Source organism: Streptomyces sp. NPDC044921, assembly GCF_056432865.1.
Genome location: NZ_JBWKIF010000001.1, coordinates 165,665 through 221,926 on the forward strand (window position 1 = coordinate 165,665; position 56,262 = coordinate 221,926).

General features: G+C 73.9%; 48 protein-coding genes (2 of these 48 only partly in view). 29 read left to right on the top strand and 19 right to left on the bottom strand.

Annotated features, from left to right (window positions below; translation table 11 throughout):
• Positions 1 to 968, bottom strand: the 5' portion of a protein-coding gene (locus AC07DA_RS00870; RefSeq protein ID WP_479123289.1) for an MFS transporter. 469 nt of this gene lie to the left of the window's left edge; only the first 968 of its 1,437 coding nucleotides appear in the window; the start codon lies at positions 966 to 968; the stop codon falls past the left edge of the window.
• A gap of 251 nt (positions 969 to 1,219) precedes the next feature.
• On the opposite strand from AC07DA_RS00870, the gene AC07DA_RS00875 reads away from it, so the two are divergent.
• The 3 genes from AC07DA_RS00875 (at position 1,220) to AC07DA_RS00885 (ending at position 6,829) form a co-directional block, all read left to right on the top strand.
• The gene (locus AC07DA_RS00875; protein WP_479123291.1) at positions 1,220 to 2,146 is read left to right on the top strand and encodes a DUF3027 domain-containing protein; all 927 of its coding nucleotides are present in this window, start codon (positions 1,220 to 1,222) and stop codon (positions 2,144 to 2,146) included.
• A 434-nt stretch (positions 2,147 to 2,580) separates the two neighbouring features.
• Positions 2,581 to 5,727, top strand: a complete 3,147-nt coding sequence (locus AC07DA_RS00880) for a sacsin N-terminal ATP-binding-like domain-containing protein (protein ID WP_479123292.1) — start codon at positions 2,581 to 2,583, stop codon at positions 5,725 to 5,727.
• 193 nt (positions 5,728 to 5,920) lie between these two features.
• Positions 5,921 to 6,829: a hypothetical protein gene (locus AC07DA_RS00885; protein WP_479123294.1), complete on the top strand. Its 909-nt coding sequence runs from the start codon at positions 5,921 to 5,923 to the stop codon at positions 6,827 to 6,829.
• Between the two features lie 21 nt (positions 6,830 to 6,850).
• Here the strand turns inward: AC07DA_RS00885 and AC07DA_RS00890 are convergent, their stop codons facing one another.
• From AC07DA_RS00890 to AC07DA_RS00900, 3 genes are all read right to left on the bottom strand, one after another.
• Complete coding sequence (locus AC07DA_RS00890; protein ID WP_479123296.1) at positions 6,851 to 9,244, bottom strand: HAD-IC family P-type ATPase; 2,394 nt, start codon at positions 9,242 to 9,244, stop codon at positions 6,851 to 6,853.
• 130 nt (positions 9,245 to 9,374) lie between these two features.
• Complete coding sequence (locus AC07DA_RS00895; protein WP_479123297.1) at positions 9,375 to 10,220, bottom strand: class I SAM-dependent methyltransferase; 846 nt, start codon at positions 10,218 to 10,220, stop codon at positions 9,375 to 9,377.
• Between the two features lie 345 nt (positions 10,221 to 10,565).
• Complete coding sequence (locus tag AC07DA_RS00900; protein ID WP_479123298.1) at positions 10,566 to 10,832, bottom strand: DUF2530 domain-containing protein; 267 nt, start codon at positions 10,830 to 10,832, stop codon at positions 10,566 to 10,568.
• Between the two features lie 117 nt (positions 10,833 to 10,949).
• Between AC07DA_RS00900 and AC07DA_RS00905 the strand changes: the two genes are divergently transcribed.
• Positions 10,950 to 12,398, top strand: coding sequence for an NCS2 family permease (locus AC07DA_RS00905; protein ID WP_479123299.1), 1,449 nt, complete (start codon positions 10,950 to 10,952; stop codon positions 12,396 to 12,398).
• Here the strand turns inward: AC07DA_RS00905 and AC07DA_RS00910 are convergent.
• Complete coding sequence (locus tag AC07DA_RS00910) at positions 12,368 to 12,595, bottom strand: ribbon-helix-helix protein, CopG family (protein ID WP_479123301.1); 228 nt, start codon at positions 12,593 to 12,595, stop codon at positions 12,368 to 12,370. The two genes, AC07DA_RS00905 and AC07DA_RS00910, sit on opposite strands and share 31 nt — an antisense overlap.
• A gap of 154 nt (positions 12,596 to 12,749) precedes the next feature.
• Between AC07DA_RS00910 and AC07DA_RS00915 the strand changes: the two genes are divergently transcribed.
• The 3 genes from AC07DA_RS00915 (at position 12,750) to thpR (ending at position 15,241) form a co-directional block, all read left to right on the top strand.
• Positions 12,750 to 13,187, top strand: coding sequence for a MarR family winged helix-turn-helix transcriptional regulator (locus AC07DA_RS00915; RefSeq protein WP_479123303.1), 438 nt, complete (start codon positions 12,750 to 12,752; stop codon positions 13,185 to 13,187).
• Between the two features lie 28 nt (positions 13,188 to 13,215).
• On the top strand, positions 13,216 to 14,565 hold the full coding sequence (locus AC07DA_RS00920; protein ID WP_479123304.1) for an MFS transporter: 1,350 nt from the start codon (positions 13,216 to 13,218) through the stop codon (positions 14,563 to 14,565).
• Between the two features lie 103 nt (positions 14,566 to 14,668).
• Positions 14,669 to 15,241, top strand: a complete 573-nt coding sequence (gene thpR / locus AC07DA_RS00925) for an RNA 2',3'-cyclic phosphodiesterase (RefSeq protein WP_479123306.1) — start codon at positions 14,669 to 14,671, stop codon at positions 15,239 to 15,241.
• 161 nt (positions 15,242 to 15,402) lie between these two features.
• Here thpR and AC07DA_RS00930 read toward each other — a convergent pair whose 3' ends face one another.
• Positions 15,403 to 16,395 carry an aldo/keto reductase gene (locus AC07DA_RS00930; protein WP_479123308.1) on the bottom strand — a complete coding sequence of 331 codons (993 nt, stop codon included), beginning with the start codon at positions 16,393 to 16,395 and terminating at the stop codon, positions 15,403 to 15,405.
• 44 nt (positions 16,396 to 16,439) lie between these two features.
• Complete coding sequence (locus AC07DA_RS00935; protein ID WP_479123309.1) at positions 16,440 to 16,961, bottom strand: hypothetical protein; 522 nt, start codon at positions 16,959 to 16,961, stop codon at positions 16,440 to 16,442.
• A 138-nt stretch (positions 16,962 to 17,099) separates the two neighbouring features.
• Here AC07DA_RS00935 and AC07DA_RS00940 point away from each other — a divergent pair, with 138 nt between their 5' ends.
• Complete coding sequence (locus AC07DA_RS00940; RefSeq protein ID WP_479123858.1) at positions 17,100 to 17,816, top strand: aminoglycoside adenylyltransferase family protein; 717 nt, start codon at positions 17,100 to 17,102, stop codon at positions 17,814 to 17,816.
• On the opposite strand, the gene AC07DA_RS00945 is transcribed toward AC07DA_RS00940, so the two are convergent.
• Positions 17,804 to 18,478 carry a GDSL-type esterase/lipase family protein gene (locus tag AC07DA_RS00945; protein WP_479123311.1) on the bottom strand — a complete coding sequence of 225 codons (675 nt, stop codon included), beginning with the start codon at positions 18,476 to 18,478 and terminating at the stop codon, positions 17,804 to 17,806. The two genes, AC07DA_RS00940 and AC07DA_RS00945, sit on opposite strands and share 13 nt — an antisense overlap.
• A gap of 132 nt (positions 18,479 to 18,610) precedes the next feature.
• On the opposite strand from AC07DA_RS00945, the gene AC07DA_RS00950 reads away from it, so the two are divergent.
• Positions 18,611 to 19,588 (top strand): WD40 repeat domain-containing protein, encoded by a 978-nt coding sequence (locus AC07DA_RS00950; protein ID WP_479123313.1) that lies wholly within the window; start codon positions 18,611 to 18,613, stop codon positions 19,586 to 19,588.
• Between the two features lie 465 nt (positions 19,589 to 20,053).
• Here the strand turns inward: AC07DA_RS00950 and AC07DA_RS00955 are convergent, their stop codons facing one another.
• A complete protein-coding gene (locus AC07DA_RS00955; RefSeq protein WP_479123315.1) occupies positions 20,054 to 20,875 on the bottom strand; it encodes a TetR/AcrR family transcriptional regulator in 822 nt (273 codons plus the stop codon).
• A gap of 109 nt (positions 20,876 to 20,984) precedes the next feature.
• Between AC07DA_RS00955 and AC07DA_RS00960 the strand changes: the two genes are divergently transcribed.
• The 4 genes from AC07DA_RS00960 to AC07DA_RS00975 all read left to right on the top strand — a co-directional run bounded on the left by AC07DA_RS00960 (position 20,985) and on the right by AC07DA_RS00975 (position 24,080).
• Positions 20,985 to 21,944: an ATP-binding cassette domain-containing protein gene (locus AC07DA_RS00960; protein ID WP_479123316.1), complete on the top strand. Its 960-nt coding sequence runs from the start codon at positions 20,985 to 20,987 to the stop codon at positions 21,942 to 21,944.
• Positions 21,941 to 22,762: an ABC transporter permease gene (locus AC07DA_RS00965; RefSeq protein WP_479123317.1), complete on the top strand. Its 822-nt coding sequence runs from the start codon at positions 21,941 to 21,943 to the stop codon at positions 22,760 to 22,762. The genes AC07DA_RS00960 and AC07DA_RS00965 overlap by 4 nt, the downstream gene beginning before the upstream one ends.
• 78 nt (positions 22,763 to 22,840) lie before the next feature.
• The gene (locus AC07DA_RS00970) at positions 22,841 to 23,476 is read left to right on the top strand and encodes a formylglycine-generating enzyme family protein (RefSeq protein WP_479123860.1); all 636 of its coding nucleotides are present in this window, start codon (positions 22,841 to 22,843) and stop codon (positions 23,474 to 23,476) included.
• Between the two features lie 43 nt (positions 23,477 to 23,519).
• Positions 23,520 to 24,080 carry a restriction endonuclease gene (locus AC07DA_RS00975; RefSeq protein WP_479123319.1) on the top strand — a complete coding sequence of 187 codons (561 nt, stop codon included), beginning with the start codon at positions 23,520 to 23,522 and terminating at the stop codon, positions 24,078 to 24,080.
• A gap of 27 nt (positions 24,081 to 24,107) precedes the next feature.
• On the opposite strand, the gene AC07DA_RS00980 is transcribed toward AC07DA_RS00975, so the two are convergent.
• The 4 genes from AC07DA_RS00980 to AC07DA_RS00995 form a co-directional block, all read right to left on the bottom strand.
• Positions 24,108 to 25,073 (bottom strand): EamA family transporter, encoded by a 966-nt coding sequence (locus AC07DA_RS00980; protein WP_479123320.1) that lies wholly within the window; start codon positions 25,071 to 25,073, stop codon positions 24,108 to 24,110.
• A 171-nt stretch (positions 25,074 to 25,244) separates the two neighbouring features.
• Positions 25,245 to 26,381, bottom strand: coding sequence for a lipid II:glycine glycyltransferase FemX (locus AC07DA_RS00985; RefSeq protein ID WP_479123321.1), 1,137 nt, complete (start codon positions 26,379 to 26,381; stop codon positions 25,245 to 25,247).
• A gap of 120 nt (positions 26,382 to 26,501) precedes the next feature.
• Positions 26,502 to 29,417 carry an FAD-binding and (Fe-S)-binding domain-containing protein gene (locus AC07DA_RS00990; RefSeq protein WP_479123323.1) on the bottom strand — a complete coding sequence of 972 codons (2,916 nt, stop codon included), beginning with the start codon at positions 29,415 to 29,417 and terminating at the stop codon, positions 26,502 to 26,504.
• Positions 29,418 to 29,476: 59 nt separating this feature from the next.
• On the bottom strand, positions 29,477 to 31,183 hold the full coding sequence (locus tag AC07DA_RS00995; protein ID WP_479123324.1) for a serine/threonine-protein kinase: 1,707 nt from the start codon (positions 31,181 to 31,183) through the stop codon (positions 29,477 to 29,479).
• Between the two features lie 175 nt (positions 31,184 to 31,358).
• Between AC07DA_RS00995 and serC the strand changes: the two genes are divergently transcribed.
• The 9 genes from serC to AC07DA_RS01040 all read left to right on the top strand — a co-directional run bounded on the left by serC (position 31,359) and on the right by AC07DA_RS01040 (position 41,398).
• A complete protein-coding gene (serC, locus tag AC07DA_RS01000) occupies positions 31,359 to 32,477 on the top strand; it encodes a phosphoserine transaminase (protein WP_479123326.1) in 1,119 nt (372 codons plus the stop codon).
• Between the two features lie 250 nt (positions 32,478 to 32,727).
• Positions 32,728 to 33,522, top strand: coding sequence for a TIGR03084 family metal-binding protein (locus tag AC07DA_RS01005; RefSeq protein ID WP_479123328.1), 795 nt, complete (start codon positions 32,728 to 32,730; stop codon positions 33,520 to 33,522).
• Positions 33,519 to 35,222, top strand: coding sequence for an acyclic terpene utilization AtuA family protein (locus AC07DA_RS01010; protein ID WP_479123329.1), 1,704 nt, complete (start codon positions 33,519 to 33,521; stop codon positions 35,220 to 35,222). Before AC07DA_RS01005 ends, AC07DA_RS01010 begins: the two co-directional genes overlap by 4 nt.
• Positions 35,219 to 36,817 carry an acyl-CoA carboxylase subunit beta gene (locus AC07DA_RS01015; RefSeq protein WP_479123331.1) on the top strand — a complete coding sequence of 533 codons (1,599 nt, stop codon included), beginning with the start codon at positions 35,219 to 35,221 and terminating at the stop codon, positions 36,815 to 36,817. Before AC07DA_RS01010 ends, AC07DA_RS01015 begins: the two co-directional genes overlap by 4 nt.
• A 10-nt stretch (positions 36,818 to 36,827) precedes the next feature.
• Entirely contained in the window at positions 36,828 to 38,675 is a 1,848-nt protein-coding gene (locus tag AC07DA_RS01020; protein WP_479123332.1) for an acetyl/propionyl/methylcrotonyl-CoA carboxylase subunit alpha, read from the top strand.
• Between the two features lie 58 nt (positions 38,676 to 38,733).
• A complete protein-coding gene (locus AC07DA_RS01025) occupies positions 38,734 to 39,861 on the top strand; it encodes an acyl-CoA dehydrogenase family protein (protein WP_479123334.1) in 1,128 nt (375 codons plus the stop codon).
• A gap of 30 nt (positions 39,862 to 39,891) precedes the next feature.
• A complete protein-coding gene (locus tag AC07DA_RS01030; RefSeq protein ID WP_479123887.1) occupies positions 39,892 to 40,068 on the top strand; it encodes a hypothetical protein in 177 nt (58 codons plus the stop codon).
• Positions 40,065 to 40,799, top strand: coding sequence for an enoyl-CoA hydratase family protein (locus AC07DA_RS01035; protein WP_479123336.1), 735 nt, complete (start codon positions 40,065 to 40,067; stop codon positions 40,797 to 40,799). Before AC07DA_RS01030 ends, AC07DA_RS01035 begins: the two co-directional genes overlap by 4 nt.
• Positions 40,787 to 41,398, top strand: a complete 612-nt coding sequence (locus tag AC07DA_RS01040) for a TetR/AcrR family transcriptional regulator (RefSeq protein WP_479123338.1) — start codon at positions 40,787 to 40,789, stop codon at positions 41,396 to 41,398. Before AC07DA_RS01035 ends, AC07DA_RS01040 begins: the two co-directional genes overlap by 13 nt.
• A 19-nt stretch (positions 41,399 to 41,417) precedes the next feature.
• On the opposite strand, the gene pdxH is transcribed toward AC07DA_RS01040, so the two are convergent.
• Positions 41,418 to 42,086: a pyridoxamine 5'-phosphate oxidase gene (gene pdxH / locus AC07DA_RS01045; RefSeq protein ID WP_479123340.1), complete on the bottom strand. Its 669-nt coding sequence runs from the start codon at positions 42,084 to 42,086 to the stop codon at positions 41,418 to 41,420.
• A gap of 285 nt (positions 42,087 to 42,371) precedes the next feature.
• On the opposite strand from pdxH, the gene AC07DA_RS01050 reads away from it, so the two are divergent.
• Positions 42,372 to 43,472: a citrate synthase 2 gene (locus AC07DA_RS01050; RefSeq protein ID WP_479123341.1), complete on the top strand. Its 1,101-nt coding sequence runs from the start codon at positions 42,372 to 42,374 to the stop codon at positions 43,470 to 43,472.
• 22 nt (positions 43,473 to 43,494) lie between these two features.
• Here AC07DA_RS01050 and AC07DA_RS01055 read toward each other — a convergent pair whose 3' ends face one another.
• Positions 43,495 to 44,001 carry a diadenosine tetraphosphate hydrolase gene (locus AC07DA_RS01055; RefSeq protein WP_479123343.1) on the bottom strand — a complete coding sequence of 169 codons (507 nt, stop codon included), beginning with the start codon at positions 43,999 to 44,001 and terminating at the stop codon, positions 43,495 to 43,497.
• A gap of 291 nt (positions 44,002 to 44,292) precedes the next feature.
• Here AC07DA_RS01055 and AC07DA_RS01060 point away from each other — a divergent pair, with 291 nt between their 5' ends.
• Positions 44,293 to 44,697, top strand: a complete 405-nt coding sequence (locus tag AC07DA_RS01060) for a RidA family protein (protein WP_479123345.1) — start codon at positions 44,293 to 44,295, stop codon at positions 44,695 to 44,697.
• 76 nt (positions 44,698 to 44,773) lie between these two features.
• Positions 44,774 to 46,240 carry a PAS domain-containing protein gene (locus AC07DA_RS01065; RefSeq protein WP_479123347.1) on the top strand — a complete coding sequence of 489 codons (1,467 nt, stop codon included), beginning with the start codon at positions 44,774 to 44,776 and terminating at the stop codon, positions 46,238 to 46,240.
• Between the two features lie 20 nt (positions 46,241 to 46,260).
• On the opposite strand, the gene AC07DA_RS01070 is transcribed toward AC07DA_RS01065, so the two are convergent.
• Entirely contained in the window at positions 46,261 to 47,016 is a 756-nt protein-coding gene (locus AC07DA_RS01070) for an SIS domain-containing protein (RefSeq protein WP_479123348.1), read from the bottom strand.
• Positions 47,017 to 47,286: 270 nt separating this feature from the next.
• Between AC07DA_RS01070 and AC07DA_RS01075 the strand changes: the two genes are divergently transcribed.
• Both AC07DA_RS01075 and AC07DA_RS01080 read left to right on the top strand, forming a co-directional pair.
• The gene (locus AC07DA_RS01075) at positions 47,287 to 47,979 is read left to right on the top strand and encodes an iron-dependent transcriptional repressor DtxR (RefSeq protein WP_094056948.1); all 693 of its coding nucleotides are present in this window, start codon (positions 47,287 to 47,289) and stop codon (positions 47,977 to 47,979) included.
• A 594-nt stretch (positions 47,980 to 48,573) separates the two neighbouring features.
• Positions 48,574 to 49,479, top strand: a complete 906-nt coding sequence (locus AC07DA_RS01080; RefSeq protein ID WP_479123350.1) for an alpha/beta fold hydrolase — start codon at positions 48,574 to 48,576, stop codon at positions 49,477 to 49,479.
• A 43-nt stretch (positions 49,480 to 49,522) separates the two neighbouring features.
• Here the strand turns inward: AC07DA_RS01080 and AC07DA_RS01085 are convergent, their stop codons facing one another.
• The 3 genes from AC07DA_RS01085 to AC07DA_RS01095 all read right to left on the bottom strand — a co-directional run bounded on the left by AC07DA_RS01085 (position 49,523) and on the right by AC07DA_RS01095 (position 52,674).
• Positions 49,523 to 51,115, bottom strand: a complete 1,593-nt coding sequence (locus AC07DA_RS01085) for a transporter (RefSeq protein ID WP_479123353.1) — start codon at positions 51,113 to 51,115, stop codon at positions 49,523 to 49,525.
• A complete protein-coding gene (locus AC07DA_RS01090) occupies positions 51,112 to 51,903 on the bottom strand; it encodes an ABC transporter ATP-binding protein (protein ID WP_479123354.1) in 792 nt (263 codons plus the stop codon). Before AC07DA_RS01090 ends, AC07DA_RS01085 begins: the two co-directional genes overlap by 4 nt.
• Positions 51,904 to 52,011: 108 nt before the next feature.
• Positions 52,012 to 52,674: a bifunctional DNA primase/polymerase gene (locus AC07DA_RS01095; protein ID WP_311681827.1), complete on the bottom strand. Its 663-nt coding sequence runs from the start codon at positions 52,672 to 52,674 to the stop codon at positions 52,012 to 52,014.
• Between the two features lie 306 nt (positions 52,675 to 52,980).
• On the opposite strand from AC07DA_RS01095, the gene AC07DA_RS01100 reads away from it, so the two are divergent.
• Together AC07DA_RS01100 and AC07DA_RS01105 are read left to right on the top strand one after the other, a co-directional pair.
• Complete coding sequence (locus tag AC07DA_RS01100; protein WP_479123356.1) at positions 52,981 to 54,366, top strand: transcriptional regulator; 1,386 nt, start codon at positions 52,981 to 52,983, stop codon at positions 54,364 to 54,366.
• Between the two features lie 201 nt (positions 54,367 to 54,567).
• Positions 54,568 to 56,262 carry the 5' portion of a hypothetical protein gene (locus AC07DA_RS01105; protein WP_479123357.1) on the top strand. It continues 39 nt past the right edge of the window, so 1,695 of the gene's 1,734 nt are visible here — the first part of the coding sequence; the start codon lies at positions 54,568 to 54,570; its stop codon lies off the right edge, out of view.

Sequence of the window (56,262 nt, forward strand, 5' to 3'; positions counted from 1 at the left end):
CTCTGGCCGGAGATCGGGTGCTCGCGCAGCAGGAAGGCGAGGAAGAAGATCAGGAAGCCGGTGAGGCAGCGGATGGCGGCGTTGGCGCCCAGGGCGTGGGTGACGGCCGGGCCGACGGTGCGCAGTCCGGGGCGCTTGACCGGTTTGCGGTGCGGTCCGTGCAGGTGCTGTTCGTCCGCCGCCAGCAGCGCCCGGTCCTCGCCCTTGGCGGAGTCGACCTTCGGCGGCAGCGTGAACGACAGGACCGTCCCGGCGACGAAGATCAAAAAGGCCCCGTAGAGCGGCCAGCGCGGTCCGATCTGCTGGAGCCCGGCGCCGATGGGCGCGGCGATGCCGGTGGCCAGGAGCCCGCCGAGCGTGACGCGCGAGTTGGCCTTCACCAGGGAGAAGCGGGGTGGCAGCAGCCGGGGCACGACCGCGCTTCGGACCACGCCGTACGCCTTCGACGCGACGAGCACGCCGAGCGCGGCCGGGTAGAGCTGGATGCTGCCGCTGACGACCGCGCCGGACAGGATCAGCGCGAGCAGCGCCCGGGCCAGCATCGCCCCGGCCATCGCCGCCCGGCGGCCGTGCGGGATGCGGTCGAGGAGCGGGCCGATGACCGGCGCGAGGAGCGTGAAGGGCGCCATGGTGATGGCGAGGTACAGCGCGACGCGCCCGCGGGCCTCGTCGGTCGGGACGGAGAAGAAGACGGTCGAGGCGAGGGCGACGGTGATCATGACGTCGCCGGCGCCGTTCACACCGTGCAGCTCGATCAGCTTGCCGAGGCCGGACTCGCCGGCGCCGTGCGCGTGGGTGGCCTTGCGGATGCCGCGCGCCGTGCCCGTCACCGGGAAGTGCAGGGCACGGCCGACGGCGCGGAGGGGGCCGCCCACACGGCCCGGTCCGCTCGGTCGGCTGTTTCCTCCCTTGACCCCTTTCGACCCACCGGTCCCGGTGGCGCCCTGGGGCGTCTTCGCGGCTGCCACGACGTCATAGTGCCCCGAGAACGCTGTGGGTAGTGCCATTACCGCTTGTATAGGGCCTGTGGGGTGACTGTCCGGGTTGTCGCTCATGGAACCGGTCGGTGTACGCGAAGTGGGGCGGAAGGGTAGCGTGCGTATCTCAGCCATCCCGCAGAATGGATGAAGGACGTCGACGCGGTCCCCTGGTCCGCTCCGTCCCGCCTTGGCGCTGGGAGTGGCGCACTCGAGACGGCGTATGGAGAGAAGCGATACCTGTGAGCGCAGCGACAACGCGAAGCCGCACCCCCGACCGTCTGTGCGCCGAGGCCGTCGACCTCGCGCGTGCCGCAGCCGAGGAGGCCGCCGCGCCCGGGATCGTCGGTGAGCACGTGGGCCTGGTCTCCGAGGGCGACCGCGTTGTCACGCACTTCTTCGAATGCCGGGAACTCGGATACCGGGGCTGGCGCTGGGCCGTGACGGTCGCCCGGGCCTCCCGCGCCAAGGTCGTCACGGTGGACGAGGCGGTGCTGCTGCCCGGCCCGGACGCGGTGCTCGCGCCGGAGTGGGTGCCGTGGAGCGAGCGGCTGCGCCCCGGCGACATGGGTCCCGGCGACCTGCTGCCCACGGACGCCGACGACCTGCGCCTGGAGCCCGGCTACTCGGGCGAGGACGAGCCGGCGCCCAACTCGCCCGTCTCCCACGAGATGGCCGACCTGGTGGAGGCCGAGGACGCCGACGTCACCGAGGGCCCCCCGTCCCGCCTGCCGGTCACGCCGTCCCGCGGCTCCATCGCGGCGGTCGCCGAGGAACTGGGCATGCGCCGGGCCCGCGTCCTGTCCCGCTACGGCCTGCACACCGCGGCCGACCGCTGGGAGGAGGCCTTCGGCCCCAAGACGCCCATGGCCCAGTCCGCCCCCGCGGCCTGTGTCAGCTGCGGCTTCCTCGTGCCCATCGGCGGCTCCCTGGGGCAGGCCTTCGGCGTCTGCGCCAACGAGTTCTCCCCGGCCGACGGCCGCGTGGTCTCCCTGGGCTACGGCTGCGGCGGCCACTCCGAGGCCGCCGTCATGCCGCGTCCCCCGCAGCCGGCCCCGCCGGTCGTCGACGAGACCCGGGTGGACCCCTTCCCGCTGCGCCCGGCCTCGGACTCGGGGTCCGTGCCGGAAACGGAGGACGAGTCGGCGGCGGACCTCGGTCACTCCTGACGCTCGGCCGCGGCCGTCCCGGCCGCGTCATGGCTGTGGTGGTCGTTCCGGGGGGCGCCGTGCGGCCGTGCTCGCCGCAGGGGGGTTCGTCTGGTCCCGACGGGGCCGGAGGATCCGTCTGCGCCGGTGTCCGGCCTCGGACTCGGACTCGGGGTTCGTGCCGGTCGCGGGCCTGGGGCACCCCTGACGCTCGGCCGCGGCCGCCCCGGTCGGTGGGGGCATGGCTGTGGTCGTCGTTCCGGTGGGCGCCGTGCGGCCGTGCTCGCCGCAAGGGGTTTCGTCCGGTGGTTGAACGGGACCGGCGGAGCCGTTCCCGCTGCGTCCGGCCTCGCCTGGGCGCGGAGGTCGGGCGCTCCTGGTACCTGGTCCGGGGGCCCCGCCGGGTCGCGGTACCTTCAACCTCACGGCCCCCGCCGCCGATGAGGAGAGTCAACGTGAGCAAGTTCGTGCGCCCGGCCGCCGAAGGTGCCGACCCGTTCGGTACGGCACGACTGCGGCGCGGAGTCCTGGACGCCTGGGCCACCAGCCCGGCCCGGTTCCGCGAGGACGCCAACGCCGAGGAGGACCTGGCCCTCGGCGGCTACCGGGACCGGCTCGTCGTCGAGCTCGCCCAGAACGCCGCCGACGCGGCGGCCCGGGCCGGATCGCCGGGACGGCTGCGGCTCACGCTGCGCGACGGGGTGCTGGTCGCCGCCAACACCGGCGCCCCGCTGGACGCGGCCGGCGTCGAGTCGCTGTCCACGCTGCGCGCGTCCGCCAAACGGGACACGCCCTCGATCGGCCGGTTCGGCGTCGGGTTCGCCGCCGTGCTGTCCGTGACCGACGAGCCCGCCGTCGTCGGACGGCACGGCGGGGTCCGCTGGTCCCTCGCCGAGGCCCGGGATCTCGCCTCCGACACCGCCCGGCACAGCCCCGGGCTCGGCGACGAGATCCGGCGGCGGGACGGGCACGTGCCCCTGCTGCGGCTGCCGTTCGCCGCGGAGGGCACCGCCCCCGACCCGTACGACACCGCCGTCATCCTGCCGCTGCGGGACGCGGCCGCCGCCGACCTCGCCGAGCGGCTGCTGCGGGCCGTGGACGACGCGCTGTTGCTGACCCTCCCCGGCCTGGAGGAAGTCGTCGTCGAGATCGGCGGAGAGGAGCCGCGCACCCTCGGCCGCCGCACCGACGGCCCCTTCACCGTGGTCGACGACTCCGCCGGCGGCGTCACCCACTGGCGCACCGCCGCCGCCCACGGCACCCTCACCCCCGAGCTGCTCGCCGACCGGCCCGTCGAGGAACGGCTGCGGCCGCACTGGTCCGTCACCTGGGCCGTCCCCGTCGACCGCGACGGCGGCCCGGTCCGGCCGCGCACCACCCCGGTCGTGCACGCCCCGACCCCCAGTGACGAGCCGCTGGGCGTGCCCGCCCTGCTCATCGCCTCGTTCCCGCTGGACTCCACCCGCCGCCACGCCGCCCCCGGCCCGCTGACCGACTTCCTCGTCCAGCGCGCGGCCGACGCGTACGCCGGACTCCTCGGTGAATGGCGCCCGGTGACCACCGGGATCGTCGACCTCGTGCCCGGGCCGCTCGGCAAGGGCGAACTGGACGGCGCCCTGCGCCAGGCCATCCTGGAGCGGCTGCCGCGCACGTCCTTCCTGCCGCCCGCCGTCCCGCCCCGGGACGGTGACGACCTGCCGGAATCCCTGCGGCCGCGGGACGCCGAACTCGTCGAGGGCGCCGGAGCCGACACCGTGCGGGTCCTCGCCGAGGTGCTGCCCACCCTGCTGCCCGCCGGACTGGAACGCCGCCCGGAGCTGCGGACCCTGGCGGTCGCCCGGGTTCCGCTCACCGACGCGATCGACCGGCTGGCCGGCCTGGAGAAGGACCCGGGCTGGTGGCGGCGGCTCTACGACAGCCTGGCCGGGGTCGATCCGGACCGGCTTTCGGGACTGCCGGTGCCGCTGGCTGGGGGCACCTCCCAGGCTTTCGGCACTGGGGGAGGCCGGACGACCATCGGGCCCCGGCAGGTGCTCCTGCCCGGCGCGGACGGCGCCCGGATCGACCCGGAGGTGATGGCCCGGCTCGGTCTGAAGGTCGCCCACCCGGACGCCGCCCACCCGATCCTGGAGAAGCTGGGCGCGCTGCCCGCGACCCCGCGGGCCGTCCTCACCACCCCGCAGGTGCGGGCCGCCGTCGCCGCGTCGCTCGACGACGAGGGCGGGGTGAACTGGGAGGAGGACACCCTCGACGCCGAGGAACTGGCCGACACCGTCCTCGCCCTGGTGCGGGACGCCGGCCTGGAGCCCGGCGACGAGCCCTGGCTCGGCGCGCTCGCCCTGCCCGACGAGGACGGCGAACCGGCCCCGGCCTGCGAACTGGTCTTCCCCGGCGGTCCCTTCGCCCAGGTCATGCGCGAGGGCGAACTGGCCGCCGTGGACGCGGACCTGGCCGCGAAGTGGGGCGAGCAGCCGCTGGCCGCCTGCGGGGTGCTGGTGGACTTCGCGCTCGTCCGCGCCACCGACGTCGTCCTCGACCCGGACGAACTGGAGCCCCGCGAGGGCGACTTCGCCGAGCCCGACGACGCGGGCCTGCTGGACGCCGTCGACGTGTGGTGCGAGGACGTCCTGGACCGCTTCCCGGACAGCCCCGTGCCGCCGGTCGCGACCGAGATCGTCGCCGTGCGGGACCTGGACCTCGTGGACGAGGACAAGTGGGCGCAGGCGCTGGCGCTGCTGTCCCGGCCGCCGTTCCGGGACGCGATCGTGCAGCCCGTGCGGATCCTGCTGCACGACGGCACGCACGAGGCCGTCCGCCCGTACACGGCCTGGTGGCTGCGCGGGAACCCGGTGCTGGACGGCCGCCGCCCCGCGGGCCTGCGCGCCGCCGGCGGCGACCCGCTGCTGCGCGGCCTCTACGACGAGGCCGACGCCACCGGCTTCGAGGACGAGCAGGTCTTGCGTGCGCTCGGTGTGCGCACCTCGGTCGCCGCGCTGCTGGACGAGCCCGGCGGCGCCGCCGAGCTGCTCGACCGGCTCGCCGACCCCGAGCGCGAGGTGACGGACGCTCAGCTGCACGCCCTGTACGGGGCGCTGGCCGAGCTGGACCCGGAGCGGGTGACGCTGCCGGACGAGCTGCGGGCCGTCGTCGACGGGCGGGTGGAGGTCGTGGACGCGGCCGACGCCGTGGTGTGCGACTCGCCCGACCTGCTGCCGTTCACCGAGGGCGTCCCGCTGCTCCCCGTACGGCCGTCCCGCGCCGCCGACCTGGCCGAACTGTTCCAGGTGCGGCGGCTGAGCGAGTCGGTCACCGGGCGGGTCGACTCCGAGGGCGCCGAGCACGAGGTGCCCGAGCCGGTGCGGGTGCTGCTCGGTCCGCGCACCCCGGCCTCCTACGTGGAGCACGACGAACTCGTCGTGGACGGTGTGGAGATCGACTGGCGCCTCACCGACGACGGCGTCCTGCACGCCGCGACCCTGGAGGGCGTCGCCGCGGGGCTGGCCTGGGCGGCGGGGCAGTGGCCGCGGCGGTTCGAGGTGGCGGCGCTGCTGGAGGACCCGTCCCGTACGCGGGAGTTGGCGCGGGACCGGTGGTTCGACTGAGGCGCTGACCGGGTGCGGCCGGGCGGGGGCGGCGTTCACCCGGCCGGTGAAAAGTCCCGCACAAATTTTTCACCCGTCGTACAACCAAGCGACCTCCTCACGAATCTGATCATGTGAGTCAACAGACTCCACGATCACTTGGGCCCCGAGAGCCGACGACGAGCACCGGGGTCCCTCTCCACCTGGAGAACGCATGCGTATCCGAGCCACCGTGGCCGCCGTCACCGGCGCCCTGGCCCTTTCCGCCCTCGCCGTGCCGGCCGCGCAGGCCGCCGAGCCGAAGGTCCCCGCGGACATCGCCGCCGCCAGTGAGGTCATCCACGCCGACTCCGGCCGGTCGGCCTTCGCCGCCGCCGAGAACGGCCTGCCGTACGCCCTGAACGCGACCTTCTCCTCGGTCAAGGTCAACAACGGCAAGAACATCGCCGTGGGCACCACCAACGTGGTCAAGGTCCCCGTGTCCTTCACGCTGACCCACGGCAAGGAAGTGAACATCCACGCCGCGGACTTCTTCGCGGGTGTCGAGCTGTACCGCGGCGCCTCGTTCGAGGAGTCGATCTTCTACTTCGACAGCAACGACGCGACCTGCACGGACTCCTCCGCGACCGTCGCCAACTGCAAGGCCACCGTCCAGATCGACCCGTTCGCGCTGCTGAACGAGGACGCCGGCTCCTGGAAGGCGGCGGCGTTCGCGGTCGCGTTCAACGGCGAGGACCCGGAGGACCCGAACATGGACAACGTCGGTGTCGCGGTGAAGGACCCGACGAACTCCTTCAAGGTCCAGCGCTACTCGAAGCTGACGGTCAACGCCTCGCCCGAGCCGGTGAAGAAGGGCAAGACCATCACCGTCACCGGCAAGCTGTCCCGCGCCAACTGGGACGACAACAAGTACCACGGCTACACCAACCAGTCGGTGAAGCTGCAGTTCCGCAAGAAGGGCAGCAACACCTACACCACGCTGAAGACCGTCAAGTCGAACAGCACCGGTGAGCTGAAGACCACCGTCAAGGCGTCGACCGACGGTTACTACCGCTGGTCCTTCGCCGGCACGACCACGACCCCGGCGGTCAACGCCGCGGGTGACTTCGTCGACGTGAAGTAAGCCGGACCCGCGACGGTCCGGCTAGGCCGGGAAGCGGCGGTCCACCCACCTCCAGGTGAGTTCCAGGGTGGCCGCCGCCACGACCGAGATGCCGACCGCGGTCCACGGCATGGTCATCCCGACCAGCTTCAGCGCGAAGAAGTCCTGGAGCCACGGCACCACCAGCACCAGCAGGAACGCCCCGCCCATCGCGGCGACCAGGGCGATCCGCCACCAGGTGTACGGGCGGGCGATGATCGCCAGCACCCACATCGAGATGAGGAACAGGGTCAGCGTCGCCACGCTGGTCTCCGCGTCCAGCGCGCCCGCGCCCCGGTAGTGCTCCCGGGCGACCAGGTACGTCGCGAAGGTCGCCACCGCCGCCACGACCCCGCCCGGGATCGCGTACCGCATGACCCGCCGTACGAAGTGGGGCTTCGCGCGCTCCTTGTTCGGCGCCAGCGCCAGGAAGAACGCCGGGACGCCGATGGTCAGCGTCGACAGCAGGGTCAGGTGGCGCGGCAGGAACGGGTACTCGACCTGCGAGCAGACCACCAGCACGGCCAGCAGCACCGAGTAGACCGTCTTGACGAGGAACAGGGTCGCGACCCGGGTGATGTTCCCGATGACCCGGCGGCCCTCCGCCACCACCGACGGCAGGGTGGCGAAGCTGTTGTTCAGCAGCACGATCTGCGCGACCGCCCGGGTCGCCTCCGAGCCGGAGCCCATCGCCACGCCGATGTCGGCGTCCTTCAGGGCCAGGACGTCGTTCACCCCGTCACCGGTCATCGCGACGGTGTGCCCGCGCGACTGCAGCGCGCCCACCATGGTCCGCTTCTGCTGCGGGGTGACCCGCCCGAACACCGTGCCGTCGTCCAGGGCGTCCGCCATGCCGTCCGGGTCGGCGGGGAGCCCGCGGGCGTCCACGGTGGTCCCGGACAGGCCGAGCTTGGCGGCGACCGCGCCGACCGACACCGCGTTGTCCCCGGAGATGACCTTGGCCCGGACGTTCTGGTCGGCGAAGTAGCGCAGCGTGTCGGCGGCGTCCGGGCGCAGCCGCTGCTCCAGCACGACCAGGGCGGTGGGCCGCGCGTCCTCGGCCACCTCGGGATCGTCCAGGTCCCGCTCGACCCGGGCGAGCAGCAGCACGCGCAGGCCCTGCTCGTTCAGCCGGCCGGTCTCGGCCAGGGCCGGATCGTCCTCCGGCAGCAGCACGTCCGGCGCGCCCAGCAGCCACGTACCGCTCCGCCCGTCGTCCTCGCGGAACGCGGCGCCGCTGTACTTGCGGGCCGAGGAGAAGGGCAGTGCCCGCGTGACGCGCCAGTCCGGCACGGCCGGGCAGGTGTCGATGATCGCCTGCAGCGAGGCGTTCGGCCGCGGGTCCGACGCGCCGAGCGCGCCGAGCACCTTGCGTACGTACGTCTCGTCGGCGCCCTGCAGCGGCCTGAGCTCGGTGACGTCCATGCCGCCCTCGGTGAGGGTGCCGGTCTTGTCCAGGCAGACGGTGTCGACCCGGGCCAGGCCCTCGATCGCGGGCAGCTCCTGCACCAGGCACTGCTTGCGCCCCAGCCGGATCACGCCGATGGCGAAGGCGACCGAGGTGAGCAGGACCAGGCCCTCGGGGACCATCGGGACGATGCCGCCGACCGTGCGGGCGACGGAGTCGTCGAAGGCGTTCTCCTTCACGACCAGCTGGCTGATGATCAGGCCGATCGCGGTCGGGACCATCATCCACGTGACGTACTTGAGGATCGTGGAGATGCCCGAGCGCAGCTCCGAGTGGACGAGGGTGAACCGGGAGGCCTCCTCGGCGAGCTGCGCCGCGTACGCCTCGCGGCCGACCTTCGTGGCCTGGAAGGCGCCGCCGCCCGCGACCACGAAGCTGCCGGACATCACCTGGTCGCCGGGCCGCTTGACGACCGGGTCGGCCTCGCCGGTGAGCAGTGACTCGTCGATCTCCAGCCCGTCGGTCTCGACGCAGACACCGTCGACGACGACCTTGTCCCCGGGACCGATCTCGATCAGGTCGTCCAGCACGATCTCGGACGTGCTGACCTGCGCGGCGGCCCCGTCCCGGCGCACGGTCGGGCGCACCTCGCCGATCAGCGCGAGCGAGTCCAGCGTCTTCTTCGCCCGCCACTCCTGGACGATGCCGATGCCGGTGTTGGCGAGGATCACGAAACCGAACAGGCTGTCCTGGATCGGCGCGACCACCAGCATGATCAGCCACAGCACGCCGATGATCGCGTTGAAGCGGGTGAAGACGTTCGCCCGGATGATGTCGACGGTGGACCGGCTGCTGCGCACCGGTACGTCGTTGACCTGACCGCGTTCCACCCGTTCGGCGACCTGAGCACTGGTCAGGCCCGTCTCGCGTGGGGTGACCGTCGCCGGAGGCGCGGAGTCGGGCCGGGCACCCGCGTCGAGATGCGTCATGCATTCGACGGTACGTGCGGATTTGCCGCTTCACCCGCTGAACGGAGCGAAGATCCGACCTGGGAAGGACGGACTTCGTGCCGTGGTCGTACGGCAGTTGTACGCCGTGGTACCTCGGTGCCCGGCTGCGTCAGCCGGCCCGGCGGGCGGTGCAGAGCAGGTACTCCCAGTCCAGGACCGTCCCGCCCGAACCCGTCCCGAGGTCGGCGCCGCGGGCGAGGTCCGTCAGCTCGCGGTCCAGGGCGGCGGCCCGTTCGGGCGCGCCGGCGAGGTTCTTGTAGACGCTGATGGTCGGGCCGTAGCGCTCCTTGAAGTAGTCGCGGAACATCTCCGGCGTCGTGAAGCGCTCGACGCGGACGGTCCGGCGCTCGGCGCGCAGGTCCGTGACGCGGTCGCCGAGGAGGGCGCGCACGTGGTCCTCCTCGCCCCACAGCGGGGGCGGCTGGGCGCCCGGCGGGGGCGGGGGCGCATACGGCTTCATGATGGCGAACATCCGTCCGATGAACCCCTGGGGCGTCCAGCTCAGCAGCCCGATGGTGCCGCCCGGGCGGCAGACCCGGAGGAGTTCGTCGGCGGCCCGCTGGTGGTGCGGGGCGAACATGACGCCCACGCAGGAGAGCACGGCGTCGAACTCCGCGTCGCCGAACGGCAGGGCCTCGGCGTCGGCCTCCTGCCAGGTGAGCCGGACCCCCTGCCGTTCGGCCGCGCGCCGGCCGGCCTCGAACAGCTCGGGCGTGAGGTCGGAGGCGACGATGTCGGCGCCGGCCAGGGCCGCCGGGATCGCGGCGTTGCCGGAGCCGGCGGCGACGTCCAGCACGCGTTGGCCCGGGCCCACGCCGCACGCCTCGACCAGGGCCGTTCCCAGGCCGGAGATGATCTCGGCGGCCAGGGACGGGTAGTCGCCCTGGGCCCACATCGCGCGGTGCTTGGTCTTCAGGGCGCGGTCGGCCTCGGCCGTGTCGTTCTGCGTCGTCATGGCTGCGCTCCTCACCGGTCGGGCGGCGGTGCTGCGCGGGGGGCTGCGACACGTCTCGCCGCCTTCTTCGAGCGTAGGGAGGGGGCGGGGTCGTGTCTCGCCGGGTGGTGGGGTGTGGTGGCTGTTGGGTGGGGTGCGCTTGCCTGGGCCTGGGCCTGGGGGTGGGGGTGGGGGTGCGCGTCTTTCGCCTGACGGTGGGGGGTGGGTCGGGGCCGCGCCGGGGGGTGTCCGTCCTCGGAACGGCGCGATGGGGTTGGACGCCGACTGACTGTCCGTTGACGCGCCAACCGCTGCGGGCGGACACCCCCCGGCACGGCCCCTTGCGCCGTCCGGCGGGTGCGGGACCTACTGCGCGGTGGGGGCCTCCTGGGCGGCCGCCCGCTTCAGTGCCGCGTCGCGGCGGCGGACGTACCAGATGCCGATGAGGCCCAGTCCGCCGCCGGCCAGGCAGGTCCACACCCACCAGGTCTGCCCGCGGTCGTCGAACCAGCCGTAGAAGGGGAGCTGGACGAGGAAGAGGACGAACCACAGGATCGTGCCGCCGGTGATGGTGGCGACCACGGGGCCCTCCAGGGGCTCCGGCGCCTCGTGTCGGGGGGTCCACTTCGCCATGGGGACAGCTTACGAGGCGATCAGGTCTACGCGCGGAGATGGCCGAGTGGGGCGTTATATGTTCATACTGAAACGGTTTGTGTCTGACCACTTCTCTTCGTAGGAACCGCCAAACACATGTCCTCCTCGGCTCCCGCCAAGGTCCCCGCCCCTGAACAGCCGGGAGCCGGGCCCACGAACGCACTCGACCGCTTCTTCCGCGTCTCCGAGCGGGGCAGCACCGTGCCCCGCGAGGTCCGGGGCGGTCTCGCCACCTTCTTCGCGATGGCCTACATCATCGTGCTGAACCCGATCATCCTCGGCAGCGCGAAGGACATGTACGGTCACCAGCTGGACAACGGGCAGCTGGTCACCGCGACGGCCCTCACCGCGGCGCTCACCACGCTCCTCATGGGCGTGATCGGCAACGTCCCGATCGCGCTGGCCGCCGGCCTGGGGGTCAACTCGGTCGTCGCCCTCCAGCTCGCGCCGCGCATGTCCTGGCCGGACGCGATGGGCATGGTGGTGCTGGCCGGTTTCGTGGTGATGCTGCTGGTCGCCACGGGGCTGCGGGAGCGCGTGATGAACGCCGTGCCCTACGGGCTGCGCAAGGCGATCGCCATCGGTATCGGCCTGTTCATCATGCTGATCGGACTGGTCGACGCCGGGTTCGTCTCCCGGATCCCCGACGCCGCCCGGACCACCGTCCCGCTCCAGCTCGGCGGCGCCGGGCACCTGAACGGCTGGCCCGTGCTGGTCTTCGTCCTGGGTGTGCTGCTGACGCTGGCGCTGATCGTGCGCAGGGTGTCCGGCGCGATCCTGATCTCGATCGTCGCCATGACGGTCGTCGCGGTGGTCATCGACGCGGTGGCGAAGGTGCCGAGCTGGGGTCTGACCACGCCCGAGTGGCCGGGCAATCCGGTCGCCACCCCGGACTTCGGGCTGGTGGGGCAGGTCAGCCTGTTCGGCGGCTTCGGCAAGGTCGGTGTGCTGACCGGGGTGCTGTTCGTCTTCACCGTGCTGCTGTCGTGCTTCTTCGACGCGATGGGCACCATCATGGGTGTCTCCGACGAGGCGAAGCTGACCGACGGCGAGGGGCAGATGCCCGGCATCAACAAGGTGCTGTTCGTGGACGGCCTCGCGGTCGCCGCGGGCGGTGCCAGCTCCTCCTCGGCGACCACGGCGTTCGTGGAGTCCACGGCGGGTGTCGGTGAGGGTGCCCGGACGGGTCTGGCGAACGTGGTCACCGGCGGTCTCTTCGCCGTGGCGCTCTTCCTGACCCCGGTCGCCACGATGGTGCCGTCCCAGGCGGCCACCCCGGCGCTGGTCGCGGTCGGCTTCCTGATCCTGGCCGGTTCCGTGAAGGAGATCGACTGGGCGGACTACACGATCGCCGTGCCGGCCTTCGTGACGATGCTGATGATGCCGTTCACCTACTCGATCACCAACGGCATCGGCATGGGCTTCATCACCTTCGTGGTGCTGCGGCTGGCGGCCGGGCGGGGCCGGGAGGTGCCGCCCGCGATGTACGCGGTGGCGGCGGTCTTCGCGTTCTACTACCTGATGCCGGCGCTGGGTCTGACCTGATCCCCGTCCTCGGAGCCGGACGGGCCGTAGAACCGCTCCGTCTCCTCGACGGCGGCCTGGAACCGTTGGTCGAAGTCATCTCGAATGAGCGTCCGGACGACGTAGTCCTGGACGCTCATTCCTCTTTTCGCGGCATGGCCGCGGAGCCGTTCGAGCAGGTCGTGGTCTATTCGCAGGCTGAACACGCTGGTCCCCATGACCATGAGGGTCGCGGCACCGTTCGGTGCGGTGTGTCCGGTTCCCCTGCGGGATCACCCATATGAGTGATGTCTCGGACCAGTGGCGGGTGTCACGGACGTTCGGCGTGTTCCCGGTGGTCTTTAGCGAGAGTAATGAGTTACGCTAAAGAACATGCCGGACCTCAGCCATGGCGACGACGCAGCCGCCGTGAACTCCCTCCGATCCGCCGTGATGCGGCTGTCCCGTCGGCTCAAGCACCAGCGGGTCGACGAGTCCCTCAGCCCCACCGAGATGTCGGTGCTCGGCACCCTGTCCCTGTGCGGCCGGGCCACCCCCGGCGAGCTCGCCCGCAAGGAACACGTCCAGCCGCCGTCGATGACCCGCATCGTGGCGCTGCTGGAGGCCAAGGGCCTGGTCCGTCTGGAGCCGCACCCCGAGGACCGGCGCCAGAAGGTCGTGACGCGCACCGAGCAGGCCGAGGCCATGCTCGAGGAGAGCCGCCGCAAGCGGAACGCGTTCCTGTCCTCCCTGGTGGAGAACCTCGACGAGGACGAGTGGGCGAAACTGCGCGCCGCCGCCCCCGTGCTGGAGAAGCTCGCGCACCTGTAAGCCGTACGTAGCAAGGAGGCGAACCCTTTTGAGTTCGGGACCCGGAACAGCTTCCGCCCCCGCACCTGAATCCCACGACTCCCCGCCCGCCCGCAAGTCCTCGATGTTCTCCTCCCTGAAGGTGCGCAACTACCGCCTGTTCTTCCTGGGGCAGGTCGTCTCCAACATCGGCACCTGGATGCAGCGCATCGCCCAGGACTGGCTGGTGCTCAGCCTCACCGGCTCCTCCGCCGCCGTCGGCATCACCACCGCCCTGCAGTTCCTGCCGATGCTCCTCTTCGGCCTGTACGGCGGTGTCCTCGTCGACCGGCTGCGCAAGCGGCCCACGCTGCTCGTGACGCAGTCGGCGATGGCCCTCACGGCGATCGCCCTGGCCGTCCTCACCCTCAGCGGACACGTCCAGGTGTGGCACGTGTACGTCGCCGCCTTCGCGGTCGGCCTGGCCACCGTCGTCGACAACCCGGCCCGCCAGTCCTTCGTCTCCGAGCTCGTCGGGCCCGGCCAGCTGCAGAACGCGGTCAGCCTGAACTCGGCGAACTTCCAGTCGGCCCGCCTGGTCGGCCCCGCCGTCGCGGGCCTGCTGATCACCGGCGTCGGCACCGGCTACGCCTTCCTCTTCAACGGCCTGTCCTTCATCGCGCCGCTCACCGGCCTGCTGCTGATGCGCGCCCGCGAGCTGCACGCCGTCGAGCGCGCCCCGCGGGGCAAGGGACAGCTGCGCGAGGGCGTCCGCTACGTCACCGGCCGGCCGGAGCTGATCTGGCCGATCGTCCTGGTCGGCTTGGTCGGCACGTTCGCCTTCAACTTCCCCGTGTACCTCTCGGCGTTCGCGGACGACGTCTTCCACGCGGGCGCCGGCGCCTACAGCATGTTCAACACGCTGATGGCGGTCGGTTCGGTGGCGGGCGCGCTGCTCGCCGCGCGGCGCGGGACGGCCCGGCTGCGGCTGCTGATCGTGGCGGCGCTGGCCTTCGGCGCGTTGGAGATCCTGGCCGCGGCCACCCCCGCCCTGTGGATGTTCGCCCTGCTCATGGTGCCGCTGGGCCTGTTCGGCATGACGGTCAACGTCACGACGAACACCAGCATCCAGATGTCCACGGACCCGGCCATGCGCGGCCGGGTCATGGCCCTCTACATGATGGTCTTCCTCGGCGGCTCCCCGGTCGGCGCCCCGATCGTCGGCTGGGTCACCGACACCTACGGCGCCCGGGTCGGCCTCGCGGCCGGCGGCGCGGTGGCGGTGGCGGCGGCGGCCGTGATCGGCCTGGTCCTGGCCCGCGTGGGCAACCTCCGCCTGTCGGTCGGCTGGCACCGCGGGCACCCCCGGGTGCGGTTCGTGCCGCGGGAGCGGACGGAGGAGCTGGCTCCGGCGGCGTGACGGGGCCGTCCCTCGCCGTCCTGCACCGGGCGGCCCGTGAATGCCGCCGCAGGTGCGAGGCAGGCCCCGGACCTGTGAGGGCGGGTGCGGGCAGACTGGCGGCATGAGACTCTTCGCCGCCGTACTGCCCCCCGACGCGGTGTGCCGTGAGCTGCGGGCCGTGGTCGACGAACTGCGCGGGCTGCCCGGGGCGGACGGCCTGCGGTGGACCGGGCGGCCCGGGTGGCACTTCACGCTCGCCTTCTACGGCGAGGTCGACGACGCGCTCGTGCCGGAGCTGTCGGCCCGGCTGGCGCGGGCCGCGCACCGGACCGCCCCCTTCCCGCTGGCCGTGCGGGGCGGCGGGCAGTTCGGGCACGGCAGGGCGCTGTGGGCCGGGGCCGAGGGCGACCTGGCGACGCTGCGGCTGCTCGCCGAGCGGGCGGAGGCGGCGGCGCGCAAGGCGGGCGTGCCGATGGGGGAGCACCGGCGGTACCAGGCCCACCTGACCGTGGCCCGCAGCCGGGAGGCGCGGGACACGCGGCCGTACCTGGACGCGCTCGCGGGGTTCACCGGCCGGACCTGGACCGTCGAGGAGCTGGTGCTGGTGCGGAGCAACCTGCCGACGTCCGGTGTCCCCGGCGAGCAGCCCCGGTACGAGGCGGTCGGGCGCTGGGCGCTCGGGAGTGCCGGTTAGGCTCGGATCCGTGGACCCGAAAACCCGCAACCGGATCATGGCCGGTGTGCTCGTGCTGATGTTCCTCGTCGTCGCCCTGGCTTCCGTACTGGGCCGGTAGGGGGGCGGCGGGGCCGGTCGCGTCCGCACGCCCGGCCGGCCCCGCGCCCCTCACGGGGTGTTCACCAGGCGAAGGCCTCCGGGCTCGGACCCGGGCCGGGGAAGATCTCGTCCAGGCCGGCCAGGAGCTCCTCGGACAGCTCCAGCTCGGTCGCGCGGACCGCGGACGCCAGCTGCTCGGCGGTGCGCGGGCCGACGATCGGGCCGGTCACGCCGGGGCGGGTGAGCAGCCAGGCCAGGGCGGCCTCGCCGGGCTCGACGCCGTGCTTGTCGAGCAGGTCCTCGTAGGACTGGATCCGGGCACGGGTGGCGGGGTCGGCGAGCGCGTCGGCCGCGCGGCCGGAGGCGCGGCGCCTGCCCTCGACCTCCTTCTTGAGGACACCGCCGAGCAGACCGCCGTGCAGCGGCGACCACGGGATGACACCGAGCCCGTAGTCCCGCGCGGCCGGGACGACCTCCATCTCGGCGCGGCGCTCGGCCAGGTTGTACAGGCACTGCTCGCTGACCAGACCGATGGTCCCGCCGCGCCGGGCGGCGATCTCGTTGGCCTGGGCGATCTTGTACCCGGGGAAGTTGGACGATCCGGCGTAGAGGACCTTGCCCTGCTGGATCAGGACGTCGATCGCCTGCCAGATCTCCTCGAACGGGGTGTCCCGGTCGATGTGGTGGAACTGGTAGAGGTCGATGTATTCGGTCTGCAGCCGCTTCAGGCTGGCGTCGACGGCCCGGCGGATGTTGACGGCGGAGAGCTTGTCGTGGTTCGGCCAGGCGGGGCCGTCGGCGCCCATGTTGCCGTAGACCTTCGTGGCGAGGACGACCTTGTCGCGCCGGCCCCCGCCCTTGGCGAACCACGTGCCGATGATGCTTTCGGTGCGGCCCTTGTTCTCGCCCCAGCCGTACACGTTGGCGGTGTCGAAGAAGTTGATGCCCGCGTCCAGCGCCGCGTCCATGATGGCGTGGCTGTCGGCCTCGTCGGTCTGCGGGCCGAAGTTCATGGTGCCGAGGACGAGCCGGCTGACCTTGAGTCCCGTGCGTCCGAGCTGCGTGTACTCCATGCCGACCAAGCCAACGTGTTGGAGTGCGCTCCAGGCAAGCGGCCCTAGGCGGGCGGGCCTTCCTCCAGACCCTCCGCACGGCCGTACAGCGCCGGCTCGTTGACCTCCAGGTCGTTCACCAGGCGCAGGCAGGCGGTGATGCCGCGGCCCACCGGCTCGCCGGCCGCCTCGGCGTACTCGATCCGGAAGAACAGGCGCGCCGCGCCGCCGACGGTGCCGATCTCGGTGGCGGCGCGCAGCATGAAGGCCAGAGCGTGGGCCTTGTCGCGGGGGAGGGTGACCGTGAGGGCGACGCGGCGGGGAGCGGACTTCGTCCGTGGCTCGTCGTGGAGCAGCGTCCAAAGGAGTTCCCTGGCCTCGCGCAGGAGGTCCTCGCCGGCGGGGGAGCGGTGGCAGGGGCCGATGAGGGGCCCGCCCCGGGCCGGCGGGTCCACCAGCAGGCCCTCGGCCTCCAGACGGGCCCGGGTCCAGGAGGCCAGCCGGGCGGCGCGGGCGTCGAGAGCGGCGTGGTCCGACTGCCCGGCCGCGCGCCGGGCCGGTTCCCCGGCGGTCGGGTGTGTCGCCATGCGGGGACCGTAGGGCGGGGAGGGAAGGGGACGGGGGCGGGCGGTGGGCAAACCCCACGTGGGGGTGAACCTCCGCCACGCGTCCCCGGGCCGCGAGACGACAGGAGCAGCGCACATGCCGGAACGGCCGGACTCCGTCTGCTGAGGAGCACCCTCGGCGACTCCCTGCTCGGGGTGTACCTGCACGGCTCGGCCACGCTGGGCGGCCTGCGCCCGCACAGTGACGTGGACGTGCTGGCCGTCGTGCGCGAGTCGGCGAGCCACCGGCAACGCCGGGTGCTGGTCGAGGAGTTGCTCAGGGTCTCCGGCGTCGGGCCGGGGCTGCGGCCCGTCGAGCTCACCCTCGTCGTGCAGGGCGACGTACGGCCCTGGCGGTACCCGCCCGTCTGCGACTTCCTGTACGGGGAGTGGCTGAGGGGGGACTTCGAGCGGGGCGTGACGCCCGGGCGCGGACCCGGCCCCGATCTGGCCCCGGTCCTGACGACGGTGCTGCTGGCCGGCGCCCCGCTGTACGGGCCCCGGCCCGCCGAGCTGCTCGACCCGGTGCCGGCCGCCGATCTGCGGCGGGCGATCGTCGCCGGGGTGCCCGAGCTGCTGGGCGAGCTGGCGACGGACACGCGCAACGTCCTGCTCACCCTGGCCCGCGTGTGGAACACCCTCGTCACGGGAGGCATCCGGTCCAAGCAGGCCGCCGCCGAGTGGGCCCTGCGGCGGCTGCCCGGCGCGCACCGGCCCGTCCTCGCCCGCGCCCGGGCCGTCCACCTCGGGGACGAGGAGGAGCGGTGGGACGGCCTGGACGTCACGGCCTGCGCCGAGTACCTGGTCCGGGTGATCGCCGAGCGTCAGCCCTCGTAGGGCTCGCCCAGGTCCCAGCCCTGGTACATCGCCTCGGCGAAGGCCGCCGCGATCTTGTGTTCGCCGCTCGCGTTGGGGTGGGTTCCGTCGTAGGTGTCGGCGGCGACGTCGTAGGCGGGCGGGGTCGAGGCCAGGAGGACGGGGGAGGCCGGCTCGTCGAGGTCGGCGGCCGTCTTGGCGAGGAGCTCGTTGAAGCGGGCGACCTCGCCGGCGAAGGCCTCGTCCGTCTGGGCCCGGACGTTCGGCGTCACCGGCAGCCACACCATCCGCACCCGCCGGTTCGCCGCCCGCGCCGCGGCCGTGAACGCCCGGACGTTGTCGGCGGTCTGCTCCGCGTTCGTGTAGAAGCCCAGGTCGATCAGGCCCAGGGAGACCAGCAGGACGTCCGCCCGGCAGGAGCGCACCGCGTCACCGATCAGCGGCGCCATGTGCTGCCAGCCCTCGCCCCAGCCGGCCAGGTGCGCCCGGGGGAAGTCCGGTTCGGCGTAGGCGTACGACGTCGGGGCCTCGGCGAGCTTGTCGTAGAGCGTCTCGCGGGGGCCGACGAGGGTGAAGGGGCCGCCGTGGGAACGGCACAGGTGCTGCCACATCCGGTAGCGCCACGTGTGTTCGCCCGCGCTGCCGATCGTCATGGAGTCACCGACGGGCATGAACCTGAGCATCCGCTCATCATGGACGATCAGCGCGCCGGACGGGGTGTGAGTCGGGCCACGCGCCCTCCCCGGCCCCGGCGAGGAGGGCGGTCCGAGGGGAACCGCCTGATGAACCGCCCGGCGGGATGGCACGCTTGGGGCATGCGCAGACCCTTCGCCCTCCTTGCCGCGGCCCTCCTCACGGGCGCCCTCGCCGTGCCGGCCGGCGCCGCCGACGGGGACGGGAAGTTCACGATCAGGGATCCGCGCATCACCGAGTCCAGCGGCCTGGCCGCCTCGCGCCTGCACCCCGGGATCTACTGGACGCACAACGACAGCGACGACGGGGCCTACCTCTACGCCGTCGACAGCAGGACGGGCGAGACGGTCGCGACGGTCACCATGACCGGCGTGGGCAGCCCGCGCGACGTCGAGGCCATCTCCGTCGGGCCGGACGACCAGCTCTGGGTCGGCGACATCGGCGACAACCTCGGCGGCACCTGGCCGCACGTCTGGCTCTACCGGCTGCCCGAGCCGAAGACCCTGCGCGACCAGAAGATCCGGGCCACGCAGTACGTCGTGAAGTACTCCGACGGGGCGCGGGACGCCGAGTCCCTCGTGGTGCACCCGAAGACCGGCCGCGTCTACATCATCGACAAGAACGACAAGGGCGGGCACCTGTACGAAGGGCCCGCCGACCTCTCCGCGGGCGGCACGAACGTGTTCCGGCCCGTCGCGGCCGTCCCCGACCTGGAGGCCACCGACGCGACGCTCTCCCCCGACGGCGAACACCTCGTCGTGCGCAGTTACTTCGGGGCGATCGCCTACGACTGGAACGGCGGGAGGATCAAGCGGAAGGAGCGGCTCGGCGTGCCGTTCCTCGGGCAGGGGGAGTCCGTCACCTACACGGCCGACGGGACCAGGCTGATGTACGGCGCGGAGGGCGCCGACAGTCCGGTGGAACCGCAGGACGCGCCAGGGGGAGGCGGCTCCGGCGGGCCGTCCGGGAACGGGGGTTCGGCATCCTCGGAGGGCGCCGGGGGCGAAGGGCTGAGCGGCGACCTCAAGACGGGGGCGATCGCCGCCGGTGTCGCGCTGGTCGTCGTGTTCGGCCTGCGCAGGCTGCGGCGGCGGGGCTGAGGACGGCGGGACGACCCGCGAGCACCGCACCCGGGCCGCGCGTCCGGCCGCGCGGCCCGGCCGGCACTCCGGCCGTTCCCGCCCTGCTCGACTCCGCGGTCGTCCGGATGAACGACCGTGGCGGCACCGAGCACCGGGCCAGGACGCCGTACTCGCGAAGGCCCGGCGGGGCGGGGCGGGTCGAGCGCTGCCCGGCGCGGACCCCCCGCAGCGCGGAGTCACGCGGGACGCCCGTCGGAGCGGCCGTGCCGGACTCCGGACTCCGGACCCGGCCCGCAGCTGCGGATCGCGCCGGCCGGGTCACCCGAGCGGCAGGTCCGGCCGCCGGTCCCCGGCCGCCGGTCCCCGGCCGCCGGTCCCCGGTCGGCGGCACGCGGGCCCGGGCACCGGGGCGGCGCTGCCGCCCGTGCCGCCGAGGAGACGCGGCGGGCCGGCTGACGCGGGGACCGGCTGACGCCGGTGGGGTCACCCGGACCGGTGGCCGGGGCACCGCCCCCGCGCCGTGCCCCGGTCCGGGTCCCGCCGCCGCTCCACCAGGACCTCCAGGCCGTCCAGGATGCGCTGCAGCCCGAACTCGAAGTGGTCGAAGTCGGGTCCGAAGGTGTCCTCGGACAGGGACGCCATGACGGGATAGCGGCCCGACGCCATGGCCTTCTCCAGGACCGGCACCTGCGCCTGCCAGAACTCGGCGTCCGTCAGGCCCGTCCGGCGCTCCGCCTCCAGCTGGTACAGCTGCGTGCGCGCGGCCCCGACGACGTACCCGTCGATCATGATGATCGCGGAGACCAGTTCGGGGTCGCTCAGCCCCATCGGGCGGATCCGGGTGAGGACCTTCTCCATGCCGTCGAGGGCGCTCGGGCCGAGGATCGGGCGGGACTGGTTGACGTGCAGCAGCCAGGGGTGGCGGCGGTACAGGGCGAGGGTCGCCCGGGCCAGCGCCTCCAGGGCCGCGCGCCAGCCGCCGTCGCCCAGGTCGGCCGGGTTCTCCGAGGGGCGCTGGACCCGGTCCAGCATGAGGTCGAGCAGCTCGCCCTTGCCGGGGACGTACCGGTACAGCGACATGGTGCCGGTGCCCAGCTCGGCCGCGACACGGCGCATGGAGAGTCCCTCCAGGCCCTCGGCGTCCGCCACCTGGACGGCCGCTTCCACGATCCGGTCCAGGGTCAGGGTCGGCTTGGGCCCGCGGCTCGGGCGCCGGCCGGTGTCCCACAGGAGCTCCAGGGTGCGGGCGATGTCGCCGCTGCCGCTGGTCTCCGTACCGCCACTGCCACGCGTACCGCTCGTCATGAGCCCAGCTTAGGGCCCCGCGCAAAAAACTGAGTACGATGTACGCGTAATCGGGTACGCTGTACTCAGTTCAGTGCCGCGACACGGCACGAGCCACGGGAGGGGCGACATGGACGGATACGCGGTGCGCGCCGAGGCGCTGGAGAAGCGGTACGGCGACAAGCGCGCCCTGGACGGTTTCGACCTCGCGGTGCGCGAGGGCACGGTGCACGGCCTGCTCGGGCCGAACGGCGCGGGCAAGACCACCGCCGTGCGCATCCTGTCCACGCTGATCCGGCTGGACGGGGGCCGGGTGACGGTCGCCGGCCTCGACGTGGCCCGGCAGCCGCGCGAGGTGCGGGCCAGGATCGGGCTCACCGGCCAGTACGCGGCGGTCGACGAGGTGCTGACCGGCCGGCAGAACCTGGAGATGTTCGGCCGCCTGTTCCACCTCGGCGGCAGGCGCGCCAGGCTCCGGGCGGCCGAGCTGCTGGAGCAGTTCGACCTGACCGACGCCGCCGACCGGGGCGTCGGCAAGTACAGCGGCGGCATGCGGCGCCGCCTCGACCTCGCCGCGTCGATGATCCTGGCCCCGGCCGTGCTCTTCCTCGACGAGCCGACGACCGGCCTGGACCCGCGCAGCCGCGGCGAGGTCTGGGACTCCGTCCGGGCCCTGGTGGCGAGCGGCACGACCGTGCTGCTGACCACGCAGTACCTGGAGGAGGCCGACAAGCTCGCCTCCCGCATCACCGTCATCGACCAGGGCCGGGCCATCGCGGACGACACCCCGGACGGGCTGAAGGGCCTGGTCGGCGGCGACCGGATCGAGGTCGTGGTCGCCGAGCGGTCCGAGATCCCGCGGGTGGTGAAGGTCGTCGCCCGGGTCACCGACGGCGAACCGGAGGCGGACGAGGCCGAGTCGCGGGTGCACGCCCCGGTCGCCGACCGGGTCGCGGCCCTCACGGAGGTGGCGCGGACCCTCCAGGACGAGGGCGTCCGCGTGGAGGACATCGGACTGCGCAGGCCGAGCCTCGACGACGTCTTCCTGCGCCTGACCGGACACCGGACCGAGAAGGGGGCCGCGGCATGAGCGCCGTCGACCTGAGCACCCCGGGCACGCGGAGCGGCACGTACTGGCTGCTCGCCGACTGCTGGAACATCGTCCGCCGCGGCCTGACCCACTACCAGCGCCAGCCGGTCAACATCGCCTGGCAGCTGGGCTTCCCGATCCTGTCCGTGCTGCTCTACGGCTACGTCTTCGGCAGCGCGATGACGGTGCCGGGCGGCGGGGACTACAGGGACTTCCTGATGCCGGGCATGTTCGTGATGACCATGGCGTTCGGCTTCATCAACACCGCCACGGTCGTGGTCTACGACTCCACCAAGGGCGTCATCGACCGCTTCCGCTCCATGCCGATGGCGTCCTCCGCCGTGGTGGCCGGCCGCGGGGTCACCGACCTCATCGTCGCCTGCGCCGAGCTGGCCATCATGATGCTCACCGCCCTCGCCATGGGCTGGCGGCCGGACGGCGGCCTCGGCTTCCTCGCCGCGTTCGGGCTGCTGCTGTGGCTGCGGTTCGCGCTGATCTGGATCGGCGTCTGGCTGGGCCTGCTCGTGCCCAACCCGGAGGCGGCGGGCGGCCTGTTCGCGGTGGCCTTCCCGCTGACGATGATCTCCAGCATCTTCGTCGCGCCGCAGCTGATGCCCGACTGGCTGGGCTGGGTGGCGGCCTGGAACCCCATCTCCTCCACGGCGGCGGCCACCCGGGAGCTGTTCGGCACGCCGGTCGGCGGCGGCGACAGCTGGGTGGAGCAGCACGCGCTGCTGATGGCCGGGGTGTGGCCGGTGATCCTCACGGCGGTCTTCCTGCCCCTGGCGGTACGGCGGTTCCGGAAGCTCAGCCGGTAGCGCAGGCGGCGTGGGCGCTCGGTGGCGGCCGGGCGCCCCCGCGTAGGGTGGCCGGTCATGGGGGACCCGGAGCGCGCGATGGTCACCGTCCCGGCCGGGCGGGTGACGCTGTCGGACCGGCGGACCGAACGCAGCTGGGCGGTGGACGTCGCGCCGTTTCGGCTGTCGGCCTTCCCGGTCACCCAGGAGTGGTACGCCGAGATCACCGGTCGCACCCCGAGCACGGCCCGGGGCGAGCGGCTGCCGGTGGAGGGCGTGTCCTGGTGGGACGCCGTCCACTTCTGCAACGCCCTGTCCCGGAGCGACGGGCTGGCCCCCGCGTACCGCGTGCGCGACGGCGGGACGGTCGGCTGGGACGCCTCCGCCGACGGCTACCGGCTGCCGACCGAGGCCGAATGGGAGCACGCCTGCCGCGCCGGCGGCACCGGCCCGCGCTACGGCCCCCTGGACGAGATCGCCTGGTACCGGGGGAACGCGGGCGGCAGGATCCACCCCGTGGGCGGCAGGCAGCCCAACGCCTGGGGCCTGTACGACATGCTCGGCAACGTCTGGGACTGGTGCTGGGACCTCTACGACCCCGACGTCTACGGCACCTACCGGGTGCTCCGCGGCGGCGGCTGGTCCGACGAGCACTGGAGCTGCCGCGCCTCGGTGCGCCGCCGGAGCCATCCGACGTTCCGGATCGACGACGTGGGTTTCCGCGTCGCCCGGTAGCCGCGCCGCGGACGGGGGAATGACAACGGGGGAGGGGGCGTCCATGGAGAAGTGGTTGCCGTCGGCGTGGCTCCGTGCGGCCGCAGCGGTGTTCGGCTCGCGCGATCCGGTGGGGGAGGACTCGCACCTCTGGGTCCGCGTGCGGGCGAGGCAGGAGCGGCTGGAGCGCTACCGGCGCCTGCCGGAGCCGGTCTTCGAGCTGGACTCCGTCGCGTTCGCGGAGTACGTCGCGGACCTGTGCCGCCGGGACGGCTGCACCGACGTGCGGCAGGTCACGGGCCGGGCCCCGCAGGGCGCCGACGTGATCGGCACCCTGCCGGACGGCCGGAAGGCGGTGGTGCAGTGCGTACGGGAGTGCGCGGACCAGCCGGTGGATCCGGGGGACGTCCGCGCGTTCTGCGAGAACGCTCGCCGGCGGCTCGGGGCCGAGGTGACCGTCCAGGTCGTCCTGGGCCCCCTCGGCGGGCGCGTACGCAGGACCGCCGCTCGCTGCCGCTCGACGCTGATCGACGTCGACCGGCTCGACGCGTGGATGAACGGCACCCCGCTGAGCGCGCTCCTGGCGCACGGGACGGCAGGGCCGGTCACCGACGGGCGGGCGTGACGCGCCGCGACCGCTGGGCGGCCGGTTTCAGCCCGGCGGCACCGCGTTGCCCCGAGCCGCCGTCTTCCCCCGCCCCCGGCCCACCTGGGTGCGCACCGCGCCCATGCTCGCCGCGATGACCAGAGAGATCGCCGCCGCCTCCGGTGCCGTCAGGGACTGGTCGAGGATCAGGAAGCCGGCCGTGGCGGCGATGGCCGGTTCCAGGCTCATCAAAATCGCGAAGGTGGAGGCGGGCAGGCGGCGCAGGGCGAGCAGTTCCAGCGTGTAGGGCAGGACGGAGGAGAGCAGGGCCACCGCCGCGCCCAGGCCCAGGGTCACCGGGTCGGCCAGCTTGATGCCCGACTCGGCGATGCCCAGCGGCAGGAACAGCACCGCGCCCACCGCCATCGCCAGGGCCAGCCCGTCCGCCTGCGGGAAGCGGCGGCCCGTACGGGCGCTGAAGACGATGTACGCCGCCCACATGGCGCCGGCCCCCAGGGCGAAGGCCGCTCCGGCGGGGTCGAGCCCGCTGAAGCCCCCACCGCCGAGGAGGAAGACACCGGTCAGGGCCAGGGCCGCCCAGACGAGGTTGACCGCGCGGCGGGACGCCAGGACCGACAGGGCGAGCGGGCCCAGGACCTCCAGGGTGACCGCGGGGCCCAGCGGGATGCGGGCGACGGCCTGGTAGAACAGGCCGTTCATCGCGGCCATGGTGATGCCGAAGACGACGACCGTGCCCCAGTCGGCGCGCGAGTGGCCGCGCAGGCGGGGACGGCAGATCAGCAGCAGCACCACCGCGGCGACGAGCAGGCGCAACGCCACCACCCCGAGGGCCCCGGCCCTCGGCATCAGCGTCACCGCCAGGGCGCCGCCGAACTGCACGGAGATGCCGCCGGCCAGGACGAGACCCACGGGTCCGAGGGAGCCCAGCCGGCCCGGGCCGGGGGCGGTGCCGGACGCGGGCGACGCGGTGGTCGCGGACGGGGGCGTGGTGACGCTGTCGGGGGTGGTCACGGGCGGTCCTGTGCTCGTCGGCGCGAAGGGGGGGCGGTCCGTACACCGGCCTGCACTCCGCGTACATCCCGGTGTACTTCGCAGTCCAGAGTAATGGACTGGGTCAGGTGCGTGAAGCCCTTTTGCCTCTGTCTCGCGCGGTGAGACGCCCGCCCCGGTGCTCCCGCTGCCTCAGCGGCGGGACAGGTAGAGGGCGAACGCCTTGTACAGCGGCCGGTTGAGCGGGTAGTCCCATTCGCCGAGGTACTCGACGGCCTCGCCGCCCGTGCCCACCTTGAAGCGGAGCAGCCCCAGCAGGGGGCTGGACTCCTCCAGGGTGTCGGTGATGCCGCGCAGGTCGTAGACGGCGGCGCCGAGTTCGTGCGCGTCGGTCATCATGCGCCACTGCACGGCGCTGCTCGGCTGGACCTCGCGCCGGCGGGCGGTGGAGGCGCCGTAGGAGTACCAGACGTGCTCGCCCACGGTCAGCATGGTGGCGGCGGCGAGCACCTCGCCGTCGTGGTGGGCCAGGTAGAGCCGCATCCGGTCCGGGTGCTCGGCGGTGAGCGCGCGCCACATGCCCTGGAAGTAGGAGAGCGGACGCGGGAGGAACCCGTCGCGCCCGGCGGTCTCGGTGTACAGCTCGTGGAAGGCCGGAAGGTCCTCCAGGTCGCCGCGCACGACCTTCACGCCGGCCTTCTCCGCCTTCTTGATGTTGCGCCGCCACTGCTGGTTGAGGCCGTTGTGGATGTCCTCCAGCGAGCGGCCGGCGAACGGCACCTGGAAGACGTACCGGGGCTGGCCCGCGGCGAAGCCGGACGCCCCGCCGCTCCCGTCCTGCCGCCAGCCCATGCGGCGCAGGGCGTCCGCGACCTGCCCGGCCCGCGGTTCGTACGACGTGGCCCGTACGTCGCGCAGCCGGCGGGCGGCCGGGTCCGCGATCGCCGCCTTGACCGTCTCGGCGCTCCAGCGGCGCACCACGACCGGCGGGCCCATCCGCACCGCGAAGGCGCCCCGCCGCCGCAGGTGGGCGACCATCGGCTCCAGCAGGCGCTCCAGGCCGGGCCGGTGCCAGTCGATCAGCGGGCCCTCGGGCAGGTAGGCCAGGTACCGCCGCAGGCCGGGCAGCCGCGGCCCCGGCAGCGGGCGCAGCAGCACGAGGCCCGCGCCGACGAGCTGCCCGGTCGTGTCGAACCAGCCGAGGCTCTCCGCCTCCCAGTCGGGCTTCACCGCGCCCCAGGACGGGACCTGGGTGTGGCTGGCGGAGGGACGGGCCGCGACGAACGCGAGGTGCTCGTCACGGGTGATCGGCTGGACGCGGACGCTCATGCGCGGGCTCCTTCGAGCAGCGGCCCTGGACGGGCGGGGACTGGTGCCGTGAGCCTAGGAGCGGCCCCGCCGCTGCCGGCCCCGGACACTCGGGTCCGCCCGCCGTGTGGCCCGAACGCCTCACTCGCCCCCGCGCGCCGCGGGGGCGTCCTCCAACGCGTCCTCCAACGCGTCCGCCAGCACCTCCGCCAGATGCCTGCCGCGCACCCCCGCCAGCTGCTCCAGCTGCGTCCGGCAGGAGAAGCCGTCCGCCAGGACCACCGTGCCGTCCGGGGCGTCCCGCACCGAGGGCAGGAGCTGGTCCTCCGCGCAGGCGGCGGACACCGCGAAGTGGCCCTTGGTGAAGCCGAAGTCACCCGCCAGACCGCAGCAGCCGCCGCTGAGTTCACCGGTCAGCCCGGCGGCCCGGCGCAGCCGGCGGTCGGCCGCGTCGCCGAGCACCGCGTGCTGGTGGCAGTGGGTCTGGCCGGCCACCGGGCGGTCCACGCGCGGCGGCGCCCAGCCGGGGGCGTGCCGGGCCAGCACCTCCGCGAACGTGAGGACCTGCGCGGCGAGGCGGGCCGCCCGCGGGTCGTCGTGCAGCAGCTCCGGGGCGTCCGTGCGCAGCGCGGCCGCGCAGCCGGGCTCCAGCACCACGACCGGCGCGCCGGTCTCCAGCACCGGTTCCATCAGGTCGAGCGTGCGCCGCAGGACCGCCCGGGCCCGGTCGAGCTGCCCGGTCGAGACGTACGTCAGACCGCAGCAGACCCGGCCCCTCCCGCGCAGCAGCGACACGGGGTCGAGGGCCACCGTCCTGCCGTCGCCCACGGGCGGTCTGCGCAGGTGCACGGTCGGCGGCAGCGCCACCCGCAACCCGGCGGCCTCCAGCACCCGCACGGCGGCCCGCCCCACGGAGGGGGAGAAGTGCTCCGTGAAGGTGTCCGGCCACAGCACGACCAGGTCCCCGGCCGCGTCTCCGCTCCCCGCCCCGCCCCGCCGCCGCTCCCACCACCGGCTGAACGTCCGCCGCGCCACCCGCGGCAGCTGCCGCTCCGGTGCGATCCCGCCCAGCCGCTTCGCCGGCGCGGCGAAGAGCCGTACCCGGGACAGCGCGTTGACCAGCCAGGCCGTGCGGGTGCGCGACACCGCCCTGAGCCACAGCGGCAGCCGTCCCATCGAGTGGTGCGCGGCGGGGCGCCGGCGCCCGGCGTAGTGGTGGTGCAGGAACTCCGCCTTGTACGTGGCCATGTCGACGCCGACCGGGCAGTCCGAGCGGCAGCCCTTGCAGGACAGGCACAGGTCCAGCGCGTCCCGCACCTCGGGCGAGCGCCAGCCGCCGGTGACCACCTCGCCCGCGAGCATCTCGTGCAGCAGCCGGGCCCGCCCGCGCGTGGAGTGCTCCTCCGCGCCCGTCGCCCGGAAGGACGGGCACATCACGGCCGGGCCGGACACCGACGCGGTGCGGCACTTGGCGACGCCCACGCAGCGGCGCACCGCTGCCGTGAAGTCACCGCCGTCGCCGGGGTAGCCGAAGGCGACGTCGACGGGCTCGCGGGGCAGGACGGCGAAGCGCAGGCCGGAGTCCAGGGGCGCGGGCCGGACCAGCATGCCGGGGTTGAGCAGGTCGTCCGGGTCCCACAGGCCCTTCACCCGCTCGAACAGGCCGACCAGGCGGGGCCCGTACATCTTCGGCAGCAGTTCGGCGCGGGCCTGCCCGTCGCCGTGCTCCCCGGACAGCGACCCGCCGTGCGCCACCACCAGGTCCGCGAGTTCCCCGGAGAAGCGGCGGAAGCGGGCGACCCCGGGACCGGTGAGCAGGTCGAAGTCGATGCGGACGTGGATGCAGCCGTCCCCGAAGTGCCCGTACGGCGCGCCGCGCAGGCCGTGCGAGGCGAGCAGGGCCCGGAAGTCCCGCAGGTAGGCGCCCAGCCGTTCCGGCGGCACCGCGCAGTCCTCCCAGCCCGGCCAGGCCTCGGTGCCGTCCGGCATCCGGGTCGCCGTGCCGCTCGCGTCCTCCCGGATCCGCCACAGCGCCCGCTGCCCGGCCGGGTCGGTGACGACCAGCGCGTCCAGGACGTCCGCCGCCCGCACGATCGTCTCCGCACGCGCGCGTGCCTCCGCCTGCGACTCCCCGCCGGTCTCCACGAACAGCCAGGCCCCGCCCCGCGGCAGCTCGACGGCCGACGGCACCAGGTCCGCCGCCATGCCCTCCACCGTCAGCGGCCGGTACGGCAGCAGTCCGGAGGCGGCCTCGGCCGCCGCGCCCTCGTCGGCGTACGCCAGCACCGCCAGCGCACGCGCGCGTGGCGCCTCGACCAGACGCACGACCGCCTCCGTGAGGACGCCCAGGGTGCCCTCGCTCCCGCAGAAGGAGCGGGCCACGTCGGCTCCCCTCTCGGGCAGCAGGGCGTCCAGCGCGTACCCGGAGATGCGGCGGGGCAGGTCCGGGAAGCCCGTGCGCAGCCCGGCCAGCTCCCCCTCCACCAGCGCCCGCAGGCCCTCCGGTGCCCCGGCCCACTCCCGCCCGAGCCGCAGCCGCTCCCCGCGCGCGGTGAGGACGTCCAGCTCGCGCACGCTGTCGGCGGTGGTGCCCCACGCGACCGAGTGCGAGCCGCACGCGTTGTTGCCGATCATGCCGCCGAGCGTGCAGCGGCTGTGGGTGGAGGGGTCGGGGCCGAAGCGCAGTCCGTGCGGGGCGGCGGCCTCCTGGAGCCGGTCCAGCACGAGCCCCGGCTGCACGACGGCCGTGCGTCCCCCGGGGTCGAGGGCGACCAGCCGGTTCATGTGCCGGGTGAAGTCCAGGACGACACCGGTCCCGGTGGCCTGCCCGGCGATGGACGTCCCCCCGCCCCGCGCCACGACCGGCACCCCGTGCTCCCGGCACACCGCCAGCACGGCGGCCACGTCCTCGGCGTCCACGGGGGCCACGACCCCCAGCGGCACCCGCCGGTAGTTGGACGCGTCCATGGTCACCAGCGCCCTGGCCCCGGCCCCGAAGGCGACCTCGCCCCGGACGGCCGCGCGCAACTCCGCTTCGAGAGCCGAGAGATCCGTCATGGGTCCAGGATGCATCCGGGCACCGGCCGTGACCGGCGGCGGGTCGCGCGGGCCGGCGATCAGTCGCCGACGGCCGCCGCGTACAGCAACGCGAACAGCACGGTGCAGCCCATCGCCGTTCCCGCACCGGTCAGCAGGGTCGTCCACCAGGTGAAGTGCAGGTTCACCGCGACCAGGACCGAGGAGAGGCCGGCGAGCAGCAGCGTGGTCAGCGCGGCCTGCACACCGGCTCCCTTGTTCGTGCCGCCCACCTCACCCAGGGTCCCGGCGGCCATGCCCAGGAAGAACTCGCCGAGACTGATCCCGAAGCCGATGGCGAGGTCGTTGTACCAGCGGAAGTCGGCCTTGGCGGCGACGAGCCACACTCCCCCGACCAGGGCCGGGAGCCACAGCAGTGCCACGCAGCCGGACAGCGACTCCTCCGCCTCGTACGCCTCGGACTGCGTGCCCACGCCCACCAGGAGGAGAGTCAGCGAGGCCAGCAGCCCCCACACGGCCGAGGCCCGCGTACCCACCCCACCTGCTCCGAGCAGCAGACCGAAGGTGCCGAGGCCCGCGATCAGGGCCGAGCCGGCCACCTCGTAGCGCACCGCGAGGCGAACGCGGATGTCCCAGTAGGCCTGGGCAGGGGAGGGACCGGACGGCTCCTCGGCCGGCGCAGGCGCCTGGGAGCCGGTCGCCCGCTCGGGCGCCGCGGGCTCCTCCGGCTCCTCCCCGCCCTCCTCGGGATCCGGCCACCAGTCGGGCAGTTCGGTCCGGAAGACCTTGTCCGCCCACGGAGGGGTCCCGGCCCCGACCCCGGGGGTGGGGACCGCGGGGGGAGACGGAAGGGGCAGCGAGGGGAGGGAGGGAGTGGACGACGGGGCCGGTTCCGTGGCGGGGAGCGCGGCCACGTGGGCGGGCCGGACCCGTTGCCGCTCGATCCGCGCCCCGACCTCACCGAGCCGGGCGTGCACCTCGGCCGCCGAGGCCGGACGTGCCTCCGGGTCCTTGCGCAGAAGGTCCATGACGAGACTGTCGAGCTCCCACGGAACCGAGAAGTCGTCACGGCGGGACCCGGGTCTGCGCGGCTCGGCGTTCTGGTGCTGCCACAGGACGTCCCCGTCCGTGAAGGGTGGCCCGCCCGTCAACATCGCGTACAGCAGGCACCCGAGCGAGTACAGGTCCGAAGCGGCCCCGACGCGTTCGCCCCGGCTCTGCTCGGGAGACACGTACTCCTTGGTGCCGACGATCCACCCCGCGGGGGTGATCTGGGTGCGGCCCTGCCCGTCCTCCTGGAAGCAGGCGATGCCGAAGTCGAGGAGGACCGCCTTGCCGCGCGCGGTGATCTGCACGTTGCCGGGCTTGAGGTCGCGGTGCACCAACCCGCGCGTGTGGGCCGCCTCCAGCGCACGGCAGACGTGCCGGCCCCAGCGGATGACGTCCGCCAGGGGCACTGTCCCGTTCCCGGCACGCTCCCGGGCGACGAGGTCGCCCAGCGACGTGCCGTCGAGGCGCTCCATGACGAGGAACAGCAGGGGCCGGCCGTCCTTCTCGTCCACGCCGGAGTCGTAGACCCGCACGACGTTGTCGTGTTCCAGACCCGCGGTGATCTTGATCTCCCGCAGGAACCGGGCCTGCATGTCCGCGTTGCCCAGGTACCCGGGCCGCAGGAGCTTGACCGCCACCGGCCGCTCCAAGTGCCGGTCCTCGGCCAGATGGACCTCCCCCATCCCGCCGCCGCCGAGCCGCTGGGTCAGCACGTACCGCCCGTCACCCAGATCCACTACGGGACCTCCTCTGCCCGTCCTGTCGCAGAGTGTCACCCGGAACCCAAGATTCCACGAGGGGCCTGCCGTCCGCCCCGGGCCCGCGGAGACCGGGGCTCGGGGCCCGTCCGGCTCGTCTCATCGAACGGACACGTTTTCCGTCCGGTTTCGCCGAAGAGATACGCTCCGGCTCGTGGCTGAGATCCAGATTCCCTCTGACATCAAGCCCGCGGACGGACGTTTCGGCGCGGGACCCTCCAAGGTGCGGACGGAGGCGCTGGACGCCCTCGCCGCGACCGGCACCTCCCTGCTGGGCACCTCTCACCGCCAGGCTCCCGTCAAGAACCTGGTCGGCCAGGTCCGCGAGGGCATCAGCGAGCTGTTCCGGCTCCCCGACGGCTACGAGGTGATCCTCGGCAACGGCGGCTCCACCGCGTTCTGGGACATCGCGACGCACGGCCTGATCGAGAACAAGTCGCAGCACCTCAGCTTCGGCGAGTTCTCCTCGAAGTTCGCCAAGGCCGCCAAGCTCGCCCCGTGGCTGGCCGACCCGGACGTCATCTCCGCCGACCCGGGCACCCACCCCGAGCCGGTCGCCGAGGCGGGCGTGGACGTCTACGCGTTCACCCACAACGAGACCTCCACCGGTGTCGCCATGCCGATCAAGCGCGTGGCGGGCGCCGACGAGGGCGCCCTGGTGCTGGTGGACGCCACGTCCGGCGCCGGCGGCCTGCCGGTCGACATCAGCGAGACGGACGTCTACTACTTCGCCCCGCAGAAGTCCTTCGCCTCCGACGGCGGCCTGTGGATCGGCGTGTTCTCCCCGGCCGCCATCGAGCGCGCCGAGCGGATCCACGCCTCCGGCCGCCACGTCCCGGAGTTCTTCTCGCTGCCCACGGCGATCGACAACTCCCGCAAGAACCAGACGTACAACACCCCGGCTCTGGCCACCCTCTTCCTGCTGAACCAGCAGCTGGAGTGGATCAACGGCCAGGGCGGCCTGGACTGGTCGGTGCGCCGCACGGCCACGTCCGCGCGGACGCTGTACGGCTGGGCCGAGGACGTGAAGTTCGCGAACCCGTTCGTCACCGACCCGGCCAAGCGCTCGCAGGTCATCGGCACGATCGACTTCACGGACGAGGTCGACGCCGCCGCCGTCGCGAAGGTGCTGCGCGCCAACGGCATCGTCGACACCGAGCCCTACCGCAAGCTCGGCCGCAACCAGCTGCGCGTCGCGATGTTCCCGGCGATCGACCCGGCCGACGTCGAGGCGCTCACCAAGTGCGTCGACTACGTGATCGAGAAGCTCTGACCGTCGCGCGTACGTGACCGAGGGCGCCCCGCACGCGGGGCGCCCTTCGTCGTCCTCGGGCGGACGCGCTCGCCCGAAGGCGCCCTCCAGCTGCTCCGGCCACGCCTCCCCGTCACCGCCGTCTCGCACATTTTCATGCAAGCACGCTTGATTGTTTCCGGCCCCGCTGCCATGCTCCTCAGCACGCCGCACCACCCCGAACCACCCGGCACCGACCCCGCACACCGCCGTGCCCCGAGGGGAGCGTCCCGTGTCCGATCCGACGTCCGTGCTCGACGACCTGCGCCAGGAGAGCGAGGAACTCGACCGCCTCGTCGCCGGGGCGGACACGCGGCACTGGGCGCTCGCGACCCCCGCCCCCGGCTGGACCGTGGCCCACCAGATCGCCCACCTGGCCTGGACCGACCGCTCCGCCCTGCTCGCGGTCACGGACGCCGACGCCTTCCACGCCCTGGTCGAGAAGGCCCTCACGGCGCCGGACTCCTTCGTCGACGAGGGGGCCGAAGAGGGCGCCGCGCTCCCGCCCGAGGCGCTGCTCGCCCGCTGGCGCGAGGGCCGTGCGGCGCTGGAGCAGGCCCTGCGCGCTGCACCGCCCGAGGCGCGCTTCCCCTGGTACGGGCCGTCCATGTCCGCCGCATCTATGGCGACGGCCCGCCTCATGGAGACCTGGGCGCACGGGCAGGACGTCGCCGACGCCCTGGGTGTGGTGCGCCCACCCACCGACCGGCTGCGGCATGTGGCCTGGCTCGGGGTGCGGACCCGGGACTTCGCCTTCGGCGTGCACGGGCTGACCCCGCCCGGCGCGCCCTTCCGCGTCGAGCTGCGGGCGCCCTCCGGTGCGGTGTGGACGTACGGCCCGGACGACGCCCCGCAGCGGGTCACCGGCCCCGCCCTCGACTTCTGCCTCCTGGTCACGCAGCGCGCCCACCGCGACGACCTGGCCCTGCGCGCCGACGGCCCCGACGCCGACCGCTGGCTGGACGTCGCGCAGGCCTTCGCGGGACCGCCGGGCGGCGGCCGCCCGCCGCGGGGAGCCGCCTCGTGACGACCCTTCCCACCCGGGGGGAGACCCGCCCGGAGCCCTTGCGCGTCGGCAACGCCTCCGGCTTCTACGGCGACCGGTTCGACGCCCTGCGCGAGATGCTCACCGGCGGCGAACTCGACGTCCTCACCGGCGACTACCTCGCCGAGCTGACCATGCTCATCCTCGGCCGGGACCGGCTCAAGGACCCGGGCGCCGGATACGCCCGCACCTTCCTGCGGCAGCTGGAGGAGTGCCTCGGCCTCGCCCACGAGCGGGGCGTGCAGATCGTCACCAACGCCGGCGGGCTCAACCCGGCCGGGCTCGCCGGCGCCGTACGGGCGTTGGCCGACCGGCTCGGCGTCCCCGTGCGCGTGGCCCACGTCGAGGGCGACGACCTCACCGCCGCGCACCCGGGCAGCCTCGCCGCCCACGCCTACCTCGGCGGCTTCGGCATCGCGGCCTGCCTGCGCGCGGGCGCCGATCTCGTGGTGACCGGGCGGGTGACGGACGCGGCCCTGGTCACCGGGCCCGCCGCCGCCCACTTCGGCTGGACTCCGGCGGACCACGACCGGCTCGCCGGGGCCGTCGTCGCCGGGCACGTCCTGGAGTGCGGGGCGCAGGCCACCGGCGGCAACTACGCCTTCTTCCGCGACGGCGACGTGCGCCGCCCCGGCTTCCCGCTCGCCGAACTGCACGAGGACGGGAGCTGCGTGATCACCAAGCACCCCGGCACCGGCGGCTTCGTCGACGTCGGCACGGTCACCGCCCAGCTGCTGTACGAGACGGCCGGTGCCCGGTACGCCGGGCCCGACGTCACCGCCCGGCTGGACACCGTACGGCTCGGCCAGGACGGGCCCGACCGGGTGCGGATCGACGGCGTGCGCGGCGAGGCGCCCCCGCCCACCCTCAAGGTCGGGCTGAACAAGCTGGGCGGCTTCCGCAACGAGGTCGCCTTCGTGCTCACCGGCCTCGACATCGAGGCCAAGGCCGCCCTGGTGCGCGACCAGATGGAGCCCGCGCTGCGGGAGGTGGCGGACGTCCGCTGGGAGCTGGCCCGCACCGACCGGCCCGACGCCGACACCGAGGAGGGCGCGAGCGCGCTGCTGCGGCTCGTCGTACGGGACCCGGACCAGCAGGCCGTGGGGCGGGCGCTGAGCGGGGCCGCGGTGGAGCTGGCGCTGGCGAGCTACCCCGGCTTCCATGTGCTCGCGCCACCCGGGAAGGGCGCCCCCTATGGGGTGTTCGAGGACGTGTACGTCGCCCATGGTGCGGTCGACCATGTGGCCGTCCTCGATGACGGACGCCGGGTCACCGTGCCCCCGCCCCAGGACACCCGCGTACTCGACGACGTCCCGGAGCCGCCCCTGCCGGAGCCGCTGCCGCCCGGGCCGTGCCGGAGGGCCCCGCTCGGGCTGGTCGCGGGGGCCCGCAGCGGCGACAAGGGCGGCAACGCCAACGTCGGCGTCTGGACCCGCACCGACGACACCTGGCGGTGGCTCGCACACGAGCTGACCGTCGAACGGTTCCGGGAGCTGATCCCCGAGAGCCGCCCGCTGAAGGTGACCCGGCACGTGCTGCCCCGCCTGCGCGCCCTGAACTTCGTCGTCGAGGGGATCCTCGGCCGGGGCGTCGCCGCCCAGCACCGCTTCGACCCGCAGGCCAAGGCGCTCGGCGAATGGCTGCGCTCCCGCCACCTGGAGATACCGGAGGCCCTGCTGTGACCGTCCTGACCTCCGCGCTCGACACCACCGGAGCCGACTTCCGGGCCAACCGCGAGGCCATGCTCGCCAAGCTCGCCGCCCTCGACGCCGAGCACGCCAAGGCCCTCGCGGGCGGCGGCGAGAAGTACGTCGCACGGCACCGGGGGCGCGGCAAGCTCCTCGCCCGCGAGCGCGTCGAGCTGCTCCTCGACCCCGACACGCCCTTCCTGGAACTGTCCCCGCTGGCCGCCTGGGGCAGCGACCACACCGTCGGCGCGTCCCTGGTCACCGGCATCGGGGTCGTCGAGGGCGTCGAGTGCCTGATCACCGCCAACGACCCGACCGTGCGCGGCGGGGCGAGCAACCCCTGGTCGCTGAGGAAGGCCCTGCGCGCCAACGACATCGCCCTCGCCAACCGGCTGCCCGTGCTCAGCCTGGTGGAGTCCGGCGGCGCCGACCTGCCCTCCCAGAAGGAGATCTTCATCCCCGGCGGCGCCATCTTCCGCGACCTCACCCGGCTGTCGGCCGCCGGCATCCCGACCGTCGCGGTCGTCTTCGGCAACTCCACCGCGGGCGGCGCCTACATCCCCGGCATGTCCGACCACGTGATCATGGTCAGGGAGCGGGCCAAGGTGTTCCTCGGCGGCCCGCCGCTGGTGAAGATGGCGACCGGGGAGGAGAGCGACGACGAGTCCCTGGGCGGCGCCGAGATGCACGCGCGCGTCTCGGGCCTCGCCGACTACTTCGCCGCCGACGAGCACGACGCGCTGCGCCAGGCCCGCCGCGTGGTCGCCCGCCTCAACCACCGCAAGGCGTACGCCGATCCGGGCCCGGCCGAGCCGCCCGAGTACGACCCCGAGGAGCTCCTCGGCCTCGTCCCCGGCGACCTGAAGAGCCCCTTCGACCCGCGCGAGGTCATCGCCCGGGTCGTCGACGCCTCCGACTTCGACGAGTTCAAACCGCTGTACGGCACCAGTCTGGCCACCGGCTGGGCCACCCTGCACGGCTATCCGGTCGGCATCCTCGCCAACGCCCGCGGGGTGCTGTTCAGCGAGGAGTCCCAGAAGGCCGCCCAGTTCATCCAGCTCGCCAACCAGCGCGACGTCCCGCTGCTCTTCCTGCACAACACCACCGGCTACATGGTCGGCAAGGAGTACGAGCAGGGCGGCATCATCAAGCACGGCGCGATGATGATCAACGCCGTCAGCAACAGCCGCGTCCCGCACCTGTCGGTCCTCATGGGCGCCTCCTACGGCGCCGGCCACTACGGCATGTGCGGCCGCGCCTACGACCCCCGCTTCCTCTTCGCCTGGCCCAGCGCCAAGTCGGCCGTCATGGGCCCGCAGCAGCTCGCGGGCGTGCTGTCGATCGTCGCCCGCCAGTCGGCCGCGGCCAAGGGACAGCCGTACGACGACGAGGCGGACGCCGCGCTGCGCGCCATGGTCGAGCAGCAGATCGAGTCCGAGTCGCTGCCGATGTTCCTGTCCGGGCGGCTCTACGACGACGGCGTCATCGACCCGCGCGACACCCGCACCGTCCTCGGCCTGTGCCTGTCCGCGATCCACACCGCCCCCTACGAGGGCGCGCGCGGCGGCTTCGGCGTCTTCCGGATGTGAGGAACCTTCAGTGATCACTTCTGTGCTGGTCGCCAACCGGGGCGAGATCGCCTGCCGCGTCTTCCGCACCTGCCGCGAGCTGGGCATCCACACGGTCGCCGTGCACTCGGACGCCGACGCGCACGCCCTGCACACCCGCGTGGCCGACGCGAGCGTCCGCCTGCCGGGGGAGGCGCCCGCCGACACGTATCTGCGCGGCGACCTCGTCGTGAAGGCCGCCCTCGCCGCCGGCGCGGACGCCGTGCACCCCGGCTACGGCTTCCTCTCCGAGAACGCGGACTTCGCCCGGGCCGTCCTGGACGCCGGCCTGACCTGGATAGGACCGCCCCCGGAGGCCATCGAGGCCATGGCGTCCAAGACCCGCGCCAAGCGGCTCCTGGGCGTCGAGCCGCTCACCGAGGTCACCGAGGCCGACCTGCCCGTCCTCGTGAAGGCCGCGGCGGGCGGCGGCGGCCGCGGTATGCGCGTCGTACGGCGCCTGGCGGACCTGGACGCCGAACTGGCCGCCGCCCGCGCGGAGGCGGCGAGCGCCTTCGGCGACGGCGAGGTCTTCGTCGAGCCGTACGTGGAGCGCGGCCGTCACGTCGAGGTGCAGATCCTCGCCGACACGCACGGCACGGTCTGGCCGCTGGGCACCCGCGACTGCTCCCTCCAGCGCCGCCACCAGAAGGTGATCGAGGAGGCACCGGCCCCCGGTCTGCCCGGTGAGCTGTGCGAGGAACTGCACGCCTCGGCCGTACGGGCCGCCCGGGCCGTCGACTACGTGGGCGCCGGCACGGTCGAGTTCCTCGTCGCCGACGGCACGGCGCACTTCCTGGAGATGAACACCCGCCTCCAGGTCGAACACCCGGTGACCGAGGCCGTGTTCGGGCTCGACCTGGTCGCGGAGCAGATCCGTGTCGCCGAGGGCCACCCCCTCGCCCCCGAGCCGCCCCGGGCGCGGGGCCACGCCGTCGAGGCCCGCCTGTACGCCGAGGACCCCGCCCGCGACTGGGCCCCGCAGACGGGCACCCTGCACCGCCTCGCGGTCCCCGGCTCGGTCCGCCTGGACACCGGCTACACCGACGGCGACACGATCGGCGTGCACTACGACCCGATGATCGCCAAGGTCGTGGCCCACGCGCCCACCCGCGCGGAGGCCCTGCGGAAGCTGGCCTCCGCCCTGGAACGGGCCGCGATCCACGGCCCCGTCACCAACCGCGACCTCCTGGTCCGCTCCCTGCGCCACCCGGAGTTCACCGCGGCCCGCATGGACACCGGCTTCTACGACCGCCACCTCGCGGACCTGACCGAACCGGCCCCCGACCCGCACGCCCCCCTGGCCGCCGCCCTCGCCGACGCGAGCGCCCGCGCCCGCCCCGGTTTCGGCGGCTGGCGCAACGTCCCCTCGCAGCCGCAGACCAAGCGCTACCTGATGGCGGGCGAGGAGCACGAGGCCCGCTACCGGCACACCAGGCGGGGCCTTGAGGCGGACGGGGTGCGCGTGGCGCACGCCGAGGCGGGTCTGGTCGTCCTCGAAGCGGACGGCGTCCGGCGCCGGTTCGAGGTCGCCCGCCACGGCGACCGGGTGTACGTCAACACCACGGCCCTGACGGCCCTGCCCCGCTTCCCCGACCCCACCGCCCACCACGCCCCCGGCTCCCTCCTGGCCCCCATGCCGGGCACGGTCGTCCGCGTCGCCGACGGCCTCACGGCGGGAGCACCGGTGAAGGCCGGCGAGCCCCTGCTCTGGCTGGAGGCGATGAAGATGCAGCACAAGATCACCGCGCCGGTGCCAGGGACCCTGACCTCCTTGCCGGTCGCACCCGGTCAGCAGGTCGAGCCGGGGATGCTGCTGGCGGTTGTGCAGGAGGCCTGAAGGGGCGCGGGGAACTGCGCGCCCAGCCACATACGACCCGCACCCGAAAGGACGTCCCATGGACACCGAAGACCACAAGGCGCTCCGGGCAGCCGTCGCCGCCCTCGGCAGTCGTCACGGCCCGGGCGCCGACCCCGATCACCTCTGGTCCGAGGCGGGCAAGCTCGGCTACCTGGGCGTCAACCTGCCGGAGGCACACGGCGGCGGAGGCGGCGGCATCGCCGAACTCTCCATCGTCCTCGAAGAACTGGGCGCGGCGGGCTGCCCCCTCCTCATGCTGGTGGTCTCCCCGGCCATCTGTGGCACGGTCATCGCCCGCTTCGGCACCGACGCCCAGAAGGAGACCTGGCTCCCGGGCCTGTCCGACGGCACCCGCCGGATGGCCTTCGGCATCACCGAACCCGACGCCGGCTCCAACTCCCACCGCATCACCACCACCGCCCGCCGCGACCAGGACACCGGAGGCTGGATCCTCACCGGGCGCAAGGTCTTCGTCTCCGGCGTCGACATCGCGGACGCCACCCTGATCGTCGGCCGCACCGAGGACGCCCGCACCGGCCGCCTCAAGCCCTGCCTGTTCATCGTCCCGCGCGACACCCCCGGCTTCGCGCGCCGCCCCATCGACATGGAACTCCACGCGGCGGAGAAGCAGTTCGAACTGGTCCTGGACGACGTGCGCCTGCCCGCCGACGCGCTCGTCGGCGACGAGGACGCGGGCCTGCTCCAGCTGTTCGCCGGTCTCAACCCCGAGCGGATCATGACGGCCGCCTTCGCGATCGGCATGGGCCGCCACGCCCTCGGCAAGGCCGTCGGGTACGCCCGCGACCGCACCGTCTGGAACGCCCCCATCGGCGCCCACCAGGCCATCGCCCACCCCCTCGCCCAGGCGCACATCGACCTCGAACTCGCCCGCCTGATGATGCAGAAGGCCGCCGCGCTCTACGACGCCGGTGACGACACGGGCGCGGGGGAGGCCGCCAACATGGCCAAGTACGCGGCCGGGGAGGCCTGTGTGAAGGCCGTCGACCAGGCCGTGCACACCCTCGGCGGCAACGGCCTGACCCGCGAGTACGGCCTGGCCCGGCTGATCACAGCCGCGCGCGTGGCTCGTATCGCCCCGGTGAGCCGGGAGATGATCCTCAACTACGTCTCCCACCAGACCCTGGGCCTGCCCAAGTCGTACTGAGGCGAACCGCGCCGCGAGGAGGAAGCCGCCATGTTCCGCAGCGAGTACGCGGACGTCCCGCCGCCGGACGCCGCCGGGGAGACCATGAGGTACGTCGCCGAGCGCGTGGCCCCCTGCCGGCGGATCCGCCGGGGCACGTGCGTCGACGGCGTCCCGCGGGCGGCCTCCGGCAAGATCGTCCGCCGACGGCTCCGGGAGCGCGCATGACCCTGATCGCCCGCAGCCGCGCGCGTGCCGTGCAGACCCTGGCCCTCGACGCGCCGCCGCGCCGCAACGCCCTGTCGGCGGCCCTGGTCGGCGAACTGGCCGACGCGCTCGCGGACGCCGGCCGGGACACCGGCGTCCGCGCGGTCGTCCTCACCCACACCGGCACCACCTTCAGCGCCGGCGCCGACCTGAAGGACCCACCGCCCCCCGAGGCGCTGGTCGCGCTGCTGCGAAGGATCGTCGAGCTGCCCAAGCCGGTCGTCGCCCGCGTCACCGGCCACGTCCGCGCGGGCGGCCTCGGCCTGCTGGCCGCCTGTGACATCGCGGTCGCCTCCACCGCGGCCACCTTCGCCTTCACGGAGGTCCGCATCGGCGTCGCCCCCGCGGTCATCTCCCTGCCGCTGCTGCCCCGCGCTGACCCGCGTGCCCTGTCCCGGTACTACCTCACCGGCGAGCGCTTCGACGCGGCCGAGGCCACCGCGACGGGCCTGCTCACCGCGTACGCCGAGGACGTCGACACGGTCCTGGCCCCGGTCCTGGACAGCCTGCGCAGGGCGGCCCCCGACGCCCTGGCCGAGACGAAACGGCTGCTCACGGCTAGGGTGCTGGAAGCCTTCGACCGGGACGCGGCCGACCTGACCGCGCTCTCGGCCCGGCTGTTCGCCTCCCCGCAGGCACGCGAGGGGATGACGGCCTTCCTCGAACGACGGGATCCGGCATGGGTGGTGTGAGCACGGTCGACCGTGCGGAGAGAGTCCCCAAGCAGGACCGCAGCCGGGCCACCCGGCAGCGGCTCCTGGAAGCCGCCGTGGCCTGCCTCGCCGAGCACGGCTGGGCGGGCTCCACCGTCTCCGTCGTCGCCGAGCGGGCCGGGGTCTCCCGGGGCGCCGCCCAGCACCACTTCCCGACCCGCGAGGACCTCTTCACGGCGGCCGTCGAGTACGTGGCCGAGGAGCGCTCCACCGCCCTGCGCGCCCTCTTCCCCGAGGGCGCCGCCGGGGACCGGCACGCCGTCGTCGCCGCCCTGGTCGACCTCTACACCGGTCCGCTGTTCCGCGCCGCCCTGCACCTGTGGGTGGCCGCCTCCAACGAGGAGCAGCTGCGCCCCCGCGTCACCGAGCTCGAATCCCGCGTCGGCCGTGAGACCCACCGCATCGCCGTCGACCTCCTCGCCGCCGACGAGTCCGTGCCCGGCGTCCGCGAAACGGTCCAGGGCCTGCTCGACATGGCCCGCGGCCTGGGCCTGGCCAACCTCCTCACGGACGACGCGGCCCGCCGCGAACGGGTGGTCACCCAGTGGGCGCGGCTCCTGGACGAGGCGCTGGGCTGACCGCGGGGACCACGGGGCCTCAAGGGCTCAGCCGCTCCACCCGCCAGCTGCCGTCCGGCTGCTCCACGTAGCGCAGGCGGTCGTGCAGGCGGTTCTCGCGGCCCTGCCAGAACTCCACCGCCTGCGGGGCGACCCGGAAGCCGCCCCAGTGCGGCGGCACCGGCACCTGCTCGCCCTCCGGGTAGCGGGCGGCCAGTTCGGCGTAGGCGCCGTCGATGTCGGCCCGGGTGGGGACCACCGAGGACTGGGCGCTGGCCCACGCCCCGAGCTGGGAGCCGTGCGGCCGGGTGCGGAAGTAGGCGGCCGTCTCGTCCCGGCCGGTGCGCCGCGCGACCCCGGTGACGATGACCTGGCGGGCCATGGGGTGCCAGGGGAACAGCAGCGAGACGTACGGGTTCTCCGCCAGGTCGCGGGCCTTGCGGGAGTCGTAGTTCGTGTAGAAGACGAAGCCCTGCTCGTCGAAGTGCTTCAGCAGCACCGTGCGGGAGCTGGGCCGGCCCTCGGCGTCGGCCGTGGAGACGATCATGGCGTTCGGTTCGAACAGCCCGCCGTCCGTCGCGGCCTGCTTGAACCAGCGCGCGAACTGCGCGACGGGGGTGGCGGCCAGCTCGGTCTCGGAGAGCCCCTCCGCCCGGTACTGCTTGCGCATCGAGGCCAGGTCGAAGGGGACGTCGTCGCGGTCGGTCACCCGGTCATCTTGCCGTACGGACGGTGTCCTTCGTCACTGCCTGGCACTGAGTGCCGCGAACCCTCCCCAACCCTGGCACTCGGAGATATCGTTTCCGTGCCGTTCCGGTTGGGTGACCGCCGACCGTTCGGGGCATCACAGGGGCAACCGGCCAGGACCGCGAGTCGCCGCGGACGACCGTGGATCCACTGGACGGCCGCCCGCTGCACCAGCTGACTGACACATGGTTGGTACGACCCACCCCACCTCACACCATCTGTCACTTACATCACGAGGAGCCGCCTGATGTCCGACTTCGTACCCGGTCTCGAGGGAGTCGTCGCGTTCGAGACGGAGATCGCCGAACCGGATAAGGAGGGCGGCGCACTCCGGTACCGGGGCGTCGACATCGAGGACCTCGTCGGCCACGTCTCCTTCGGCAACGTGTGGGGCCTGCTCGTCGACGGCGCCTTCAATCCGGGCCTGCCCCCCGCCGAGCCCTTCCCCATTCCCGTCCACTCCGGTGACATCCGCGTGGACGTCCAGTCCGCGCTCGCGATGCTCGCCCCGGTCTGGGGCCTCAAACCGCTGCTCGACATCGATGCCGAGCAGGCCCGTGAGGACCTGGCCCGGGCGGCCGTCATGGCGTTGTCGTACGTGGCCCAGTCGGCCCGCGGCCAGGGCCTGCCCATGGTGCCGCAGCGCGAGATCGACAAGGCGAACTCGGTCGTCGAGCGCTTCATGATCCGCTGGCGCGGCGAGCCCGACCCCAAGCACGTGGCGGCGGTGGACGCCTACTGGACGAGCGCCGCCGAGCACGGCATGAACGCCTCCACGTTCACGGCCCGGGTCATCGCCTCCACCGGCGCGGACGTCGCGGCCGCGCTGTCCGGCGCGGTGGGGGCCATGTCGGGCCCGCTGCACGGCGGCGCCCCGTCCCGGGTCCTGCACATGATCGAGGAGATCGAGCGCACCGGCGACGCCGAGGCCTACGTCAAGCAGACTCTCGACAAGGGCGAGCGCCTCATGGGCTTCGGGCACCGCGTCTACCGCGCCGAGGACCCGAGGGCGCGGGTCCTGCGCCGCACGGCCCGCGAACTGGGCGCCCCGCGCTTCGAGGTCGCCGAGGCCCTGGAGAAGGCGGCCCTGGCGGAACTGCACGCCCGCCGCCCCGACCGCGTCCTCGCCACCAACGTGGAGTTCTGGGCGGCCATCGTCCTGGACTTCGCCGAGGTCCCGGCGCACATGTTCACGTCCATGTTCACCTGCGCCCGCACGGCCGGCTGGTCCGCCCACATCCTGGAGCAGAAGCGCACGGGCCGGCTGGTCCGCCCCTCGGCCCGCTACGTCGGCCCGGGCAGCCGCAACCCCCGCGAGATCGAGGGCTACGGGGACATCGCCCACTGACCCGCCCCGTCCACGGCCGGCCTCACCCGTCCCCGGGTGGGGCCGTTCCCGCGCCCGGGTCCGTGAGCCGGTCCAGTTCCTCCCCGATCGCCGCGCGCAGCGGCCCGTGCCGGGCCCCGAGGGCGTACCGCTCCTCGGTCCACATCCCGCGCGGGTAGAGCCACACGGGCAGCCGCACGCGCTCGGGAGGCTCCCAGCCGTACCGCGGCCACACGTGCGCGTGCAGGAACCCGTCGGTGTTCCCGAGGATCTCCAGGTTCACCCGCCGGAACGCCGGATCCATCCGCCGGCAGGCCCGCTCCACGGCTTCCCCGAGCCGGTCCATGCCGTCGAGGAACGCCAGCCGCCGACTCCGCGGCAGCTCGGACAGCCGCCGCACCGCCGGGTCGTCGGTGAGCAGCACCGAGTATCCGGGCAGGAACTGCACATCGCCGATCGCCGCGAACCCGGCGTCCAGCCTCCGTATGACGGCCGGATTCTCGCCCCGCAGGGCACTGCCCACCCGGTCGCGGTGCCAACTGCCCGGCATGATCGCCCCCTGGAAACGCAGGCGACCCGCGAGTCTGGGTCCTCCAGGGGAGGAGCCGGCCGGACGTACCGGCGACTCGCGGGTCGGGTGACTGCTTGAGATTGGGCCGGCTGCACGCGTCGCTCACGCGCTGGCTCGGCACCGCACAAGTGTGGTGACGGGCCGCTAGCCCGCAGCCACCTCACGCGTCCGGTTTCCATACATCTGCCGAACCACCTCCTCTCTCGTGTACCCGGAACCCTAGGGAACGGTCCCGGCCCGCATCAACCGTTTTTCTGAGACCTTGACCCCATGACGCGACGGCAGGCGATTCTCAGCGGTTCGGTGTACGAGGAGCGGATCGGGTACGCCCGGGCCGTGGTGGACGGTGACCAGGTGCACGTGTCCGGCACGACCGGGTTCGACTACGCGACGATGACGATCTCCGAGGACGTGGTGGAGCAGGCCGAGCAGTGCCTGCGCAACATCGGGGACGCGCTCGCGAAGGCCGGCTGCTCGTTCGCGGACGTCGTGCGCGTGCGGTACCTGCTGCCCGAGCGGGAGGACTTCGAGCCGTGCTGGCCGGTGCTGCGCGCGTGCTTCGGCGAGGTGCGGCCGGCCGCGACGATGATGGTGTGCGGCCTGGCCGACCCCCGGATGAAGATCGAGATCGAGGTGGACGCGCGCCGGGGCAGCGGGGGTGTCACGGGCCGTTGACGTGGGGATTGCCCGCGTACAACGATTCCTTCAATGTTGTGGGAACTCGGTGTGCGCCGGGTCACGTTCCAGTTCAATGAGGGCAAGGAGCGAGCCGGCGTGCCGTACGTGCGGACGCAGCCTGCAGGGGGTCCAGGTGAGTGCTTCCCGGCGTAGTGGGACCACGGACGAGCTGGGGCCGGACGAGCCCGAGCGGGACGGCGCGGACGGCTCGGATCTGCTCGCCGCCCTGCTGGACGGGATGGACGCGGCGCTGTGCGCCTTCGACGCCGACGGCGTCGTCACGCACTGGAACCGCGAGGCCGAGCGGATCCTCGGCTGGAGCGCCGACGAGGCCGTCGGCAAACGCGGCCTGACCGGCTGGGCGGTGCGCAGCGCTGACGCCGAGGAGGTCGAGGAGCGCCTGCTGTCGGCCATGCACGCCCCGGGCCGGCAGGTGCACGAGTTCGCGCTGCTGACGAAGGACGGCGGGCGGGTGCTCGTCCGGACGCAGTCGGCGGCCGTGCGCGGGCCCGACGGGAAACCGGCCGGGGTCTACTGCGCCTTCAGCGAGGTGCACGCGCAGATCGACCTGGAGCGGTCGATCGCGCTGAGCGAGGCGCTGTTCGAGGACGCCGGCTGGGGCGTCGTCCTGGTCGACGTCGACCTGCGGCCCGCCGTGGTGAACGCGCACGCGGCCCGGGCGCTGGGCACGGGCCGTACGTCGGTGCTCGGGCGGCCGCTCGGGGAGCTGCTCTCGCAGGGCGTGGAGGAGCTGGAGAGCGCGTTGCAGCACGTGCTCGCGGAGGGCGCGCCACCGGCGCCGGCCGAGGTGTGGGTGAGTGTCCGCACGCCGGAGGGGGAGCGCCGGCGGTGCTGGCGCAGCGGTTTCCTGCGGCTGGCCTCGCCGCTCGCGGAGGAGCCGGTTCCGCTGGGCGTGGGCTGGCTGTTCCAGGACGTGACGGAGACCAAGCAGAACGAGCAGGAGGCGTCACTGCTGCGCTTCCGCACGCAGCAGCTGCACCGGGCCGCGCGGGCGGCCGCCGAGTGCGAGGACCCGGCGGAGGCGGCGACGGTCCACCTGGAGTTCGCCCTGGCCGGATTCGCCGACCACGCGCTGATCGACCGGGTGGCCGGCGGCGCGCTGACCGACCCGGAGGCCGAGGGCCCGGTCCGCCTGGTGCGGATCGCCGCCACGCCGTCCGGCGCCCCGGGCCCGAGCAGGCTGGCGGGCCGGGCGGGGCTGCCCGTGCGCTACGCGGAGGGCCATCCCGCCCTGCAGTGCGTGGAGCGCGTCGGGGCGCTGCGGGCGAGCGCGGGCGCGGCGCCGCCCGAGCGGGCCCGCGAGTGGGCGCTGGCGCGCCAGTGGCCGCCGGACGCGGTGCACGCCCTGTGCGCGGTGCTGCGCAGCAGGGGGCGCACCCTGGGTGTCGTGACGTTCCTGCGGGGGGCGGGCCGCAGCGCGTTCGAGCGGTCCGACGCGATGTACGCGGAGGACGTGGCGCTGCGCATCGCGTCGGCCCTGGACCTGCTGGACCTGACCGAGCCACCCACGCACACCTGACCGGCCACCGGCGTTCCCGCTCAGTGCCGGTAGAAGATCCGGTCCGCGTACTGCTCCATCACGCGGGCGTTCCAGTCGTGCCCCCCGTCGACGTTGCCGGAGCGCAGCAGTGGCGGCTCGACGCCCCGGTCGGCGAGGGTCGTCGCGGTCGTGGCCATGACGGCCTGGAGCAGGGCCGAGGTGACGACCGTGGAGGCGGGGGCGAAGGGCGCGGGCACCTTGTCGTGGGTGAGTTCCGCGTCGCCGACCGCGATCTTCGAGTCCAGGACGAGGTCGCAGTGGTCCTTCAGGTACGTGCCGGAGGCGTGGCGGGAGGTCGTCTCCGACGCGTAGGCCACCGACGTCACGCCGATGACCTTCACCCCCAGGGCGCGCGCGTGCAGGGCCATCTCCACCGGCAGGGCGTTGCGCCCGGAGAGGGAGACGATGAGCAGGGCGTCGCCCGCGCGCAGCGGGGAGCTGTCGAGCACGGCGCTCGCGAGGCCGTCGACGCGTTCCAGGGCGGAGCCGAGCGGCGCGGGCATGACGTCGACGCCGACGACGCCCGGCACGGCGAGGAGGTTCATCAGGGCGAGTCCGCCGGCCCGGTAGACGAGGTCCTGCGCGGCGAGGGAGGAGTGCCCGGCGCCGAAGGCGAAGAGCCGGCCGCCGCCGGCGACGGTGTCCGCCAGAAGGGTCCCGGCCGCCGCGATGCTGTCGGCCTCCTCGTCGCGCACCCGCCGCAGCAGGTCGATCGCGGCGTCGAGGAACTGGCCGGCCGGCGTGCGGTCGCTCATACGGATCCCCTTCGAACTGGCCTCACGGGCTCGTGTCGCGCATCACGGTGCGGTCTGGACCAGCGCGGTGTCAACACGGCAGCGGAGGCCGCGCCGCGCGACGGCCCCGGGGCACGCGAGCGGAAGTCCGTACCCTGCTTCGGGGCCCGCAATCTCCGCTCTCCCTCCCGCGGCACGGTTGTCGGTGGTATCCGGCAGAATTGGGTGCAGGGCCAGCGCACACGCCGGTGAGCCGTCCAGCCTCCGGCAGATCTCATTCGAGGGGCACGTATGTCCGGACTGATCGACACCACGGAGATGTATCTCCGCACCATCCTCGAGCTGGAGGAAGAGGGTGTGGTCCCCATGCGCGCCCGTATCGCCGAGCGGCTCGACCAGAGCGGCCCGACGGTGAGCCAGACCGTGGCGCGGATGGAGCGCGACGGCCTGGTGTCCGTCGCGACCGACCGGCACCTGGAGCTCACGGACGAGGGCCGCCGCCTCGCCACGCGCGTGATGCGCAAGCACCGCCTCGCCGAGTGCCTGCTGGTGGACGTGATCGGTCTGGAGTGGGAGCAGGTCCACGCCGAGGCGTGCCGCTGGGAGCACGTGATGAGCGAGGCCGTGGAGCGCCGCGTCCTGGAGCTGCTGCGGCACCCGACGGAGTCGCCGTACGGCAACCCGATCCCGGGCCTGGAGGAGCTGGGCGAGAAGGACGGCGCCGACCCGTTCCTGGACGAGGGCATGGTCTCGCTGGCCAGTCTCGACCCCGGTACGGAGGGCAAGACGGTCGTGGTGCGCCGCATCGGCGAGCCGATCCAGACGGACGCGCAGCTGATGTACACGCTGCGGCGGGCGGGCGTGCAGCCCGGCTCGGTGGTGAGCGTGACGGAGTCGGCGGGCGGTGTGCTGGTGGGCAGCGGCGGCGAGGCGGCCGAACTGGAGTCGGACGTGGCCTCCCACGTGTTCGTCGCCAAGCCCTGAGCGGGCCGCGGCTGCCGAGGCCGGTCGGGCCGGTCCGTCCGGTGAAGGCCGCCGCTTCGGGAGCGGCGCTCGCGGCGTTGGCGTGATCCGTACCGCGTCCCGGACGCAGTCCGTCGAATGGCAGCGCTCGTCCGCTTCCCGTGCGACGCTGTCGCGTGGGGCATATGACCTGTGGAGGCTCTGGGCCGCGGTCTGACAGCGATGTCACCCGGCCGGGGAGGGGGCGGGAGGATGTGCCGTTCGGACGGAGAGAGCCCCGGCGCCGTGCGGCGCCGGGGCCTGTCCTCCCCCGTGTTGACCCGGAGCCCCGAGCTCTCAGGGTCATTCCCCGCGGACCGGTTTCCCCGAGCGGTCCGCCCCCCGCTGAAGATCTCCCCCCGGCAGCGGCCATCAATCCCCGGGGGCGGTCACTCGAACGAGGGGTGTTGCCCGCGAGAACCGCATCTTCGAAAGCACATTCGATAGTCTGCGGGCGACGCAGGGCACGGGTGCCACCACGGACCCGGCACGACAGGCACAGCAGGCAGAACACGGTTCACAGGACCGTCCGGCCGAGGAGGCCGCGGTCCGCGCGAAGCTTGGGGGGTGCCAGACATGGCGCGACGCATCGACGTGACCGGGACGGGCGGCGTACGCCTCGCGGCCTGGGAGTTCGGCGACCCGCCCAAGACCGACCCGGCGCAGGACGGGCCGGACGCGGACGGGCACGGCGGGCGGAGTGGGGCCGGCGGCTCCCCGGGCGTGCTGTTACTGCACGGCCTCATGGGCCGCGCCTCGCACTGGGCGCCCACCGCCCGCTGGCTCTCCGGCCGGTACCGCGCGGTCGCCCTCGACCAGCGCGGCCACGGCCGCAGCGAGAAGCCCCCGCGGGGCGCCTTCACCCGGGACGCCTACGTCGACGACGCCGAGGCCGCCCTGGAGCAGCTCGGACTCGCCCCGGTCGTCCTCATCGGCCACGCCATGGGCGCGCTGACCGCCTGGCAGCTGGCCGCCCGGCGTCCCGACCTGGTCCGCGGCCTGATCATCTGCGACATGCGGGCCTCCGCGCTCGGCGCCGCGTCGCAGCGCGAGTGGGCCCAGTGGTTCGCCTCCTGGCCGCTGCCGTTCGCCACGCTCGCCGACGTCCGCAAGTGGTTCGGCGAGGACGACCCCTGGGTGGAGCGGCCCAACCCGGCCCGCGGCGAGTTCTACGCCGAGGTGATGGCCGAGTCCCCGGACGGCTGGCGCCCCGTCTTCGACCCGGAACAGATGCTCCGCTCCCGCGAGACCTGGGTCTACGACGCCCACTGGGAGGAACTGGCCCAGGTGCGCTGCCCCGCCCTGGTCGTGCGTGGCCTCGACGGCGAGCTGGGCCGCGCCGAGGCCCAGGAGATGGTCCGGGTCCTGCCCCGGGGCCAGTACGCGGAGGTCGCCGACGCCGGTCACCTCGTGCACTACGACCAGCCGGAGGCCTGGCGCGCGGCCATCGAGCCGTTCCTGGACTCACTCGGCGACGGCTGAGCCCGGCCGCCGGCGGAGGCCGGCCCGGCCCGGCCGGCGGTCCTCACCCCTTGCTGACCGCCTGGAGGATCTCCGGCAGCCGCCGGGCGGTCCGGGGAGCGGCGAGCCGCAGGCCGACCGCCGTGAGCACCGCCCCGTACAGCGTGCCCACGGGCAGCAGCAGCCAGGCGAGGCCGTCGCCGTCCGCGCTCACGTTCAGCCAGATCGTGAGCGCGATGACGGGCGCGCACAGCAGCGCGGCCCCGATCATCCCGCCGAAGATCGAGATCCACGCGAGCCCGGTCTGGCCGGGGGCGACGTTCTTGTAGCCCTCCTGCGGGATGGAGTACGGGAAGCGGGCGGAGGTCCACGCCCCGGTCGCGAGCATCGCGCCGAGCAGCGCGAAGGACAGCCCCAGCACCTCGGGCAGCCGCTGCCAGTCGCCGAGCATGGCGGTGGTGAGGACGGTGACGAGCGCGGCGTACGGCAGGGTGATCAGCAGCAGGGCGTAGGCCCGCGCGCGCAGTTCGGCGTAGGCGTCGCGGGTGGAGGAGATCGTCATCGCGACCATCCAGAACGCCGAGGAGTCCTGACCGAACTGGTTGTACATCTGGATGCCGAGCATCCCGGCCGCGAAGCACGCGAAGTACACGGACCCGGTGCCCTGCCAGGCGTTGAACACCGGCACGATCAGCCCGATGGCCAGTGAGGTCACCCAGGCCGCCTTGGTCTTCGGGTCGCGCCACACGTAGCGCAGGCTGCGCTCCATGACCGTGCCGGTACGGCCGGCCGGCAGCAGCCCCGCGAGCCCGGTCGACGACCGCTCGCGGGCGGCCGCGTCCGCCGTCGGCAGGGTCGAGCCGTCCGGTGCGGTCATCAGCCGGGTCAGATGCCGCGACCACACCGCGAGCAGCGCCGCCAGCGCGCCCGCGCTGAGCGCCAGTTGTGCCACGGCGCGCCCGTACGAGCCCTCGCTCACCGCGTGCACGGCGCCGATCGCCGAGGCGGGCGGCACCCACTGCAGCGCGTCGCCCGCCGGGTCCAGCTCACCGAGCCCAGACGCCCCGATCCGCTGCGCGCCGAAGTTGACGACCTGCGCCCCGACGGCGATGACGAGCCCGCTCAGCACCGCCAGGTCGCGCCCCTTGCGGCTGGTCAGCAGCCGGACGTTGGCGGCGGCCACGGCCCGAGCGAGGGCCACGCACACCAGCAGCGCCAGCGCGACGGCGACCACGCCCACCGCGAACGCGGCTCCGCCCCGGGCCACCGCGATCACCGAACCGGCCAGCAGGCACAGCGTGAACAGCGGCCCGATCCCGACCAGTGAGGCCGTGAGCAGCGCCCGCACCAGCGGCCGGGGGCGCAGCGGCAGCATCACCAGCCGGGTGGGGTCGAGGGTCTCGTCGCCGCTGGGGAAGAACAGCGGCAGCACGGCCCAGCCGAGCCCCAGCACCGCCACGGCCAGCACGACCACCGACTCGGCGTGCGCGTGCCCGCGCAGCGCGATCAGGCCGATCAGCTGGAGCGCGGCGAACAGCAGGGCGAAGACGGCCGAGGTGATGTACGCGGCCTTGCGTCCACCGGACTGCCGCAGTCCGTTGCGCAGCAGGGACAGCTTCAGCCGGACGAGGACGGGCGTGATCGCGCCGGCGCTCACCGGGACCCGCCGCCCAGCCAGTCGAGGTCGGACCCGGCGTCCCGGCCCTGGGCGCCGACGAGTTCGAGGAACGCCCGCTGCAGCGAGGGCGCGTCGCCGCGCACCTCGGCGAGGGTGCCGGTGGCCCGGATCCGCCCGGCGGCCATCACCGCGACCCAGTCGCACAGCGACTCGACGAGCTCCATGACGTGGGAGGAGAACACCACGGTGGCGCCCGAGGCGGTGTACCGCTCCAGCACGCCCCGGATGGTCTGGGCCGAGACGGGGTCGACGCCCTCGAACGGCTCGTCCAGGAAGAGCACTTCGGGATTGTGCAGGAGCGCGGTGGCCAGGCCGATCTTCTTGCGCATGCCGGTCGAGTAGTCGACGACGAGCTTGTGCTGGGCACCGGCCAGGTCGAGGACGTCGAGGAGCTGGGTGGCCCGCTTGTCGACCTCGGCGCCGGGCATCCCGCGCAACCGGCCGGAATACGCCAGCAGTTCCCGCCCCGACAGCCTCTCGAACAGCCGCAGCCCCTCCGGCAGCACCCCGATCCGGGCCTTGACCTCGACGGGATCCCGCCACACGTCGTGCCCGACGATCTCGACGGTTCCCTGGTCGGGCCTGAGCAGCCCGGTCACCATGGACAGCGTGGTGGTCTTCCCGGCCCCGTTCGGCCCGACGAGCCCGATGAACTTGCCCGCGGGCAGCTCCAGATCGATCCCGGCGACAGCGACCTGCTGCCCGAACCGCTTCCACAGCCCCCGCACCCGTACAGCGCTGGATCCCACCGCGTCTCCCTCCGTCACCCTGCACCCTACGGTTTCGGCGGTACCCAAGGGGCGCGGGGCACTGCGCGAGCAACCGACGACCACTCGCGGCCGCCACGCAACGGCAACCAGGCAGACGCTCAGGCGCTACCGATCCCGCCCGCACGCGTAGGCCAGCGGCGAGATCAACTCCTCCGCGTCCGGCAGCCACCGATTGGCGGGGGTCGGCCGGCAGGCCCACTGCACGGCCCCGCGCGACCCGAAGCGCGTGGGCGGCGCGGCCACGTACGCGCCCTCGCCCAGCACCGTCAGGTCCAGCGACGACACCGACCAGCCCAGCTTGCGCACCAGGTCGGGCACCTTCACGGCGGCCCCCGGCAGCACGAAGAACTCCATCCGCCGGTCCGGCGTGAGCGTCACCGGCCCCAGCGTCAGCTCCATCCGCTCCATCCGCGCCAGCGCCAGGAACCCCGCGGTCTCCGGCACGGAGATCGCGTCGAACGTCCGCCCCGTCGGCAGCAGGATCGACGCCGTCGGCTGCTTCTGCCACATGCGCCGCGCGACCGTCGCGCTCCCCGTCGCCTGCGTCGCCCAGTCGGGACGCGCCGGGTGCGAGCCGGGCGCCGGGCACGCGGCGTCACCGCACGAGCAGCGCTGACTTCCGTCGACGGCTTCCAGCCAGGTGCCCGGAAACACGTCCCAGTGGCGCTCCTCGGCGTAGCGGACGGCGGTCTCCAGCAGCGATTCCCCGCGCTGCTTCGGGATCTGAGCGGCTTCGGTGCCGGCGATCGTCTCTTCCACGATGAACACAACTCCGGTCGTCACCAGGGGTTACGCCCGTCCGCGTGCGCGGGGGAGAGCACCGCGTCCGTGGCCGGGGCGCATGGGTGCATGTGCGGGGGCGCGCAGGAGGATCCGTGGCCGGGGATGGGTAGCCACGAGTGGGGCCGGCACCAGCCGTTACCCCGGCAATCCTCACATGCCTCGCATTTTCGCCTGGTCGGCGGGGCATTGATCTTCACGGCCGGATCTGTTCGCCGGGACGCGAGGGACCCGGCCGCGGAAGACACGTCAACTCGGTGCGTGGGCAGGCACCGCAGCCACAGGGGGTACGCCATGGCCGCAAGGCCGCTCGTCGCCCGGCAGCCGAACGAACGGCTCCAGGCGCTCATCCAGGAAGCCGGATGCTCCAACGCCGGCCTCGCCCGCCGGGTCAACATGTGCGGAGCCGAGCACGGACTCGACCTGCGCTACGACAAGACGTCCGTGGCGCGCTGGCTGCGCGGGCAGCAACCGCGGGGCCGCGCCCCGGCGATCATCGCCGAGGCGCTGGGCCGCAAACTCGGCCGGACGGTCACGATCGACGAGATCGGCATGGCCAACGGCAAGAACCTCGCCTCGGGGGTCGGCCTCCAGTTCTCGCCGACGGTGCTGGGGGCCATCGAGCAGGTCTGCGAGCTGTGGCGCAGCGACGTGGGGCGGCGGGACTTCCTGTCCGGCTCCTCCGTCGCCGCGTCCGCGCTGGTCGAGCCCAGCCGCGACTGGCTGATCTCCGCGCCGGACTCGCAGGTGTCGCGGTCGGCCGGGCCGCGGGTGGGGCAGTCCGACGTCCAGGCCGTGCGGGCGATGACGCAGGCGCTGGTGGACCTCGACCACCAGTACGGCAGCGGACACGTGCGCCCGGTGGTCGTGCACTACCTCAACAGCGTCGTCTCCGGGCTGCTGGCGGGGTCGTACCGGGAGGCGGTGGGGCGGGACCTGTTCGCCGCGGTGGCGCGGCTGACCGAGCTCGCCGGGTACATGGCCGTCGACACGGGGCAGCCGGGGCTGGCCCAGCGCTACTACATCCAGGCCCTGCGGCTGGCGCAGGCGGCCGGGGACCGCGGCTACGGCGGCTACGTGCTCGCCGCCTCCATGAGCCACCTCGCCGCGCAGCTCGGGAACCCGCGGGAGATCGCGCAGTTGGCGCGCGCGGCCCAGGAAGGGGCGCGGGGGCGCGTCACGCCGCGCGCGGAGTCCATGTTCCACGCGGCGGAGGCGCGCGGGCACGCCCTGCTGGGCGACGCGCGCGCCGCCCAGGCCGCGGCCGGGCGCGCGGTGAGCGCCCTGGAGGCGGCCGACCCGGCCACCGGGGACGACCCGGTGTGGATCGCGCACTTCGACGAGGCCTACCTCGCCGACGAGTTGGCCCACTGCCACCGGGACCTCGGGCAGGCCGAGGCGGCGGCACGGTGCGCGCAGGAGTCGCTGGCCGGGCATCCCGGGACGCGGGCCCGCCGCCGGGCCATCGGCTATGTGCTGCTCGCCACGGCGCAGGTGCAGCAGCGCGAGATCGAGGAGGCGTGCAGCACGGGCATGAAGGCCGTCGAACTGCTGGAGGGCCTGCGGTCCAACCGGGGCGCCGAGTACCTGGAGGACTTCCAGCAGCGGCTGGAGCCGTACCGGGACGAGGCGGTGGTGCGGGAGTTCGGGGCGCGGCTCGATGTGCAGGCGGCGGCGTGAACACACGGTCCGCGCATGCGTGAACGTCCGGGAAACGGCTGCTCGACGGGCGGGAGGTGACGTGAGAGGCGGGCCGTGACCCGGTTCTGTTACCGCGCTCACAGGGCAGGCGGTCGCGCCCTGTGCTGCGTGGCACGGGGCTCAGGGGACCCGGTAGCGTGACCCGACGATTCACAAGGTCCCCCATTAGTAGGAGTCCCGGTGACGCAGAGTGGACAGGGCGAGGAGCCCTCGGCGCGCCCCGCGCGCGAAGGCATCGTGCTGCCCTCGGACGGTGGCGAACCGCTGCTGCCGGGCATGACGGGCGGACCGGGCGACGCCCCGGGCCGCCGGCCGGCCCCGCCCCCGACGGGGCAGGCCCCCGCCGAGGGCCAGACCTGGGGAGAGCCCTGGGGCCCCGGGCAGCAGACGCCCCCGCAGCCGGACCGGACCTGGCAGTTCCCGCCGCCCCAGCAGCAGTGGCACGCCCCGCAGCAGCAGCCCTGGGACGGCCCGCAGGACCCGGGAGCGCTCCCGCGGCAGAACACCCCGCAGGACCCGTACGGCCGGTCGGCGCACCACGCCCCGTACGACGCGCCCCAGCAGCCGTCGGGTGCCTACGGCGCCCCCGGCGGCGGAGCTCTGCCCCCGGAAGGGACCGGCGGGCCGCACGGCGCCGGGGCGCACGGACCCGCGGAAGGGGACGGCCGGCCGCCGGCCTCCGGCGCGTACGGCGCCGCCGGGGCAGACCCGCTGCCGCCCGCCACGGACTCCTACGGGGGCCTGCCTCCGGCCTCGGGCGCCTACGGCCCTCCGGCCGGCGCGCACGGACACGGACCCGGGGGCGCACCCCTGCCCCCGGCCGCCGACGAGGGGGCGACCCAGTACCTGCCGCCCGTCGCCGCGGACGGGTCCGCCGCAGCGACCCAGTACCTGCCGCCGGTCCCCCCGGCCGCCGACGAAGGGGCCACGCAGTACATACCCCCGGTCGGACCCGGGGCGCTGCCGCCCGAGTCGGCCACCGGGGAGGACCCCGAGGCGACGCGGTTCCTGGGGACCGGGCCGCGCGCCGGAGCCGGGCCGCTGCCGCCCGCCTCGAACCCGGACGCCGAGGCCACGCAGTACATCGCGCCGGTGCCCGGTGGCGCGGACAAGCAGCCGCCCGCCGAGTTCGGCCACCTCTTCCGCGACGACCGGGCCGCCGCCCCTGCCGGGGCCACCCAGCAGCTGCCCCGCGTCGAGCAGCACCGGGCCCAGCCCGCCCGCGGCGCCGCCCAGCCCTCCCACGCCGCTCCGGCCGCGGGCCGCTCCCGCGGCGGCCGGACCGGTTCGCGCGTCCCCGTCATCGCCGCCGTCGGCATCGGCATCGCCGTCCTGGGCGTCGGCGCGGGCGCGCTGCTCGCCGGCGGAGGCGGGGACGACGGCGGCGACGACAACAAGACGGTGGCCGCCTCCGCGCCCGCGACGGACGGCTCCGCCTCGCCCTCGCCCTCGGCCGACCCGGCCCGCGCCCAGGCCGTCGAGCTGGACAAGCTGCTCGCCGACAGCGGCGACAGCCGCAGCGCGGTGATCAAGGCGGTGGCCGACGTCAAGGGCTGCGACAACCTCGCCCAGGCCGCCAAGGACCTGCGCGACGCGGCGAAGCAGCGTACCGAGCTGGTCACCCGGCTCGACGGCATCCAGGTCGACCGGCTGCCCGGCCACGCCGCGCTCACCACCGCCCTCACCAAGGCGTGGCAGGCGTCCGCCTCCGCCGACGACCACTACGCGGCCTGGGCCGACCAGACCGCCGGCAAGAAGGGCTGCAAGAAGGGCCAGGCCCGCGTCACCGGCCAGACCCAGGCCGGCAACCGGGCCAGCGGCGTCGCGAGCGCCGAGAAGGCCAAGGCGGCCACGCTGTGGAACAGGATCGCGAAG

What these genes read in the sequence shown, in the direction of transcription:
- AC07DA_RS01040 (WP_479123338.1), top strand. Translation starts at nt 40,787, where the DNA reads ATGGGTGGTGTGAGCACGGTCGACCGTGCGGAGAGAGTCCCCAAGCAG.
- AC07DA_RS00985 (WP_479123321.1), bottom strand. Translation starts at nt 26,381, where the DNA reads ATGAGCGTCCGCGTCCAGCCGATCACCCGTGACGAGCACCTCGCGTTC.
- AC07DA_RS01075 (WP_094056948.1), top strand. Translation starts at nt 47,287, where the DNA reads ATGTCCGGACTGATCGACACCACGGAGATGTATCTCCGCACCATCCTC.
- AC07DA_RS01065 (WP_479123347.1), top strand. Translation starts at nt 44,774, where the DNA reads ATGAGGGCAAGGAGCGAGCCGGCGTGCCGTACGTGCGGACGCAGCCTG.
- AC07DA_RS00930 (WP_479123308.1), bottom strand. Translation starts at nt 16,395, where the DNA reads ATGGAGTACACGCAGCTCGGACGCACGGGACTCAAGGTCAGCCGGCTC.
- AC07DA_RS00890 (WP_479123296.1), bottom strand. Translation starts at nt 9,244, where the DNA reads ATGACGCATCTCGACGCGGGTGCCCGGCCCGACTCCGCGCCTCCGGCG.
- AC07DA_RS00970 (WP_479123860.1), top strand. Translation starts at nt 22,841, where the DNA reads ATGGTCACCGTCCCGGCCGGGCGGGTGACGCTGTCGGACCGGCGGACC.
- AC07DA_RS01035 (WP_479123336.1), top strand. Translation starts at nt 40,065, where the DNA reads ATGACCCTGATCGCCCGCAGCCGCGCGCGTGCCGTGCAGACCCTGGCC.
- AC07DA_RS01060 (WP_479123345.1), top strand. Translation starts at nt 44,293, where the DNA reads ATGACGCGACGGCAGGCGATTCTCAGCGGTTCGGTGTACGAGGAGCGG.
- AC07DA_RS00885 (WP_479123294.1), top strand. Translation starts at nt 5,921, where the DNA reads ATGCGTATCCGAGCCACCGTGGCCGCCGTCACCGGCGCCCTGGCCCTT.
- AC07DA_RS00900 (WP_479123298.1), bottom strand. Translation starts at nt 10,832, where the DNA reads ATGGCGAAGTGGACCCCCCGACACGAGGCGCCGGAGCCCCTGGAGGGC.
- AC07DA_RS00950 (WP_479123313.1), top strand. Translation starts at nt 18,611, where the DNA reads ATGCGCAGACCCTTCGCCCTCCTTGCCGCGGCCCTCCTCACGGGCGCC.
- AC07DA_RS00935 (WP_479123309.1), bottom strand. Translation starts at nt 16,961, where the DNA reads ATGGCGACACACCCGACCGCCGGGGAACCGGCCCGGCGCGCGGCCGGG.
- AC07DA_RS01055 (WP_479123343.1), bottom strand. Translation starts at nt 44,001, where the DNA reads ATGCCGGGCAGTTGGCACCGCGACCGGGTGGGCAGTGCCCTGCGGGGC.
- AC07DA_RS00945 (WP_479123311.1), bottom strand. Translation starts at nt 18,478, where the DNA reads ATGCTCAGGTTCATGCCCGTCGGTGACTCCATGACGATCGGCAGCGCG.
- AC07DA_RS00965 (WP_479123317.1), top strand. Translation starts at nt 21,941, where the DNA reads ATGAGCGCCGTCGACCTGAGCACCCCGGGCACGCGGAGCGGCACGTAC.
- AC07DA_RS01080 (WP_479123350.1), top strand. Translation starts at nt 48,574, where the DNA reads ATGGCGCGACGCATCGACGTGACCGGGACGGGCGGCGTACGCCTCGCG.
- AC07DA_RS01100 (WP_479123356.1), top strand. Translation starts at nt 52,981, where the DNA reads ATGGCCGCAAGGCCGCTCGTCGCCCGGCAGCCGAACGAACGGCTCCAG.
- AC07DA_RS01050 (WP_479123341.1), top strand. Translation starts at nt 42,372, where the DNA reads ATGTCCGACTTCGTACCCGGTCTCGAGGGAGTCGTCGCGTTCGAGACG.
- AC07DA_RS00915 (WP_479123303.1), top strand. Translation starts at nt 12,750, where the DNA reads ATGCCGGACCTCAGCCATGGCGACGACGCAGCCGCCGTGAACTCCCTC.
- AC07DA_RS01070 (WP_479123348.1), bottom strand. Translation starts at nt 47,016, where the DNA reads ATGAGCGACCGCACGCCGGCCGGCCAGTTCCTCGACGCCGCGATCGAC.
- AC07DA_RS00895 (WP_479123297.1), bottom strand. Translation starts at nt 10,220, where the DNA reads ATGACGACGCAGAACGACACGGCCGAGGCCGACCGCGCCCTGAAGACC.
- AC07DA_RS00905 (WP_479123299.1), top strand. Translation starts at nt 10,950, where the DNA reads ATGTCCTCCTCGGCTCCCGCCAAGGTCCCCGCCCCTGAACAGCCGGGA.
- AC07DA_RS00955 (WP_479123315.1), bottom strand. Translation starts at nt 20,875, where the DNA reads ATGACGAGCGGTACGCGTGGCAGTGGCGGTACGGAGACCAGCGGCAGC.
- AC07DA_RS00975 (WP_479123319.1), top strand. Translation starts at nt 23,520, where the DNA reads ATGGAGAAGTGGTTGCCGTCGGCGTGGCTCCGTGCGGCCGCAGCGGTG.
- AC07DA_RS00960 (WP_479123316.1), top strand. Translation starts at nt 20,985, where the DNA reads ATGGACGGATACGCGGTGCGCGCCGAGGCGCTGGAGAAGCGGTACGGC.
- AC07DA_RS00990 (WP_479123323.1), bottom strand. Translation starts at nt 29,417, where the DNA reads ATGACGGATCTCTCGGCTCTCGAAGCGGAGTTGCGCGCGGCCGTCCGG.
- AC07DA_RS00910 (WP_479123301.1), bottom strand. Translation starts at nt 12,595, where the DNA reads ATGGGGACCAGCGTGTTCAGCCTGCGAATAGACCACGACCTGCTCGAA.
- AC07DA_RS01030 (WP_479123887.1), top strand. Translation starts at nt 39,892, where the DNA reads ATGTTCCGCAGCGAGTACGCGGACGTCCCGCCGCCGGACGCCGCCGGG.
- thpR (WP_479123306.1), top strand. Translation starts at nt 14,669, where the DNA reads ATGAGACTCTTCGCCGCCGTACTGCCCCCCGACGCGGTGTGCCGTGAG.
- AC07DA_RS01025 (WP_479123334.1), top strand. Translation starts at nt 38,734, where the DNA reads ATGGACACCGAAGACCACAAGGCGCTCCGGGCAGCCGTCGCCGCCCTC.